The 57,671-nt window shown below is 68.1% G+C and carries 55 protein-coding genes and 1 pseudogene (2 of these 56 running past the window's edge); 22 read left to right on the plus strand and 34 right to left on the minus strand.

Features of this window, described 5'->3' with window-relative positions; all coding sequences use genetic code 11:
- A protein-coding gene (locus tag ON20_RS20980) for a thioredoxin domain-containing protein (RefSeq protein ID WP_051163000.1) crosses the window boundary here: on the minus strand, positions 1-2,013 show its 5' portion. Its footprint begins 78 nt before the window's first position; only the first 2,013 of its 2,091 coding nucleotides appear in the window; the start codon lies at positions 2,011-2,013; its stop codon lies beyond the left edge, outside the window.
- A gap of 165 nt (positions 2,014-2,178) precedes the next feature.
- Here ON20_RS20980 and ON20_RS20985 point away from each other — a divergent pair, with 165 nt between their 5' ends.
- The gene (locus tag ON20_RS20985; protein ID WP_051162970.1) at positions 2,179-3,000 is read left to right on the plus strand and encodes a S28 family serine protease; all 822 of its coding nucleotides are present in this window, start codon (positions 2,179-2,181) and stop codon (positions 2,998-3,000) included.
- On the opposite strand, the pseudogene ON20_RS40315 reads toward ON20_RS20985, so the two are convergent.
- Positions 2,991-3,743, minus strand: a pseudogene (locus tag ON20_RS40315) (hypothetical protein); the annotation flags it as partial. The gene ON20_RS20985 and the pseudogene ON20_RS40315 sit on opposite strands and share 10 nt — an antisense overlap.
- Here ON20_RS40315 and ON20_RS20995 point away from each other — a divergent pair.
- The 4 genes from ON20_RS20995 to ON20_RS21015 all read left to right on the plus strand — a co-directional run bounded on the left by ON20_RS20995 (position 3,733) and on the right by ON20_RS21015 (position 7,645).
- Positions 3,733-4,665 carry an ABC transporter ATP-binding protein gene (locus tag ON20_RS20995; protein ID WP_040837912.1) on the plus strand — a complete coding sequence of 311 codons (933 nt, stop codon included), beginning with the start codon at positions 3,733-3,735 and terminating at the stop codon, positions 4,663-4,665. The pseudogene ON20_RS40315 and the gene ON20_RS20995 overlap by 11 nt on opposite strands.
- A complete protein-coding gene (locus ON20_RS21000; RefSeq protein WP_040837913.1) occupies positions 4,662-5,405 on the plus strand; it encodes an ABC transporter permease in 744 nt (247 codons plus the stop codon). The genes ON20_RS20995 and ON20_RS21000 overlap by 4 nt, the downstream gene beginning before the upstream one ends.
- Before the next feature lie 1,070 nt (positions 5,406-6,475).
- Positions 6,476-7,120, plus strand: a complete 645-nt coding sequence (locus ON20_RS21010; RefSeq protein WP_040837915.1) for a hypothetical protein — start codon at positions 6,476-6,478, stop codon at positions 7,118-7,120.
- Positions 7,121-7,246: 126 nt separating this feature from the next.
- Positions 7,247-7,645, plus strand: a complete 399-nt coding sequence (locus ON20_RS21015) for an NUDIX hydrolase (RefSeq protein WP_040837916.1) — start codon at positions 7,247-7,249, stop codon at positions 7,643-7,645.
- An 11-nt stretch (positions 7,646-7,656) separates the two neighbouring features.
- Here ON20_RS21015 and ON20_RS21020 read toward each other — a convergent pair whose 3' ends face one another.
- Positions 7,657-7,953, minus strand: coding sequence for a hypothetical protein (locus tag ON20_RS21020; protein WP_051162974.1), 297 nt, complete (start codon positions 7,951-7,953; stop codon positions 7,657-7,659).
- Positions 7,953-8,837: a mycothiol conjugate amidase Mca gene (gene mca, locus ON20_RS21025; RefSeq protein WP_174361912.1), complete on the minus strand. Its 885-nt coding sequence runs from the start codon at positions 8,835-8,837 to the stop codon at positions 7,953-7,955. Before mca ends, ON20_RS21020 begins: the two co-directional genes overlap by 1 nt.
- Before the next feature lie 103 nt (positions 8,838-8,940).
- On the opposite strand from mca, the gene ON20_RS21030 reads away from it, so the two are divergent.
- Together ON20_RS21030 and greA are read left to right on the plus strand one after the other, a co-directional pair.
- Entirely contained in the window at positions 8,941-9,447 is a 507-nt protein-coding gene (locus ON20_RS21030; protein ID WP_051162976.1) for a DUF4307 domain-containing protein, read from the plus strand.
- A gap of 299 nt (positions 9,448-9,746) precedes the next feature.
- Positions 9,747-10,241, plus strand: a complete 495-nt coding sequence (gene greA, locus ON20_RS21035) for a transcription elongation factor GreA (RefSeq protein WP_040837918.1) — start codon at positions 9,747-9,749, stop codon at positions 10,239-10,241.
- An 81-nt stretch (positions 10,242-10,322) separates the two neighbouring features.
- Here greA and ON20_RS21040 read toward each other — a convergent pair whose 3' ends face one another.
- The 3 genes from ON20_RS21040 to ON20_RS21050 form a co-directional block, all read right to left on the minus strand.
- On the minus strand, positions 10,323-11,465 hold the full coding sequence (locus tag ON20_RS21040; RefSeq protein WP_040837920.1) for a cystathionine gamma-synthase: 1,143 nt from the start codon (positions 11,463-11,465) through the stop codon (positions 10,323-10,325).
- A 512-nt stretch (positions 11,466-11,977) separates the two neighbouring features.
- Positions 11,978-12,910, minus strand: coding sequence for a mechanosensitive ion channel family protein (locus tag ON20_RS21045; protein WP_051162978.1), 933 nt, complete (start codon positions 12,908-12,910; stop codon positions 11,978-11,980).
- Between the two features lie 200 nt (positions 12,911-13,110).
- Entirely contained in the window at positions 13,111-14,502 is a 1,392-nt protein-coding gene (locus ON20_RS21050) for a cystathionine beta-synthase (protein WP_040837921.1), read from the minus strand.
- A gap of 114 nt (positions 14,503-14,616) precedes the next feature.
- Here ON20_RS21050 and ON20_RS21055 point away from each other — a divergent pair, with 114 nt between their 5' ends.
- Together ON20_RS21055 and ON20_RS21060 are read left to right on the plus strand one after the other, a co-directional pair.
- Complete coding sequence (locus ON20_RS21055; RefSeq protein ID WP_040837923.1) at positions 14,617-15,084, plus strand: hypothetical protein; 468 nt, start codon at positions 14,617-14,619, stop codon at positions 15,082-15,084.
- Positions 15,085-15,232: 148 nt separating this feature from the next.
- Positions 15,233-16,450 (plus strand): acetyl-CoA C-acetyltransferase, encoded by a 1,218-nt coding sequence (locus ON20_RS21060; RefSeq protein WP_040837924.1) that lies wholly within the window; start codon positions 15,233-15,235, stop codon positions 16,448-16,450.
- Positions 16,451-16,953: 503 nt separating this feature from the next.
- Here the strand turns inward: ON20_RS21060 and ON20_RS21065 are convergent.
- Positions 16,954-17,802, minus strand: a complete 849-nt coding sequence (locus tag ON20_RS21065; protein WP_040837925.1) for a Bax inhibitor-1/YccA family protein — start codon at positions 17,800-17,802, stop codon at positions 16,954-16,956.
- A 196-nt stretch (positions 17,803-17,998) separates the two neighbouring features.
- A complete protein-coding gene (locus ON20_RS21070; RefSeq protein WP_040837926.1) occupies positions 17,999-19,150 on the minus strand; it encodes a class I SAM-dependent methyltransferase in 1,152 nt (383 codons plus the stop codon).
- 155 nt (positions 19,151-19,305) lie between these two features.
- Here ON20_RS21070 and ON20_RS21075 point away from each other — a divergent pair, with 155 nt between their 5' ends.
- From ON20_RS21075 to ON20_RS21085, 3 genes are all read left to right on the plus strand, one after another.
- Positions 19,306-19,893 (plus strand): AMIN-like domain-containing (lipo)protein, encoded by a 588-nt coding sequence (locus ON20_RS21075; RefSeq protein WP_040837986.1) that lies wholly within the window; start codon positions 19,306-19,308, stop codon positions 19,891-19,893.
- 106 nt (positions 19,894-19,999) lie between these two features.
- Positions 20,000-20,590: an Rv2240c family protein gene (locus ON20_RS21080; protein ID WP_245547364.1), complete on the plus strand. Its 591-nt coding sequence runs from the start codon at positions 20,000-20,002 to the stop codon at positions 20,588-20,590.
- 62 nt (positions 20,591-20,652) lie between these two features.
- On the plus strand, positions 20,653-21,783 hold the full coding sequence (locus ON20_RS21085; RefSeq protein WP_040837927.1) for a serine/threonine-protein kinase: 1,131 nt from the start codon (positions 20,653-20,655) through the stop codon (positions 21,781-21,783).
- 9 nt (positions 21,784-21,792) lie between these two features.
- On the opposite strand, the gene ON20_RS21090 is transcribed toward ON20_RS21085, so the two are convergent.
- Entirely contained in the window at positions 21,793-22,428 is a 636-nt protein-coding gene (locus tag ON20_RS21090; protein WP_040837988.1) for a response regulator, read from the minus strand.
- A 75-nt stretch (positions 22,429-22,503) separates the two neighbouring features.
- Positions 22,504-23,868, minus strand: coding sequence for an ATP-binding protein (locus tag ON20_RS21095; protein ID WP_051162980.1), 1,365 nt, complete (start codon positions 23,866-23,868; stop codon positions 22,504-22,506).
- Positions 23,869-24,119: 251 nt separating this feature from the next.
- On the opposite strand from ON20_RS21095, the gene ON20_RS21100 reads away from it, so the two are divergent.
- Both ON20_RS21100 and ON20_RS21105 read left to right on the plus strand, forming a co-directional pair.
- Positions 24,120-25,769: a PspC domain-containing protein gene (locus ON20_RS21100; RefSeq protein WP_245547366.1), complete on the plus strand. Its 1,650-nt coding sequence runs from the start codon at positions 24,120-24,122 to the stop codon at positions 25,767-25,769.
- Positions 25,762-26,031, plus strand: coding sequence for a hypothetical protein (locus ON20_RS21105; RefSeq protein WP_245547367.1), 270 nt, complete (start codon positions 25,762-25,764; stop codon positions 26,029-26,031). The genes ON20_RS21100 and ON20_RS21105 overlap by 8 nt, the downstream gene beginning before the upstream one ends.
- Before the next feature lie 55 nt (positions 26,032-26,086).
- On the opposite strand, the gene guaA is transcribed toward ON20_RS21105, so the two are convergent.
- Positions 26,087-27,658 (minus strand): glutamine-hydrolyzing GMP synthase, encoded by a 1,572-nt coding sequence (gene guaA / locus ON20_RS21110; protein WP_040837929.1) that lies wholly within the window; start codon positions 27,656-27,658, stop codon positions 26,087-26,089.
- A gap of 78 nt (positions 27,659-27,736) precedes the next feature.
- Here guaA and ON20_RS21115 point away from each other — a divergent pair, with 78 nt between their 5' ends.
- On the plus strand, positions 27,737-28,528 hold the full coding sequence (locus tag ON20_RS21115) for an alpha/beta fold hydrolase (protein ID WP_040837991.1): 792 nt from the start codon (positions 27,737-27,739) through the stop codon (positions 28,526-28,528).
- Here ON20_RS21115 and ON20_RS21120 read toward each other — a convergent pair.
- Both ON20_RS21120 and guaB read right to left on the minus strand, forming a co-directional pair.
- Entirely contained in the window at positions 28,512-29,669 is a 1,158-nt protein-coding gene (locus ON20_RS21120; protein WP_040837992.1) for a GuaB3 family IMP dehydrogenase-related protein, read from the minus strand. The genes ON20_RS21115 and ON20_RS21120 overlap by 17 nt on opposite strands.
- Before the next feature lie 563 nt (positions 29,670-30,232).
- Positions 30,233-31,777, minus strand: coding sequence for an IMP dehydrogenase (guaB, locus tag ON20_RS21125; protein ID WP_083865112.1), 1,545 nt, complete (start codon positions 31,775-31,777; stop codon positions 30,233-30,235).
- Between the two features lie 247 nt (positions 31,778-32,024).
- Here guaB and ON20_RS21130 point away from each other — a divergent pair, with 247 nt between their 5' ends.
- On the plus strand, positions 32,025-32,429 hold the full coding sequence (locus ON20_RS21130; RefSeq protein WP_040792060.1) for a DUF5319 domain-containing protein: 405 nt from the start codon (positions 32,025-32,027) through the stop codon (positions 32,427-32,429).
- Between the two features lie 241 nt (positions 32,430-32,670).
- Here the strand turns inward: ON20_RS21130 and ON20_RS21135 are convergent, their stop codons facing one another.
- From ON20_RS21135 to ON20_RS21145, 3 genes are all read right to left on the minus strand, one after another.
- On the minus strand, positions 32,671-33,873 hold the full coding sequence (locus ON20_RS21135; protein WP_040837930.1) for an anti-sigma-D factor RsdA: 1,203 nt from the start codon (positions 33,871-33,873) through the stop codon (positions 32,671-32,673).
- Entirely contained in the window at positions 33,866-34,444 is a 579-nt protein-coding gene (locus tag ON20_RS21140; protein ID WP_040792062.1) for a sigma-70 family RNA polymerase sigma factor, read from the minus strand. Before ON20_RS21140 ends, ON20_RS21135 begins: the two co-directional genes overlap by 8 nt.
- Before the next feature lie 121 nt (positions 34,445-34,565).
- Complete coding sequence (locus ON20_RS21145) at positions 34,566-35,459, minus strand: hypothetical protein (protein WP_086009043.1); 894 nt, start codon at positions 35,457-35,459, stop codon at positions 34,566-34,568.
- 649 nt (positions 35,460-36,108) lie between these two features.
- Here ON20_RS21145 and ON20_RS21150 point away from each other — a divergent pair.
- The 3 genes from ON20_RS21150 to ON20_RS21160 all read left to right on the plus strand — a co-directional run bounded on the left by ON20_RS21150 (position 36,109) and on the right by ON20_RS21160 (position 37,602).
- A complete protein-coding gene (locus ON20_RS21150; RefSeq protein WP_040837995.1) occupies positions 36,109-36,402 on the plus strand; it encodes a WhiB family transcriptional regulator in 294 nt (97 codons plus the stop codon).
- A 371-nt stretch (positions 36,403-36,773) separates the two neighbouring features.
- Entirely contained in the window at positions 36,774-37,349 is a 576-nt protein-coding gene (locus ON20_RS21155) for a sigma-70 family RNA polymerase sigma factor (RefSeq protein WP_040837931.1), read from the plus strand.
- Between the two features lies 1 nt (position 37,350).
- Entirely contained in the window at positions 37,351-37,602 is a 252-nt protein-coding gene (locus ON20_RS21160; protein ID WP_040837934.1) for an RskA family anti-sigma factor, read from the plus strand.
- 132 nt (positions 37,603-37,734) lie between these two features.
- On the opposite strand, the gene groL is transcribed toward ON20_RS21160, so the two are convergent.
- Together groL and groES are read right to left on the minus strand one after the other, a co-directional pair.
- Entirely contained in the window at positions 37,735-39,339 is a 1,605-nt protein-coding gene (gene groL / locus ON20_RS21165; protein ID WP_040837936.1) for a chaperonin GroEL, read from the minus strand.
- Positions 39,340-39,691: 352 nt separating this feature from the next.
- The gene (groES, locus tag ON20_RS21170) at positions 39,692-39,994 is read right to left on the minus strand and encodes a co-chaperone GroES (RefSeq protein WP_030522227.1); all 303 of its coding nucleotides are present in this window, start codon (positions 39,992-39,994) and stop codon (positions 39,692-39,694) included.
- 498 nt (positions 39,995-40,492) lie between these two features.
- Between groES and ON20_RS21175 the strand changes: the two genes are divergently transcribed.
- Complete coding sequence (locus ON20_RS21175; protein ID WP_051162986.1) at positions 40,493-41,938, plus strand: DUF7159 family protein; 1,446 nt, start codon at positions 40,493-40,495, stop codon at positions 41,936-41,938.
- Between the two features lie 447 nt (positions 41,939-42,385).
- Here the strand turns inward: ON20_RS21175 and tsaD are convergent, their stop codons facing one another.
- From tsaD to ON20_RS21210, 7 genes are all read right to left on the minus strand, one after another.
- Positions 42,386-43,426, minus strand: coding sequence for a tRNA (adenosine(37)-N6)-threonylcarbamoyltransferase complex transferase subunit TsaD (gene tsaD / locus ON20_RS21180; protein WP_040837938.1), 1,041 nt, complete (start codon positions 43,424-43,426; stop codon positions 42,386-42,388).
- The gene (gene rimI, locus ON20_RS21185) at positions 43,423-43,932 is read right to left on the minus strand and encodes a ribosomal protein S18-alanine N-acetyltransferase (RefSeq protein ID WP_040837939.1); all 510 of its coding nucleotides are present in this window, start codon (positions 43,930-43,932) and stop codon (positions 43,423-43,425) included. Before rimI ends, tsaD begins: the two co-directional genes overlap by 4 nt.
- Positions 43,932-44,660, minus strand: a complete 729-nt coding sequence (gene tsaB / locus ON20_RS21190) for a tRNA (adenosine(37)-N6)-threonylcarbamoyltransferase complex dimerization subunit type 1 TsaB (protein ID WP_040837997.1) — start codon at positions 44,658-44,660, stop codon at positions 43,932-43,934. The genes rimI and tsaB overlap by 1 nt, the downstream gene beginning before the upstream one ends.
- Positions 44,661-44,798: 138 nt before the next feature.
- Complete coding sequence (gene tsaE, locus ON20_RS21195; protein WP_040837998.1) at positions 44,799-45,266, minus strand: tRNA (adenosine(37)-N6)-threonylcarbamoyltransferase complex ATPase subunit type 1 TsaE; 468 nt, start codon at positions 45,264-45,266, stop codon at positions 44,799-44,801.
- A gap of 31 nt (positions 45,267-45,297) precedes the next feature.
- Positions 45,298-46,377, minus strand: a complete 1,080-nt coding sequence (locus tag ON20_RS21200; RefSeq protein WP_040837940.1) for an alpha/beta fold hydrolase — start codon at positions 46,375-46,377, stop codon at positions 45,298-45,300.
- On the minus strand, positions 46,374-47,522 hold the full coding sequence (alr, locus tag ON20_RS21205; protein WP_040837942.1) for an alanine racemase: 1,149 nt from the start codon (positions 47,520-47,522) through the stop codon (positions 46,374-46,376). Before alr ends, ON20_RS21200 begins: the two co-directional genes overlap by 4 nt.
- A gap of 102 nt (positions 47,523-47,624) precedes the next feature.
- Complete coding sequence (locus ON20_RS21210; protein WP_040837944.1) at positions 47,625-49,073, minus strand: NAD(P)H-hydrate dehydratase; 1,449 nt, start codon at positions 49,071-49,073, stop codon at positions 47,625-47,627.
- A gap of 56 nt (positions 49,074-49,129) precedes the next feature.
- On the opposite strand from ON20_RS21210, the gene ON20_RS21215 reads away from it, so the two are divergent.
- Positions 49,130-49,546: a cupredoxin domain-containing protein gene (locus ON20_RS21215; protein WP_051162990.1), complete on the plus strand. Its 417-nt coding sequence runs from the start codon at positions 49,130-49,132 to the stop codon at positions 49,544-49,546.
- 74 nt (positions 49,547-49,620) lie between these two features.
- Here the strand turns inward: ON20_RS21215 and glmS are convergent, their stop codons facing one another.
- Positions 49,621-51,504: a glutamine--fructose-6-phosphate transaminase (isomerizing) gene (gene glmS, locus ON20_RS21220; protein WP_040837946.1), complete on the minus strand. Its 1,884-nt coding sequence runs from the start codon at positions 51,502-51,504 to the stop codon at positions 49,621-49,623.
- 36 nt (positions 51,505-51,540) lie between these two features.
- Between glmS and ON20_RS21225 the strand changes: the two genes are divergently transcribed.
- The gene (locus tag ON20_RS21225) at positions 51,541-52,416 is read left to right on the plus strand and encodes a poly(ethylene terephthalate) hydrolase family protein (protein WP_040837947.1); all 876 of its coding nucleotides are present in this window, start codon (positions 51,541-51,543) and stop codon (positions 52,414-52,416) included.
- Between the two features lie 4 nt (positions 52,417-52,420).
- Here the strand turns inward: ON20_RS21225 and ON20_RS21230 are convergent, their stop codons facing one another.
- From ON20_RS21230 to rpsI, 7 genes are all read right to left on the minus strand, one after another.
- The gene (locus tag ON20_RS21230) at positions 52,421-52,855 is read right to left on the minus strand and encodes a hypothetical protein (RefSeq protein ID WP_040837949.1); all 435 of its coding nucleotides are present in this window, start codon (positions 52,853-52,855) and stop codon (positions 52,421-52,423) included.
- A gap of 25 nt (positions 52,856-52,880) precedes the next feature.
- Positions 52,881-54,614 carry a WXG100 family type VII secretion target gene (locus ON20_RS21235; RefSeq protein ID WP_040837950.1) on the minus strand — a complete coding sequence of 578 codons (1,734 nt, stop codon included), beginning with the start codon at positions 54,612-54,614 and terminating at the stop codon, positions 52,881-52,883.
- Between the two features lie 5 nt (positions 54,615-54,619).
- Positions 54,620-54,940: a hypothetical protein gene (locus tag ON20_RS21240; RefSeq protein ID WP_040837951.1), complete on the minus strand. Its 321-nt coding sequence runs from the start codon at positions 54,938-54,940 to the stop codon at positions 54,620-54,622.
- Between the two features lie 147 nt (positions 54,941-55,087).
- Positions 55,088-55,396, minus strand: coding sequence for a DUF6802 family protein (locus ON20_RS21245; protein ID WP_040837952.1), 309 nt, complete (start codon positions 55,394-55,396; stop codon positions 55,088-55,090).
- A 97-nt stretch (positions 55,397-55,493) separates the two neighbouring features.
- A complete protein-coding gene (locus ON20_RS21250; protein WP_040837954.1) occupies positions 55,494-55,688 on the minus strand; it encodes a PspC domain-containing protein in 195 nt (64 codons plus the stop codon).
- Positions 55,689-55,835: 147 nt separating this feature from the next.
- Positions 55,836-57,221, minus strand: a complete 1,386-nt coding sequence (gene glmM / locus ON20_RS21255; protein WP_040837955.1) for a phosphoglucosamine mutase — start codon at positions 57,219-57,221, stop codon at positions 55,836-55,838.
- A 184-nt stretch (positions 57,222-57,405) separates the two neighbouring features.
- Positions 57,406-57,671: the 3' portion of a 30S ribosomal protein S9 gene (gene rpsI, locus ON20_RS21260; protein WP_040837957.1), read on the minus strand. It continues 247 nt past the right edge of the window; only the last 266 of its 513 coding nucleotides appear in the window; its start codon lies beyond the right edge, outside the window; the stop codon is at positions 57,406-57,408.

The following is a 57,671-nucleotide window of genomic DNA, read 5'->3' on the forward strand; positions in this document are numbered from 1 at the left end:
ATAGGCCGCCGGGGCCCCGTCGACCGGCCGGCGCTCGGCGAGCAGCGGCACCGCGTCGGGTTCGCCCGCAACGGTCACCGCGCCGCCGGGAGCATGGGTATGCGCGGTCGCGAGCAGGTCACGGGCCCGGGACCGCACTGCGTCGGCACCGGCCGGGACCGCGATGGCGACCTGGAGCGGGCCGTGCAGGGCCGCCTCGGCCACGGTGAGCCACTGTCCCGCCGACCGGGAAGCTCGGGCCAGGACGACCGACCCGCGGACCAGGGTGAGCTCCGCGAGCTCGCGGTAGCGGACGGCTCGGGCGGGGTCGGCGACGGCGGATGCGGTCAGTAATGCTTCGGCGAGGGCCGAGGCACCGGCGGGGGTGGCGCCGTCGATGGGATCCCGGGGGCGGGCAACCAGGGTTTCGGCGTCGTCGGCGGTATCGAACCAGCTGCCGGGAGCATACGGGTCGGCGAAATGGGTGATGGCGGCGTCCAACAGCAGCAGCCCCCGGTCGAGCCACGTCGCCGAGCCGGTGGCCTGGTGCAGGGCGAGCAGGCCGGTGACCAGCCAGGCGTAATCCTCGAGAATGCCGGACGCGGCTCCGGCCACTCCGTCCAGCGACGCGCGCAGTGCCCGGCCGTCTACGACATGCTCGGCGAGCAGGAATTCCGCACACCGGATCGCGGCGGCCAGCCAGTCCTCGCGACCGTGCGCGACAGCGGCCTCGGTGAGCGCGGTGATCGCCATACCGTTCCATGCGGTGACCACCTTGTCGTCACGCTCCGGCTGCGGACGGCGGTCTCGGGCCGAGCGCAGGGCGGCGCGGACCCGCTCGAACCGTTCCCGGTCGTCCGGATCGGTGTAACGGGTGGGCACCGAACTGCCCTGTTCGAAGTTCCCCCCGGTGGTGACACCGAAGACCTCCGCGGCCCACGCGCCGTCGAGGGGACCGAGTTCGCCGGTCAGTTCGGCGGGTGTCCAGACGTAGGTGGCGCCCTCGACACCGGGCAGGCCGGGCTCCAGATGGGTATCGGCGTCCAAGGCGGAGGCGAAACCACCGTGTTCGGTCCCCAGGTCGTCGAGCAGGAACTCCGCGATCTCCCGGGCGACCCGCAGCGGCAGCGAATCCTTCACCGGGTCGAGCCGGGCCAGATGCGCATAGGCACGCAGCAGTTGGGCGTTGTCGTAGAGCATTTTCTCGAAATGCGGTACCATCCAGGCGGCGTCCACCGAGTAGCGGGCGAAACCGCCGCGCAACTGGTCGTAGATACCGCCGCGGGCCATGGCCTCGGCCGTCCGGTCCACCGCGGCGCGCACGGCCGGGTTCGCGGTGCGCTCCCAGTGGCGCAACAGGCCTTCCATCAGAGCCGACGGCGGGAACTTGGGCGCGCCCCCGAAACCGCCGTGCTCCTCGTCGATATCCCGCAGTACCGCGGCGACGGCGTGGTCGAGCAATTCGGACGTGAGGACGAGGTCCGTTTCCGGCAGTCCGCCGGCCTGTTCCCGCAGGGCGGCGGCCACTTGGCCGGCGGCCCGGTCCACTTCGTCGCGGCGATTGCGCCAGGTATCGGCGACCGCCGTGAGCAGCTGGGTGAACGACGGCATACCGCCGCGCGGCGCCTTCGGGTAATAGGTACCGCAGTAGAACGGTTCACCGTCCGGGGTAAGGAAACAGGTCATCGGCCAGCCGCCCTGGCCGGTCATGGCGACGGTGGCGTTCATGTACACCGCGTCCAGGTCGGGACGTTCCTCCCGGTCCACCTTGACGCAGACGAAGTTGTCGTTCATCAGCGCCGCGGTCGCCTCGTCGTCGAACGATTCGTGCGCCATCACATGGCACCAGTGGCAGCTCGCGTATCCGATCGACAGCAGGATCGGCACGTCCCGTGCGGCCGCTTCCGCCAACGCCTCGGCACCCCATTGCCACCAATCGACCGGGTTGTCGGCGTGCTGGAGCAGGTAGGGCGAGGTCGCATTCGCCAACCGGTTCACGGGGCCATCCTCCCATACGCGGCGGGCGCAGAACATGACCACGCGCGACCGAGGACAGCCGACCGCGCAGCCCGGTGAACCATCGCGTGGTGATCGGTGGCCATCACCTGACGGAATCCCGGTGGGAACTCGGGCTCCCCTGTCCGTGGCTCCCCGAAACAGGGGAGGAGCCCTCCTCTCGCAGGGGATCCAAGCGGTCGCATGGGCCGCTTGGCTGATGTCGTGATCCCGAGGACCGTGAAATGGCATCTGTTCACTTCTGCGTTGCTGATCGGACTACTGGTCCACGGCACCGTCGCCTGCGCCGATACGGACGATATCCGCGCTCGTATCCAGGCCATACCCGGGTTGAGGCTGGTTTCCGAGGAATCGACGTCTTCCGGACTCTTCTTCGAACTGGTCATCCGCCAACCTGTCGATCACCGGCATCCGGAGCGTGGAGACTTCGAACAGCGGTTGACCCTGCTGCACAAATCAACCGGCCACCCCATGGTGGTCTACACCGGGGGCTATGACCTCAACCGCGACCGGGCCTTTCGCGCGGAACCCACCGAAATCGTGGCCGGTAATCAGATAGCGATCGAACATCGCTATTTCGGCGCTTCCCGTCCCACCCCCCTGGACTGGTCTCATCTCGACATCCGGCAGGCCGCCGGTGATCAGCATCGGGTAATCGAGGCGCTTCGGATGATCTATCAGGGTGCGTGGATTTCCGCGGGGGTCAGCAAGGGCGGTATGGCGGCGGTCTACCACCGGCGCTTCTATCCGGACGATGTCGTGGGTACCGTCGCCTACGGTGCGCCCGACAACACCGATGACGGCGACAGCACCGCCTACGACCTTTTCGTGGAACAGGTCGGCACACCCGCGTGCAGAGCCGCGCTCGCTACCGTGCAGCGCCGAATACTGTTGCAGCGCAATGAAGTAGCTGATCTTCTGTCGGACTGGGCCTGGCGCGAGGGATACACGTTCGACACCACACGGGCGGCGCCGGCCTGCAACACCGCGGCGGTAAGGGCATGACCTATCGAATCGTGCAACTCGCGGGCAAGCCGGTTGTGTTCGAGCAGCAGATCGGTGCGTGCTTCCAACGCCCTCATCCGCTCGGCGGCGGAAGGCCCGAGCAATTGGCGCGCCAGTCCGGTAACCAGCTCACCGAGCCCGACGAGCACCGCAAGGATCACCGCGATCGGCAGGTGGATCAGCACACCGAACAACCAGTGCGGTCGTTCGATCCGCACGATGGCGTCCGCACCTGGCGCGGCTCCGACGGCCGCGCGAACCAGATCGGCACACAGCAGGATCATCGGCACGCACACACCGAGCATCACCACGGCAAGGACCAACCGCGCCTCGAGCCACAGCACGGTGCGCCAGCGATCCGACCACCGCACCGCCGGTACGGCGCCGATAGAAGGTTCGGGCCGATCCCGCTCACCCGGTGTGAGGAACAGCCGCGCCTGAACTCCCTCCACGAGCCGCACCGTCGGCACCAACCCGACCGGAACGGCGAGCAGAGCGAGCACATAGGGCCGGTCGGCGTCGATGAAAACCCATACCGCTACGAAGGTCAACGGAAGGCATAGGTGCACACCGCGGGTGTAGGTGGCCGGACGGGCCAGCAGCCGACCGATGACACGGACCATAATCCCCATGGTGCCGGCGCCCGGACCGAAATCGGCTCCCCGAAATGGGGGAGACGAGACCCACGCCCGGGGGGGAGATCGCCCGGCCGGATCCAGGGACGCTGAACCCATGACCACCATCGAAGCGCATGAAATCACCAAGGTATACGGATCGACCCCGGCGGTCGACCGGGTGACGTTCACGGTGCGTCCCGGCGTGGTGACCGGCTTCCTCGGTCCCAACGGTGCGGGCAAATCCACCACCATGCGACTGATCTTCGGCCTCGACCGGCCCACCTCCGGCACCGCTACGATCGGCGGCAGGCATTTCGCCGCGGCGGATCGGCCGCTGACGCTGGCGGGCGCACTTCTCGACGCCTTCGCCGCGCACCCCGCCCGGACCGCGCGCAATCATCTCCTCGTGCTCGCGGCGAGCAACGGGCTGTCCGCACGTCGCGTCGGGACTGTACTCGACGAGGTCGGGCTGGCCCCGGTCGCCGGTCGGCGGGTATCGACCTTCTCGCTCGGTATGCGGCAGCGTCTCGGAATAGCCGCGGCACTGCTCGGCGATCCACCGGTGCTGATCCTGGACGAACCGTCCAACGGCCTGGACCCGGAAGGGATCATCTGGCTCCGGGAAACGCTGCGGCGGCTCGCCCGTGCCGGACGCACCGTGCTCGTTTCGAGCCACCTGATGAGCGAGACCGCATCCTTCGCCGATCATCTGCTCGTCCTCGGACGGGGACGGGTGCTGGCCGATACCGGTATCGACGAGTTCGTCCGCGCATACGCCACGCCGCGTGTGCGCCTGCGCACATCGGCGGGTGCCCGCATCCAGGAGGTACTTGCCCGGGCGGGCCACACCACCGTCGAGAGCGACGGTGACCGTTGGATGGTTCACGACGCACGGCTCGAAGAGGTCGGGCCGCTCTTGGTCGATGCCGGTATACCGGTTCTCGAATTGGCCGACGAACCCGGTTCCCTCGAACAGGCATACCTGGCCCTGACCTCCGACGCGCCCACCTATACCGCACACACCACGAAACAGGAGGTACCGCCATGACGTTTCCCCATGTGCTCCGTTCGGAATGGATCAAAGTCCGGTCACTGCCGTCACTCGCCGGTGTTCTCGCGTTGCTCCTCGTCGTGACCGTAGGATTCTCCCTGATCGGCAGCGCGACACTGGGCCGGGAGAATGCCGACGAACCAGGCTTCGACCCGCTGCTGACCTCCTTTTACGGAGTCGTTTTCGGTCAGATCGTCGCGGTCTGTTTCGGCGCGCTGGCAGTGTCCGCGCAGTACAAGGACAACGGCATGAGGATCTGGTTCGTCGCGGTGCCCCGCCGCGGCGTGCTCTACCTGGCCAACCTGGTTGTTGTCGCGACGCTGACCTGCTCTGTTGGGCTGGTGGCGGCGCTGACCTGTTATTTCGGTGGACAGGCGCTGCTCGGTGAGCACGGGATGGCCTCGACAGACCCCGCCGCGGTTCGCGCGATCATCGGCTGTGCCATCTATCTGACCCTGATCGCGCTGTTCGCGGCCGGGCTGACCACCCTGTTCCGCAGCGCCACGGCCGCACTGGCCCTTCTCGCCCCGCTCATGCTGCTTCTGTCATTCGTGCTCGGTGACGTCACCGGCAACAGCGGTCTCGTCGCCTATCTACCCGATCGCGCGGGCCGCCAGGTACTCGTCCAAGACCCGACCGGTTCCCCAGGACCCTGGACCGGGTCGGCAGTGACCGCCGCCTGGGTCGCGACGGCGGTCTGGGCGGGTTGGCAAGCCCTGCGCCGCCGCGACGTATGAATTCACCGCCGGGCCGATCCGGCGGCCACCGACGATCCGTGTCAGAGTTCGATATGCCGCGCGCGGTCCGAGGCCACCGCGCGCGGCAATCGATCGCGGCGTCGGTCGGATCGATGACATGGCCTGCGTGAAGACCACATCACCACCCGTCCCTTCCTGCGCCCGCTCGTGGGCGGCGACATGGTGGCAATGGTGAGGCCGTGGAACGTGCGTGGCGGCCGACGAACTTCGTGGGAGCCCGATCGAGCCGGCCACGATCTCGACTACCGATCTCGGGAGGTTGTGCAGCCCGAGCGAAAATCGAGTGTGTAATCGTCCCTCATCGGGTCCGTCGCAATCAGAATATGGTTGCAGGTCAGCACACCCGACGTCACCTGTCCGGCGGTAACGACAGGCAGGAGAGCGCGATGAATCAGCGGCCGCCGATCAACCTTGGCGAACTGCGCGCGATCGTCACGAGTCTGGAACGACTGATCGCCGAAGCCACTCGCGCGGCCACCGATTTGAAGGCCGCCATCGCGGCCGCGGAAGCGTATTCCGACGGGTCGCCGGATTCCGGCCACAACGAGTCACCGCATCCGGCCGTGGCCGAACTCGGTGCCGTAGAAGCAGGGCCGGAACAGCGCCCTACCGTCACGTGCAAGGCGGGGCCGACGCCATGGTCTCGTCGGAAATCGGTGGCGCAGGGGGCGCAACATACCGTTTCGTCGACACCGCAGACGGTCGACGCACCGGCTCGAATGTCGGCGTCCGTCAGACCGAACGCGGTACCACCCGTGACATCACCGCCACCGGCCATACGGCAACCTCCCTCTCGGGTCCCGCAACCCACCACCATCCACGCAGGTCTCAACACTTCGGAGCCGGTAACGGTCGAGGACACGGGGCCGGCAGCCCGTCCGCAGGTCATACCACCGGCAACCGCCACGGTCCGTCCGGTCCCCGACAGCGCACGGCAAGAGACACCCCGAGCGCGGCCCTTCGCGCCCGCCGCGGAGATACCGTGTCCACGTCCCCACGTTCGGGAGCCTGAGCCGGCACGGCCGCAGGCAAGTGCGGGCGAGGGGATCATGTGCCGGCAGGGAGAGGCCGCGAACGATTCCACGGCCCACCGAATCGTCGTGGAGATGGGGACCCGGCACGGTCTGGAGATCATCGGCTTCGACGAGGCGAGCATCGACGCGGACGTCGCGCGGGAGATAGCCGCGGCCGTTGACGACATGCTCACGAAGTACCCGGTCGCGTTGCGCGGCATCGAGCTCACCGACCCGGACGGTGGCGGACCCCCGCACGCCGAGCGGGGGCCGTCCTCCGCGACCGCACGATCGGCGCCCGAGGCGATCTGGCTGGTTCTCGACAAAGCCGCGTTCGCACCGTCGGACCGTCCGGACGGCAATGCGTTATCGCGAAGATGGCTGCGCAGAGGCCGCGGCGCCGATAGGGCGGTATACACGGCGGTCGTTCGCGAATACGGTCGCGCCCTCGAAGTCGCGGGCAACTTCCGTGCGCGCCAGGAGGCACAGCGCCTGCTGACCGCCGAATCTCTGCATGCCGGCGGGGGTCTCGCATTCAGTCCGCTGGACCCGGGACGCGCGTTGCTCGATGCCTTCACCGAGGTCGAGCTGCGCGGAAACCGCGCGGGGAAGTTGGCGAAGGCATTGCACGAGATACTCGTGAAAATGACGCGACCCGAATCCACCGACGTCCCGGCCTGACCACGTATATACCGCTGCCGAGACGTTCCATCGGTCCGGTCTTTCCGGTCGACCGTCTCCGCACGGGGGCGTACCCGGGTACCGATCGGTGGACCGACCCGGTGCGGCCGGCCCTACAGTGGACCGGTGATCAGGACAGCCGCCCTCGCCCATATCCGTGACCGCCGCCTGATCCAGACCCGTTCGGTCGGCAAATCCGTCTTCTACATGGCGGGAGGCAAGATCGACCCCGGCGAGACCCCGGTCCAGGCGCTGCACCGCGAGGTGCGGGAAGAACTCGGCGTCGGTATCACCGAGATCGACGAACTCGGTGTCTTCCGCGCCGAGGCCTACGGGCATACGGCCGGTACCCGGCTACATATGACCTGTTTCCTCGCCGACCTCACCGACAAACCCCGCGCTACCGGAGAAATCGCCGAACTACGCTATTTCACCGGCGGCGAATACGCGGCCATGCCCGAGATCGCTCCCGGATCACTGCTGGTGTTCCGACGATTGCACGAGCTCGGCCTGATCGACTGGTGACCGGGGCGCCGCTAGCCCGGACCGCGTGACCCGTTCTCCGCGGCATTGTCCGACTTCGGGGTCTCCCGGCGGGCTACCCCGTGTTCGGTGCCCTCGTCGGCCTCCTGGTCCGGTTCCGGGTGCTCGGGTTCGAAGGTCTCCGGCAGGTTCTTCAGATGCCGGTTCATCGAGCGGACCAGCAGGAAGGTGCCGGCCAACAGCAGTAACACGATGATCAGGCCCAGCGGGGAGGCCTTGCCGAATTCCGGGCCGGTGGGGGTGCCGGGGGTCTGGGCCGACCAGAGCAGCCGAGTGGATGACACGTACATCAGCGGTACTCGTCCTCGATACCGGTGAACAGATCCGATTCCGGGATGGCGGTGTGCACCCGGGTGCGGGCCAGTTCGAACTCCTCGGTCGGCCACGCCCGCTGCTGCACCTCCATCGGGATGGCGAAGAAGGCGCCGTTCGGATCGATCTGGGTGGCATGTGCCCGCAGCGCGTCGTCCCGCTGCGGGAAGTACTTGGCGCATTCGATCTGAGTGGTCACCCGCGCCATGATGTCGCCGCGGTCGACGGCGTATTTACGCGACCGATCCAACCACTCCTGCAGGGGGAACGGTTCGCCTATGCGCTCGTACTCCTCTGCGAACACCTCCAGGCGGCGCAGGATGAAGCCGTGGTCGTAGTACAGCTTGAGCGGCGTCCACGGCTCGCCGGCGTCGGGAAACCGCTCGGGATCACCCGCGGCCTCGAACGCCGCCAGCGATACCTCATGGCAGCGGATATGGTCGGGGTGCGGATACCCGCCGGTTTCGTCGTAGGTGGTCATGACGTGCGGTTTGAACTCGCGGACCACCCGGACCAGTGCCTCGGTCGCCTCCTCCGGCGGCACCAGTGCGAAACAGCCCTCCGGCAGCGGTGGCGGCGGGTCGCCTTCCGGCAACCCGGAGTCGACGAAGCCCAGCCAGGTGTGACGCACACCCAACGCGGCGGCCGCGGCGGCCATCTCCTCGCGCCGAATCTCATGGATCCGCTCCAGGACGCCGGGGGTGTCCATGGCCGGGTTGAGGATGCTGCCGCGTTCGCCACCGGTCAGCGTGACGACCAGGACCTCATGACCCTCGTCGGCGTATCGAGCGGTGGTCGCGGCCCCCTTGCTGGATTCGTCGTCGGGGTGGGCGTGCACCGCCATGAGGCGAAGGCCACTCACTTCTCGTTCACCATCGCTCTCGGTCGCGGGTGTCTGGACTTCGTTACCTATAGTTCCATCCGGATCGATTTTGTTCCGACCTACCCCCCGGGAGCGACCAGATATGACCGAGCCGACGCCGGAAACCGCCCGGGCGGGCAGCGGAGACGCCGTCTCCGGGTCGTCCGAGCCCGCGGCCGGTTCGGACGCGCGGGCACGGTATGTCGATCGGTACGGCACCGCCTCCCGGTCGCGCGGCCGGGGACGCCTGCTCGCGCTCGTCCTGGGCGTCGTGGTGGTGGTGGTCGGTCTCGGTGTCGCCTACCTGGGCTGGACGAAATTCGGGCCGGAGAAGATCAGCTCCGAACAGCTCGGCTACACCGTGGTCGACGATTCGACCATCCAGGTGCGGATCAAGGTCACCCGCGCGGACCCCTCGAAACCGGTGGTGTGTGTGCTGCGCGCGATGGACCGGAATGTCGCGGAGGTGGGACGGCGCGAGGTGTTGGTCCAGCCGTCCGAGTACGGCACCGTGGAGGTCACCTCTGTCATCAAGACCAGCGCCCGGCCGTCCTCGGGCACGATCTACACCTGCACCGATGAGGTCCCCGCGTATCTGCGTACCGAGTGAATCGGCCCGCCACGCCGCGTCGAACGGCCGAGAAAATATCTCCGACCTGCACCTTTGTGATTCATGCTAAAATGGCCTGACACACGGTTCCGGGGCCCGGAGCCGTGTTTGCTGCATTGGCGGCCAGCGCGGTCGAGTCCGGGTCGGCGAGATGTCCCGGACCCAGGCCTGTCGGGGTTCACAGAACTTCCCAGGAGCGTTCTGGCCGTCGGCTGATGCCTGTCCACCCCCTGTGGGGCATTGCCGCAGTAACCAGGGAATCCCGGCTCGCCGGGGACAACTACTAGGGAGTGATCGAGATGACTGAGACGCAAGTGACCTGGCTGACCCCGGAGTCGCACGACAGGCTCAAGAGCGAACTCGACGCGCTCATCGCCAATCGTCCGGTCATCGCCGCCGAGATCAACGAACGCCGGGAAGAGGGCGACCTCAAGGAGAACGGCGGCTACCATGCGGCGCGGGAGGAACAGGGCCAGCAGGAGGCCCGTATCCGACAGCTGCAGGAGCTGCTGAACAACGCCAAGGTCGGCGTGGCGCCCACCCAGTCGGGCGTCGCTCTGCCCGGGTCGGTGGTGAAGGTCTACTACGACGGTGACGAAACCGACACCGAGACCTTCCTCATCGCCACCCGCGAGGAGGGCCTCGGAAGTTCCGATCTGGAGACCTACTCGCCCAACTCCCCGCTCGGCGGCGCGCTCATCGACGCCAAGGTCGGTGAGACCCGCGAATACACGCTGCCCAACGGCAACACCATGAAGGTGACGTTGGTCAGCGCGGAGCCCTACCACAGCTGATACACCTCCACGGAACGCGGACGGCCGCATCCGATCGCTCGGATGCGGCCGTTTCCCGTCATGCGTCCTCTCCCGGGTACCTCAGTGCAGGGCCTGCTCGAGGTCGGCGAGCAGATCGCCGATGTCTTCGATCCCGACCGACAACCGCACCAGATCGGCGGGCACCTCCAGATCGGAACCCGCCGTGGACGCGTGCGTCATCGCCGCCGGATGTTCGATCAGCGATTCCACCCCGCCCAGGGATTCGGCGAGGGTGAACACCGTGGTGCGGGAGCAGAGGTCGCGGGCGGCGTCCGGACCACCGGCCAGTCGCACCGAGATCATGCCGCCGAAACGGCGCATCTGCTTGTCGGCGATGGCGTGCCCCGGATGTTCGGGCAGACCAGGATAGATCACCTGGGCGATCGCCGACTGTCGGGACAGGAAGTCGGCCAGCGTCTCGGCGTTGTCACAATGCCGGTCCATGCGCAGCCCCAGCGTCTTGGTGCCGCGCAGGGTGAGGAAGGCGTCGAACGGGCCGGGAACCGCGCCGGCGCCGTTCTGCAGGAAGGCGAAGGCGCTGTCGAGTTCGGCGTCGTCGGTGACGAGCGCGCCGCCGATCACATCGGAATGGCCGCCCAGGTATTTGGTGGTCGAATGCACCACCACATCGGCACCGAGCAGCAGCGGCTGCTGCAGGTACGGCGTGGCGAAGGTGTTGTCGACGACCAGCTTGGCGCCCGAGGTGTGCGCGATATCGGCCAGCGCCGGGATGTCCCCGATGCTCAGCAGCGGGTTGGTGGGCGATTCGACCCAGATCAGCTTGGTGTTCGGCCGGACGGCGGCGCGCATGGCGTCGATATCGTAGACCGGCGCGGACGAGTGTTCGATACCCCATTCGGTGAACACCTTGTCGATCAGCCGGAACGTACCGCCGTAGGCGTCGTTCGGGATGACGATGTGGTCGCCGGGCCGCAGCATGGCTCGCAGCGCACAGTCGCTCGCCGCCATACCGGAAGCGAACGCCCGACCGTAGCGGCCGGATTCGAGGGCGGCGAGATTGGCTTCCAGCGCCGTCCGCGTGGGGTTGCCGGTGCGACCGTATTCGTATCCCTCACGCAGGCCGCCGACCCCGTCCTGGGCGAAGGTGGAACTGGCGTAGATGGGCACGTTCACCGCGCCGGTTCGGGGATCGGGATCATAGCCCGCGTGCACGGCCCTGGTCGTGAATCCGAGCTCGCTCATGGGCTCAGCCTAGTGGACGCGGTTGGAGACCCCTTCGCCGGCGGCCCGCGCACGCCCGGCGCCCGGACGCGGAGGCCAGAACGTGTAGAGCCGCGGTGTAGGCGCGGGTAGGTCCGATGGGCATGGTCGGATATCGGCCCTCCGCATTCCACACGGAGACGGGAGCGGAGTCGGAGATGAGCCCGGATACGGCTCATGGCGACCGTCGAGGAGCTGTTCGCGATCTATTCGCCGCCGAACGACGGCGAACGAGGGATCCGCGATACCGTCGCGGCGTTCGGGGACAAGCGACTGTGTCCGTGACAAGCGACTGTGTCCGTATATAGCGGAATGGTCCGGGACCGGCACCTTCCCCGGTCCCGGAGATCGCGCGGGAGCTCGGTGCGCTCGGTCTACCCGACCACCCGGGCCACATCGGCCGATATGACGCCGAGGGACGACTTCCGCCGTGAAACGCGGGATCGGTTCACGGCGGAGCACCACGGCAATCGGCTCCACCCGGGGCGAGCTGTTCACCGCATATGGCGCGGATCGCCGTAGTGCTGGCCGTACTGGCTGCCGTAGTCGCCGTACTGCAGGTATTCCCCGCCACCGGCCATCGGCGGGCGGTACTCACCGCCGGCCTGCGATTCGCGGTAGCCGCCCCGCGTGAGCTGCTGTTCCCACGGTTCCCGGTCCCACTGCTCCCGGCTGTGCGCACCCATCCGCTGCCGTTCCCGGACAATGTCCTCGCGTCCCCGCTGGTACGCTTCGGCCTGACCCCGCATCGCGGGCATCTCGTTCTCGAGACCGTTCAGCCAGTCCTCCCACCGCTGCTGCATGGGCCGCACCATGCCGCCGCCGACACCCACGACGAGGATGCCGCCGATGGTGGCGAGCACCGCGATCAGCACCGGTGTGGTCACCGTGGTGGCGACACCGATCTGGTTCAGGGCGGCGATGATGCCGAGACCCCAGATGAACACCGACGCGATCCGGCCGAGCAGCGAGCCGTAACTCAGGCCCCCGAGCATATTGCCCACCAGTTCGCCGACCGCATGGGCGATCGCACCGGCGATCACGACGATCAGAATCGCGACCGCGGCCTTGGGCAGCCAGGCGACGACACCGTTGATCATGTCGCTGACCGGATTCGGCCCGAAGGCACCGAAGCCCAGCTCCAAGGCGATCAGCAGAATCGCGTAGAACGTCAGTTTCACCAGCAGATCGGAGGCGTCATAGCGGCTCTTGGCGAGCATCCGCTTCACCCCGCCCCGTTCGACGAGGTGATCGAAACCGACCCGCTCCAGCACCTTGTCGACGATCTTCGCGACCACCCTGGCGATGATCCAGCCGACCAGCAGGATGGCCAGGAAACCGACGAGTTCGGGGACGAACGTCGCGACCGAACTCCACGCGTCGGAAAACCCTTGCTGGAAATCGATGGCCAAACTGGTTGTGTTCACAGTTCCTACAGCCCTTCCTTCGCTCTCCGACCGGCCGTCGCGTTAGCCACAACCGCTTGCAGGCTCGTTATACCCTGCTTTACCTGCCAGAATGTTGGATTGCGAAAGAATTGCTGATTACGGTTGCCGGTCGGTCGCTTGGTTCACACCGAGGTCCGAGCGCCGACCGGGCCCGCGCGAAGCGGCGGACTCCGCCACCGCTACCGGCGAGCGGCTCCGGTGCTGAGGAATCCGAGCAGATCGTGCCGGGTGATCACACCCACCGGCTTACCGTCCTCGACCACCATCAGCGCATCGGTTTCCGACAGCGCCTTGGTGGCCGCCGAAATCGGCTCACCGGCGCCTATCAGGGGAAACGCCGGGCTCATATGCTCGGCAACCGAATCCGTCAGCTGGGCGCGACCGGAGAACACGGCCGAGAGCAGATCTCGTTCGGAGACGCTTCCGGCCACCTCACCGGCCATCACCGGCGGCTCGGCGCCCACCACCGGCATCTGCGATACGCCGTACTCACGCAGGATCTCGATGGCGTCCCGCAATGTCTCCGACGGATGGGTGTGCACCAGATCGGGCAATCCTCCCGATTTACCGCGCAGCACCTCGCCGACCAACGGCTCGGCGGTCGAACCGTCGAGCCGGGTACGCAGAAAACCGTAGGAGTTCATCCACTGGTCGTTGAAGATCTTCGACAGGTAGCCGCGACCGCCGTCCGGCAGCAGGACGACCACCACGGCGTCCGGATCGCGCCGGGCCACCTGCAGCGCCGCCACCACGGCCATACCGCACGAACCGCCGACCAGCAGCCCCTCCTCGCGCGCCAGCCGGCGGGTCATATCGAAGGAGTCGGCGTCGGAGACGGCGATGATCTCGTCCGGCACGGCGGGATCGTAGGCCGAGGGCCAGAAATCCTCGCCCACCCCCTCGACCAGATAGGGCCTGCCGCTGCCGCCGGAATACACCGAACCCTCCGGATCGGCGCCGATGACCCGCACCTTTCCGCCGGAGACCTCCTTGAGATACCGGCCCGCGCCGGTAATAGTGCCCCCGGTTCCGACCCCGGCGACGAAATGGGTGACCTTACCGTCGGTATCGCGCCAGATCTCCGGGCCGGTGGTCTCGTAATGGCTGGCCGGGCCCTCCGGATTGGAGTACTGGTCCGGCTTCCACGCCCCGTCGATCTCCCGGACCAACCGGTCGGAGACGCTGTAGTAGCTGTCCGGATGGTCCGGCGGCACCGCGGTCGGGCAGACCACCACCTCGGCCCCGTAGGCACGCAACACGTTGCGCTTGTCCTCGCTGACCTTGTCGGGACAGACGAAAACACAGCGATAACCACGCCGTTGCGCGACCAACGCCAAACCGACGCCGGTATTACCGGAGGTGGGTTCGACAATGGTGCCGCCGGGCCGCAACTCCCCGGATGCCTCGGCCGCGTCGATCATCTTCACCGCGATGCGGTCCTTGGCACTACCGCCCGGGTTCAGATATTCGATCTTGGCGGCAACCAGTCCGGAATCGGCGGGAACCACCGAGTTCAATCGAACCAGCGGGGTATTGCCGATGAGGTCGACGACATGATCCGCGATGCGCATGCCTCCATCGTTGCAGAGACGTTGCCGACGGGTGCGGTGTGGTCGCACACCGACAACCCTGCGGCCCGGTTACTCTCTGCGGTCGTCACCGATCGGCCTTAGGATTCCGAAGCTATGATGCTGCCCACGCTCACTCGCGCCGCCGTGGTTCTGGTCGGATCGGCGGTCGCGCTGATCGCCGGGGCCGGCGCCCAGGCCCAGGCCGGAGTGACCACCGCCGCCTTCCCGGATGTACCCACCATGGCCTATGGCGGCCTGTGTTGGACCAGCGTCCGGACCTGGGCCGATACCAGTCCGGATTATCCGGGCCGGGCCATCCTGAATGTCCGGGCGAACCCCCTCGGCGGTATCGGACCGGGCCGCTACCCGTTGGCACCGTTGTGCGAGGTGCGCACCACCGTCGCCTGGCACAATCTCGACACCGGCGCGACCGGCACCTACGCGAACACCGTGGTGACCGGCATCTACGGCAGTATCCAGTACTCGCTGTTCCAGGACACCGGTCCCGGTCGGGTGGAAGTCACGATCACCACCGATCACGCGAGCATTCCGGCCCGCGGCGCCTTCGTCGTCCCCGCCTGACGGCTCCCCCGACAGATTCCACGGCTGCCCATACCCTCGACTGTTCCCCCACGGCCGACCGCGACGTAGATTCGAGGGGATTCTACCCATGAGTAGTGCGCCGGTCGGGGCTTTCCGGCCGGGCACACTCCTCGACAAAGGAGTCCTCATGCCTGAGGCCGTCATCGTCTCCTACGCTCGCTCCCCGATCGGTCGCGCCGGCAAGGGTTCTCTGGTGAGCATGCGGCCGGACGACCTCGCCACCCAGATGGTTCGCGCCGCTCTGGACAAAGTGCCCGCGCTCGACCCCACCCGGATCGACGATCTGATCCTCGGCTGCGGACAGCCCGCCGGCGAGGCCGGTTTCAATATGGCCAAGACCGTGGCCACCCAACTGGGCTACGACTACCTCTCGGGTACCACCGTCAACCGCTACTGCGCCTCGTCGCTACAGACCACCCGAATGGCCTTCCACGCCATCAAGGCCGGGGAAGGTGATGTCTTCATCTCCGCCGGGGTGGAAACCGTATCGCGCTTCCCGAAGGGCACCGCCGACGGCTGGCCCGATACCCACAACCCGATCTACGCCGAGGCCGAGGAACGCACCGCGGCCTCGGCACAGGGCGGCGTGGACTGGCACGACCCGCGCGAAGACGGCAAGCTGCCCGATATCTACATCGCCATGGGCCAGACCGCGGAGAACGTCGCAAGCTTCACCGGCATCTCCCGGGAAGACCAGGACCACTGGGGTGTGCGTTCGCAGAACCGCGCCGAAGAGGCCATCAAAAGCGGTTTCTTCGAACGGGAGATCACCCCGGTGACCCTGCCCGACGGCACCGTGGTCTCCACCGACGACGGCCCCCGGCCGGGCACCACCTACGAAAAGGTGTCCCAGCTCAAGCCGGTGTTCCGCCCCGACGGCACGGTCACCGCCGGTAATGCCTGCCCACTCAACGACGGTGCCGCGGCGCTGGTGATCATGAGCGATACCAAGGCCGCCGAACTCGGCCTCACCCCGCTGGCGCGGATCGTGTCCACCGGGGTCTCGGGCCTGTCGCCGGAGATCATGGGCCTGGGTCCGATCGAGGCCGTCCGCAAAGCCCTGAACCTGGCGAATATGACCATCGGTGATATCGATCTCTACGAGATCAACGAGGCGTTCGCGGTGCAGGTACTCGGCTCGGCCCGGGAACTGGGCATGGACCTGGACAAGCTGAATGTCTCCGGCGGCGCCATCGCACTGGGCCACCCGTTCGGTATGACGGGCGCGCGGATCAGCGCCACCCTCATCAACAACCTGCAGACCCACGACAAGCAGTTCGGACTCGAAACCATGTGCGTGGGTGGCGGGCAGGGTATGGCGATGGTGCTCGAGCGGCTCAGTTGATTTGCGCCGCCTTCGGCGGCGCGAGGTCGGGGCCCTCGTGACCCCGGGTCTTCCATCCCTCCGCGCCGCCGCCGACGCGACGTCGCTCCGGTCGGTCCAGACCCGGGGCGGGCCCCGACCACCGGGGTGAGGCGTCCGAGAAGGTAACGGGCCGACCCGGCGATGCGGGCTCCGCCCCCACGCGGCGCCGCTGCGCGACGTCGCTCCGGATTCGGGGCGGGCCCCAACCGCCAATGTGGACCATCCGGTGATGGGACCCGCGGTGTATCCGAACATTCCCAAGACGGCGAAACGGCCCCTACCTCGGCGTGGGTAGGGGCCGTTTCGCGGTGGTCGGGTTGCGGCCCGTCTGGCGTTTCGGTGCCCGAAGCGCATGTGCCGAGGGCACGATTCTCGGGCGCCGAAACGCGAGACCCGTCAGGGCCGCAACCCCGCCCGCGCGAACGCACGGGCCATCCAACACAGCAACCCCGCGCCGCCGACGGCGGCGCGATCGAGCACAGTCACTCGCTCTGGAAGTAGCTCAGCAGGCGCAGGATCTCGACGTAGAGCCAGACCAGGGTGACGGTCAGACCGAGGGCCACACCCCAGGCGGCCTTCTCCGGCGCTTGAGCGCGAATCAGCTGGTCGGCAGCGTCGAAGTCGAGCAGGAAGCTGAAGGCGGCCACCGCGATGACCACCAGGCTGAAGATGATGGCGACCGGGCCGCCGTCACGCAGGCCGAAACCGCCGTCGGTGAACAGGCTCGCGATCAGGTTGCCAACGATCAGCACCAGGATGCCGATCATGGCGCCGACGATCATGCGCGTGAAACGGGGCGTGACGCGGATGGCGCCGGTCTTGTACACCACGAGCATGCCCGCGAATACGCCGAAGGTGCCGAGGACCGCCTGCCCGATCATGCCCGCACCACCGACACCGCCGAAGGTGACATCGGTGAACATGAGCGACAGCGCGCCCACGAACACGCCTTCGGCCGCCGCGTAGGACAGCACCAGGGCGGGGTTGTCCATCTTGTTGCCGAAGGTGGCGACCAGGACCAAGACCAGGCCGATCAGACCGCCGCCGATCACGAACAGCGGCGCCAGACCGGGATTGGCGCTCGACAGGACATAGGCGACGAGCGCCGAGAGGGCGAGTACGCCGAGTGTGATACCGGTCTTGGTGACGATATCGTCGATGGTCAGCGACCGGGTGACCGGTATCTGCTGGTAGGGCTGCTGGTACTGCGGGTACTGTTTGCCGTACTGGTATCCCATCTGGCCCGCTCCGGCCATGCCGGAACCGAAGTTCGCATAGCCGCCCTCCTGTCTGGGGAGGTTCTTGAAAACCGGATTGCTTGTGGCGCGCACCGCAGGTCCCTTTCTTGGAGTTCGTGGCCCACGACGAACGTGGCCGTCAGTGTCGAACCGCCACTCGCACTGCCGACCGCGGTGAGGTACCGCCGGCCGGTATGGCGAGCCGCTGTTCGATATCCAACTGTTCTGTCCAACGTTTGTCACCCTGGGACAGTTCCCCGGCCCTGATGACAAACAGGCAAAACGGACCTTACCGTCGAATGGAGTCACGCAGACCACACACCGAACGGGTGACGGTGAACTTCCGGTTGCGGCCCATCACATCGGTACGCCCGACCATCCGCTCCACCACGCCCCGATAGTTGAGATGGTTGTTGTAGACCGTCCACAACTCCCCGCCCGGGCGCAGCACCCGGCCCGTCTCGGCGAACATCTTGATCGCCGAACCGGTGTGCACGGCCGCGCCCACATGGAACGGCGGATTGCACACCACCAGATCGGCGCTGTTGTCCGCGGCGGTGGACATGGCGTCGTCGCGCACCACCGTCACCCGATCGGTCACCCGGTTGGCCACGGCCGTCGCCGAGGCCGAAGCCACTGCCGCCGCGGACTGATCGGTGCCGACCACCGCGATACCCAGGCGGGCCTTCGCCAACGCCACGGCCAGGATGCCTGTACCGCAACCGAGGTCGATGGCGTCGCGGGCATCCGGCTTCATCGCCCGCAGATACCGCAGCAGGAACCGGGTGCCGATATCCAGGTGGGCCCCGGAGAACACCGCCCCGTGCGCGACGACATCGATATCGAACTCCCCGATCCGCTCACGTACCGGAAACCGCGGTTCGCCCACCGTTTTCGGGCCGCTGACCAGCAGGGCGCGCGATTTCTGCCGCCCCCGGCTGGCCCGCACCACCGAAAACGATTCGGCCAGCACATCGTTCATCGCCTTGGTCAGGTACTTGTCCCGACCTCCCGCGTACACCTGGACATCCGGATCGGCGTAACGGGCGATGACATCGGCGATCTCGGCCAGGCCGGTGAGCGCCCGCGGCAACCGCAACAACACCACCCGAGCCCCCTTGAGCAGATTCTCGTCCAGTCCGTGCGCGGTATACCGATCGGTCAACCCGTGGGTGCGGGCATTGCCCGCCAGGGCCAGTTCCCCGGTGAGCAGGTCCTGATGTACCCGGACATCGTGCAGGTCGTGCGCGGCGGCCGCGCCGAGGGTCAACGCACCGTAGCCGTCGCCGATCACGACGACCTCACCGCCGCGAGCGGACGCGAGCGATTCGGCCGCAACGTCGAGGATCAGCCGGTCGGCGGCGTCGGCGGCATACAGATTCGCCGCCTCCACATCCGGATACCGACGCAACTGCCCCAGTAGCTCCTCCACATCTCGCACGTCTCAAGTGTGCTAGATCGTTGCCGAGCCGTGGTCATCGGGCTGTGCACGGTGCACCGGCCGGCACCCCGCACGAGTCCGGCGGTATGGCGTCGGCGGGGGGCGGAGCCGCCTGCCTACCCGGACGGACCTCGACGATGGGTAATCTCTGTCATATGCGCATCAGAGGGGTAATGATTGCGACGGCGGTGCTGGGGGTACTCGCGGGCTGCGCGGACAGCGAGTCGGCGCCATCGGTGGTTTCGTCCACACCCGCGGCCGCATCCACGTCCATCGCCGCACCCACCTCCGACGCGGCGGCACCCACCGACGCGGAACCGAAACAGGCCGAGGAGTCCGCCGGCGCAGGGCTGACCGTGACCGATATCCGGATCGGCCGGCACGACGGGTTCGACCGTGTCGAGTACCTGCTGGACGGGACGGGCACGCCGGGCTGGGATGTGCGTTATATCGACCGGGCCGTCCAGGACGGCAGCGGCTCCGCCCTCGATATCGCCGGGAAATCCATCCTCGAGGTACGGATCACCGGATCGGCGTATCCGTTCGACAGCGGGGCCGCTCCCTATTCCGGCCCCGATCCGGCCACCGATCCCGCCGCACCGGCCATCATCGGCGTGTACCGGACCACGGTGTACGAGGGCGTAACCCAGTCGTTCATCGGCGTCGACGCCGACCGGCCCGGTTTCTCGGTGACCACCGGCAGCGACCCCACCCGGCTCGTCGTCGACATCGCCACCCGATAACGACACGGCCCACGAACACCGACCGTTCCGACCGGTCATCCCTCCGCGGCCGGACCGCGCGAAAGCGTGTGCGACACAGTACGGTTGTCAGGACCGACGGTCTCAGATGCCCGGCACGTCGGGCGATGCGGGGTCGCCGGGCATCCGAGGGGAGATCCGGACCGCCATGCGACGACTCGAACGCACAAGCCTGGCCGCCGCTGCTGTCGCCCTCACAGCGGGCGGGATGATCGCGGCCTGCTCGAACACCGTGACCGGTACCGCGCAGGTGAACCAGACCGAACTCGCGCTTTACACCTCGGAGGTCAGAGCTTCCTCGGCCGCGGCCTCGTCCTCCCGGGCGGCGGTGATCGAACAGGCGGCCGGCGACGCGTGCAGCGCGTTCCGCGACGCCAACTCGCACTCGATCGATGTCTTCAACGCCTATATCGACGCCAGTAACGCCGACGCCCCCGACACGCGCGCCAAGGCGGACACGGCCATGAACGCCTTGCGCTCCGGAGCCGGCAAGATCGAGTCCGAGCTGACCCCCACGGTGCCCGGCGCGGTAACGACCGCCCTACGCGACTACATCTCCGACAGCACCGCCCTGGCAGATATGTTGGAGCGCAACGCACCCACCGACGAGATGAACACCCACATCGATAAATTCAACGCCGCCAAGGACAGCGCGGTCGCCGCCTGCGACGATTACTGACATCGGCGTATCCGCGTTTCGAATCCGGACGACTACCACGGAATTCGGATAGTCTCGGCACCATGATCGATCGCCCCCGCCCCACCGTCGGCCCGGATTATCTGGTCGCCGGTAGATATCGTCTGCAGTCGAAGATCGGCGGCGGCGGTATGGGAGCGGTATGGCTCGCCCGCGATCGCCTGCTCGACCGCGCTGTCGCCATCAAACAGGTACTCTCCACTGCCGGACTGGACGCCGCCGAAGCCGAGCGGATCCGCAGCCAGATCGTGCACGAGGGCCGGATCGCGGCGAAGCTCTCCCACGAACACGCCATCGCCGTCTACGACGTGGTGCTGGAGGCCGGCGAGCCGTGGCTGGTGATGGAACATCTGCCGTCCCGCAGTGTCGCCAGGGCGCTCGGGCTGGTCGACACCCTTCCGGTGGTCGAGGTGGCGCAGATCGGGGCCCAGGTGGCCGACGCACTGGCCGCCGCGCACACCTCGGGCATCCTGCACCGCGACATCAAACCGGGCAATATCCTCGTCGCCGACCGCGGAGACGCCATCGGCATGGCCAAGCTGAGTGATTTCGGTATCTCGCGCACTATCGGCGATACCGGCGAGGAGCCCGAGGGCATGATCACCGGCACACCCGCGTATCTCCCGCCGGAGGTGGCCCGTGGCGCGCACCCGACCGCGGCCAGCGACGTGTTCTCCCTCGGCGCCACCCTGTACACGGCGGTCGAGGGACAACCGCCGTTCGGTTTCGACGACAACAGCGACGCCATCGTGGAACGCGCGGCCATGGCCCAGATCATTCCCCCCGGCCGCAGCGGTGAACTCACCTCCGTACTGCTGCACATGATGGAACCGGATCCGCGGCGCCGCCCGACCATGGCCGAGGCCCGCAACGAGATCCTCACCGCCGTATTCGGCCCCGGCACCGCCGCACAGATCATCGGCGCCCCGGTGCGCACCGAGGACGGCACCATCCCGGCCTGGGCCACCCGCAATTCGGCCTCCGGTCTGCGCAGCCCGCACTCGGCGCCGCTGCCGCGCCGCGCCGCGCCGGCCCATACCGGCCCTGCCGCGGGCGTCTCGGCGGTTCAGCGCGGCACCGGCGCCCGCCCGGGTAACAACACAACCGTGGCCGTCACCATCGGTCTGCTCATCGGTCTCGCGATCATCATCGTGATCCTGGTAGCGGTGATGTAGGTCGGCGAACTAATCGATCCGGCGGCGATGCGCCCACCGGGTCAGGGCATTGCGATTGGACTGCTGGGTTTTGCGCAGCACATTGGAGGCATGCGTCTCCACGGTTTTCACCGAGATGAACAGGGTTTCGGCGATTTCCCGATAGGTGTAGCCGCGGGCCAGCAGACGCAGCACCTCCAGTTCCCGCGGGGTCAGCGAATCCAGCTCCGGATCCAGCGGCGGTTCCGGTACCGGGGATTTCCCGGTGAACGAGTCCAGGACGAAACCGGCCAGCCGCGGACTGAACACCGCGTCGCCACCCGCCACCCGTCGGATGCCGTCGGCCAGTTCGGCGCCGGAAATGGTCTTGGTGACATAGCCGCGGGCACCGGCGCGAATCACCGCGATCACGTCCTCGGCGGCGTCGGAGACGCTCAGCGCCAGACAGACGGGCCCGTCCTGGATGCCGTTCAGCACGGCGACCCCACCGCCGTCGGGCATATGCACATCGAGTAGTACGACATCCGGTCGGGCGGAGTCGATCCCGGCCACCGCTTCGGTCACCCCGCCGGCCTCCCCCACCACCTCCATATCGGATTCCCGGCTCAACTCCGCCCGCACCCCGGACCGGAACACCGCGTGATCGTCGACGAGAAAAACCCGCACACTCACCTGCTTCTCCTCACCGGACAATTCCGGACCGCCGCGCACGCGCCCGACCCGCCCCCAACTCTGCCATCGCTATCGGGCCGACGACGTCTCGGGGCCGGCCGGGGCGGGTCCGGCGCCTACGAGAACATCGGAATCCGGTGTCTGCGGCTCATCCCCACCCGAATCACTGCGCGGCATGATGATCCGCACCTCGGTCCCACGGCCGGGAGTGGACCGGATCTCCACCTCACCACCGCGGCGTTCCACCCGAGCGCGAATGGACTTCGCCAGCCCCTGCCGGTCCGGCGGTACCGCAGCCGGGTCGAAACCGATACCGCGGTCACGGACGAAGACACTCACCTGATGCGGTTCGGCCTCGGCGAACAGGTCGATCTCCGTGACACCCGCGTGTTTGGCGGAATTCACCAGGGCCTCCCGGGCGGCGCCGAGTACGGCCGTGAAATGCTCCTTCGGCAGACCGGAACCGGCCTCGGCCCCGTCCATCGACACATCGCCGACGGTTACCGGCGTCACCTTCACCCCGTGCTGGTCCTCCACCTCGCCCGCTATGGTGCGCAGCGCCGCGGCCAGACTGGACTGGGCGGGACCGGTGTCGTCGAACAACCATCGCCGCAGTTCCCGTTCCTGGCTGCGGGCCAGCCGTACCACCTCCTGCGGGTCATCGGCCTGCCGCTGGATCAGGGCCAGCGTCTGCAGGACCGAATCGTGCAGGTGCGAGGCGATCTCCTCACGTTCCTCGTTGCGGATACGGGCCGCACGCTCGGCGTCGAGCGCATGCATCATGCGCAGACCCAACGGCACCGTCAGCAGACCCGCACCGATCAGGGTGACCACCATGGCCAGCAACACCGACCCCAGCGAACTCCAGTCGACCCGGGCCAACACCACCACCACGAGACCGGCGACGACCAGCGTGACGCCGGCGACGATGCGCGACCAGGTCACCACGGAGGGTCGGGCGGGCAGCCCCACCAGCGAGCGGGGACCGTCGGCGTCGTATTCCCGCCACACCAGCGCGGCACCGACCGCGACCACGATGATCGGCGCGATCACCTTCGCCACGGTGCCGCTGAAGGCCCATGACACCCCCACCGACAGGCCCACACCCAGCAGCGCCAGGCCGATCGCCTGCCGCTGCTCCTGCCCCGACGGACGCTCGTCGTCGGCGCCACCCGGCATGAAGATCCACAGCAACCCGTAGGCGACGATGCCCGCCCCGGTCAACGCGGCCAACAACACGAAGGCGATGCGCACCTTGATGACGTCGACCCCGAGGTGGTCGGCGATACCGCCGGCCACACCGCCGACGATCCGGCCCCCCGACCGCCGTACCAGCCGTCCGGGGCTATCCGCCGCGGATCCCGGCCGGACCCCCGGCCCACTCCCACGCGAATCGAACCCGCGCGAATCGAATGCCGGTACAAACGGGTACATACCCTCGATACTGGCACGGGTTCCCACCCCACAGCCATGGGGAAACACCCTGAGATATGGCCCCGGAACACCCCGGCACCCCACCACAAGGCACCGAGTCCGGCGGGCCACACGCGACGGTACCCACCCAAACCAACCCTGTCGGGGGCCGCGAACACGCCCGCGCGAACGCGCGGGCCAGACAACACAGCCGAATAGATCAGGGTTCCCCCCGATGCGCTTTACGGCCGACGCGGCGGACCATGAGGTGTATGACCAAGACGAGCTTCGGTGATCAGCTTCAGCACATGTGGCAGACCCGGCCGACACGATTGCCGCAGCAGGGGCCGATCGCGGGAGTCGCGGCCGGGTTCGCACACCGATATCGAGTCGACCCGGTGTTGGTTCGGGTGGCGTTCGTGGTGTCGACCATTTTCGGTGGCGCCGGTGTCGTCCTCTACCTCCTCGGATGGCTGCTGTTCCCGCAACCGGACAGCCGGGTCTCGGCGGCGGAGGCCCTGACCGGTAAGGGCGACGGCTCGCAATCACAGGCCAAGACGATCGCGCTGATCGTGGCGTTGGCCATCGCGGTCAGCACCATGGGACCGATGGGCGCCGGTATGGGCGGTTCCGGAGTGATCGCCCTGGCGCTCATGCTGGCGGGGTGGTGGATGCTGCACATGCGGAACCCGGAGCCGCCGCCGTTGTCCCACGGAGCCGTTTCCTCCGCGGAGGCGAGCACGATGACCGGCACCGGTTATCCGGGAACGGTCTTCCCGTCCACCACTTCGGAACCGTTCGCGGCGAACGCGTACGGTCCGTACACCCCTTACACCAAACTGCCCGACCGGTACATCCCCGACACTCCGGCCGACGGCTCCCCGACCGTCGGGCTCGGCAAGGACGATCCCTCGGGGAACTCCGCGGCCCGGTCGCAGCGGGACGTGCCCGCCGAGGTGGATTCTTCGCGGGCCGAAAGCGGGCCGGCCGATGCCGAACCCGCGAAACCGAATCTCGCGAAAACCGAGGCCCCCGCGTCGACGCGAACCGGAGCGGGCCTCGCCGCCTCCGACACCGCCGTGGCAGACGGCGACACCGCCGGTCCTTCCACGGGCACCGACCGCCCGACGGCCACGCCCACCGACAACTCCGGCCTCGCCGGAACCGGGGGTCCGGACCGCGGAGCCCCGACCACTCGTATAGACCTCGACAAGACCGGAACCGCCGGCTTCGCACCCACCGCTTTCGCGGGTCGGACCCCACCGTCCTGGGATCCGCTCGGCGTGGCCCCCCTGGCCTGGGATCTGCCGGCGCCCGCACCGGCCCGCACCCCGGTCCGGCCCGCGCCGCCCAAACCCCGGTCCCGGTTCACGCCGGTGGTACTGGGTCTGGCGGTGCTCGCCGCCGCGGGTGCCGGGGCGGCGGCCGTCGCCGGCGCGGAGTGGATGACACCGGCCCGTATCGCGGCCGTGGCATTGGCGGTGATCGGGCTGGGTCTGGTGTTCGGCGCGTTCCTGCGACGCGGTCATGGACTGCTCGTAGCGATCGCCCCCGTAGCCGGATTCGTTGTCCTGGCCTCGCTGATCGGTCCCGTCGACTGGGAGGGCGCCACCATGGGCGACCGCAACTGGACTCCGGCCACCATCGCCGACCTGCGCCCGCAGTACACCGTGACCATGGGTTCGGGCACACTCGACCTGCGCGGACTGTCCCTGACCGAGGACCGCACGGTCGGCGTATCGGTCCAGATGGGTGAGGCGCGGGTTCTGCTTCCCGAGAGTATGACCGTGCGCACCGAATGCTCGGTGAACATGGGCGAGGCGCACTGCCCGGACGGGGTGACCGGCCCCGGCGGCGACGCCCCGGTACTGAATCTGAACGTGCAGGTCCGAGCCGGACAAGCGGAGGTGACCCGTGGCTGAGAAACCGCGTACCGAAAACGGAACCGACGAGCGCACCGCGACCGGGGCCTCACACGGCCCGTCGCTCCCGTTGCTGATCGTCGGACTGTTGGCACTGGCGCTGAGCGTTTGGGCGCTGGTCGGGCCGTCGGCCTGGCCCGCCGCGAGCATGATCCCCATCGGTTGGATCGTGGTGGGCGGGGCCATTGTCGTGGGACTGACGCTGGTGCTGTGCCCGAGCCGTAACTCCGGCTGCCGGCGGCGCGGGTCGGGTCCCTCGTAAGGGAGAGCCCTCCCCTACCGCGGTACCGCGCCGACCGCCCGCGGCGTCCAGACGCTCACTCCCATTCGATGGTGCCCGGCGGCTTGCTCGTCACGTCCAGCACCACCCGGTTGACCTCGGCGACCTCGTTGGTGATGCGGGTGGAGATCCGCTCCAGCACCTCATAGGGCAGCCGGGTCCAGTCGGCCGTCATGGCGTCCTCACTGGACACCGGACGCAGCACGATCGGATGCCCGTAGGTGCGGCCGTCGCCCTGGACACCGACGCTGCGCACATCGGCGAGCAGCACCACCGGGCACTGCCAGATCTGCCGATCCAGCCCCGCGGTGGTGAGTTCCTCGCGGGCGATGGCATCGGCCTGCCGCAGCACGTGCAGCCGGTCCTCGGTGACCTCGCCGACAATGCGGATCGCCAGACCCGGTCCCGGGAACGGCTGCCGGGCCACGATCTCCTCGGGCAGCCCCAGTTCCCGGCCGACGGCCCGGACCTCGTCCTTGAACAGCAGCCGCAGCGGCTCGACCAGGTCGAACTCCAGGTCCTCCGGCAGTCCGCCGACATTGTGATGCGATTTGATATTCGCGGTGCCACTGCCGCCGCCGGACTCCACCACATCCGGATACAGCGTGCCCTGCACCAGGAACTCCACCTTCGGCGCCTCGTCCTCGGCGGTGTGCTCGCTGACGACCTCGGCGACCGCGTCCTCGAACGACCGGATGAACTCCCGGCCGATGATCTTGCGCTTCTCCTCCGGATCGCTGACACCCTTCAGCTCACCGAGGAACTTGTCCACCGCGTCCACGGTCACCAGCCGGGCGCCGGTGGCGGCGACGAAATCCTGCTGCACCTGTTCGCGCTCTCCCGCCCGCAACAGGCCGTGATCGACGAAAACGCAGGTCAGCCTGCTGCCGATGGCTCGCTGCACCAGAGCCGCGGCCACCGCGCTGTCCACGCCCCCGGATAGACCGCAGATAGCGTGCCCGTCGCCGATCTGCGCGCGGACCTGCCCGATCATGGCCTCCGCGATATTGGCCGGCGTCCAGGTCGGTGCGATACCCGCCATATCGTGCAGGAAGCGGCTCAGCACCAGCCGGCCGTGCGGGGAATGCAGCACCTCCGGGTGATACTGCACCCCGGCCAGCCGACGCTCCCGATGCTCGAACGCCGCGACGGGCGCGCCCGGGGTGGTACCGGTGACCTCGAAGCCCTCCGGCGCGTCGGTGACGGCGTCGCCATGGCTCATCCACACCGGCTGGACCGTCGGCAACCCACCGTGCAGCAGCCCGCCGTCGCTGTCGAGTTCGGTGCGGCCGTACTCCCGGGTGCCGGTATTGGTCACCGTGCCACCCAGCGCCTGCGCCATGGCCTGGAAGCCGTAGCAGATACCGAAAACCGGCAGATCCAGGTCGAACAGACACGGGTCCAGCCGCGGCGCACCCTCGGTGTAGACACTGGCCGGACCGCCGGACAGAATCACCGCCGACGGCTTCCGCTCGGCGATCTCATCCACCGACGCGGTGTGCGGAACCACCTCGGAGTAGACACTCGCCTCACGGACCCGGCGGGCGATCAACTGCGCGTACTGCGCACCGAAGTCGACAACGAGGACAGGTCTCTGCGATTGGGTCACCCCGACAGTCTATTGAGCGGGGCCACCGGGCCCGGAATCGGCCGCCGTGCCCCGGTGCCGCCGGCTATCCTCGACGGCGTGCCATTCGCTCGTGCGATCGATGCCGACATCCACTACGAGGACACCGGGGGAAATGGGCCGACAGTGCTGCTGGCGCACGAATTCCTCATGGACCGGACCATGTTCGCCGCCCAGATGTCCGCCCTCGCACCGGAGTTCCGCGTGGTGTCCTGGGACGCGCGTGGACACGGCCGCACGCGCGACCAGGGGCTGCCGTTCACCTACTGGACCTCGGCCCGCGACGCGCTGACCGTGCTCGACCATCTCGGTGTCGAACGCGCGGTGATCGGCGGCAGCGCCCACGGCGGCTTCACCGCGTTGCGCACCGCGCTCGTCGCCCCGGAACGCGTTTCCGCGCTCATCCTGATCAGCGCCGACGCCCACGCCGCATCCCTCGAGCAGGCCGCCGCCACCCGGCGGTTCCTGGACGAGTGGTACGACGAGGCCTCCCGGCCGCGTGCGGCCGAACAACTGGCCCACTGGCTGCTCGGCGATGACGAACGACACCGCCGGTTCTGGATCAAACGCTGGCGCGAACCCGAGCGGGACGGAATAGAAGCCGCGGTGGGCTGTCTGCTCGGTCGTGACTCCGTGCTGGAGCGGCTTTCCGAGATCACCTGTCCCACTCTGGTCGTACACGCCACGCACAGCGGAATCGACCGCACCCGGGTCCGGCAGCTGGCGGAGCGGATCAGCGACTCCACCTATCTCGAGATCGACGGCGCCCGGCCCGCGGTCACCCTCACCCATCCGGAACGGATGAACCGCGCCCTCCGGCAGTTCCTGGGCGGTATCAAGCCCGGACGCTGAGCCCGACCTTCTGGAACTCCTTCAAATCCGAGTACCCGGCCTTGGCCATGGACCGCCGCAGGCCGCCCACGAGATTCAACGAACCGTACGGGTCGTCGGAGGGACCGAACAGCACACGCCCGAGGTTCGGACGCACCGGGGCCCCCGTGTCCCCCACACCCCACGGGTCGTCCACCTGCAGCAGCGAACCCCGCGGTACCGACGGATGCGCGGCCGCCGAGGGCCAGTACCACCCGCGGCCCGGCGCCTCCGCGGCCATTGCCAGCGGCACCCCGATCATCGCGGCATCGGCACCACAAGCGATCGCCTTCGCCAGATCGCCGGAGGAGGCGATATCGCCGTCGGCTATGACATGCACATAGCGACCGCCGGTCTCGTCCAGATAGTCGCGCCGCGCCGCGGCCGCGTCGGCGATCGCGGTGGCCATCGGCACTCCGATACCGAGCACCTCACCGGTCGTCGTCGCGCCCGGGTACGAGCCGTAGCCGACGATCACGCCGGCCGCACCGGTGCGCATCAGATGCAACGCGGTCCGGTGATCGCTCACTCCGCCGGCCACCACCGGAACATCCAGTTCCGCGATGAACGTTTTGAGGTTCAACGGTTCGCCGTTGCCGACGTGTTCGGCGGAGATGATGGTGCCCTGCACCACCAGCAGGTCGATTCCCGCCTGCAGCAGCGCCGGCGTCAGCGTCTGCGCGTTCTGCGGGCTCACCCGTACCGCCACCGTCACCCCGGCCGCGCGCACCTGGGCCACGGCCGCTGCCAGCAGGTCCGGCTGCATCGGTGCCGCGTGCAGTTCCTGCAGCAGCGCGACGGCGCGGTCCTGTCCGTCTTTGCCGGCCAATTCGATCAGCTGGTCGACCTTGGCCGCGACATCGGCGTGCCGCGCCCACAGCCCCTCACCGTTGATGACGCCGAGGCCACCCTGGCGGCCCATTTCGATCGCGAACTCGGGCGACACCAGCGCGTCGGTCGGGTGGGTGAGGAACGGGATATCGAAGCGGTAGGCGTCCAACTGCCAGGCCAGCGATACCAGTTTGGCCGAACGGGTACGGCGCGAGGGGACGATATCGATATCGTCCAACTCGTAGGTGCGGCGCGCCGTCCGCCCCATACCGATCTCGACCATATCGCGCACTTGCATTCTCCTGTGTTGTTTGGCCCACGCTCCGCGCGGGCGTGTTCGCGGCCCCCTTGGGTCTCGTGTTTCCGCACCCCGAGACTTGTGCCTTCGGCACGGCGCTTCGGGGTGCGGAAACACGAGACGGGCCGCGAACGGGGCCGCGACGGCGCGGCCCCCGACGGGGTTGATTGGGCGGGTACCGCCGCGCATGTCCAGATATGAACGATACACAGCGTATGGAAGTGGCTTGGTGGGTGGCGCGGGTGTGGTGGTGTGTTGTACCGAAGCGACCGCGAAAGCTTCAGGACCGAGGGTGGATTCGCGGATGGGCGTGGTGACATGCCCGCCTCTTCAGGGCGTCCGGGTACGGCGTGGGGCGAAACGTCGCGACGCGACCGCTCGCCCGAGCCTCCGGCTATCCGTCTCGGGCCGTGCGTCGACCGGGAGACGGCATGGCAGAGCACGACCCGGGGGACCCGACCACGGGCACCGCCGTGGCCGCCGGTCCGGGAACGTGACGGGCAGACGTCGCTCGCTCCGGGTGGTCCTGGTTCTCGGACCGCAGCCCGAACCTGGAGCTACGCGCGGCCGGTGTAGTTGGGGGCCTCGACGGTCATGGTGATGTCGTGCGGGTGGCTTTCCTTCAGGCCCGCCGCGGTGATCTGCACGAACTGCGCCTCTTGCAGTTGCGGGATGGTCTGGGCACCCGTGTAGCCCATACCGGCGCGCAGACCGCCGACGAGCTGGTGGATGACCTGACGCACCGGGCCGCGGAACGGTACCCGGCCTTCGATGCCCTCGGGCACCAGCTTGTCCTCGGCCAGGACGTCGTCCTGGAAGTAGCGGTCCTTGGAGAACGACTTCGCCTGGCCGCGGCCCTGCATGGCGCCCAGCGATCCCATACCGCGATAGCTCTTGAACTGTTTACCGCCGACCAGGATCAATTCGCCCGGCGATTCGGCGGTTCCGGCGAGCAGGGAACCGAGCATCACGGTGGAGGCGCCGGCGGCGATCGCCTTGGCGATATCGCCGGAGAACTGGATGCCGCCGTCGGCGATCACCGGGATCCCCGCGGGTTTACAGGCCGCCACGGCTTCCAGGATCGCAGTGATCTGCGGCGCGCCGACACCGGCCACGACCCTGGTGGTGCAGATGGAACCGGGACCCACCCCGACTTTCACCGCGTCGGCACCGGCCTCGACCAGCGCGGCGGCGCCCGCCCGGGTGGCGATATTGCCGCCGACGACCTGGATCCGATCGCCGACCTCGGCCTTGACCTTGGACACCATCCGCAGCACCTGCACCTGGTGGCCGTGCGCGGTGTCCACCACCAGCACATCCACCCCGGCGTCGACCAGGGTCATCGCCCGCGACCAGGCGTCGTCACCGACACCGACGGCCGCGCCCACCAGCAGCCGGCCGTCACGGTCCTTGGTGGCGTCGGGGTACTGGTCGGTCTTGACGAAGTCCTTGACGGTGATGAGTCCGCGCAGCCGACCGTTGCCGTCCACGATGGGCAGTTTCTCCACCTTGTGCCGGCGCAACAGGCCCAGCGCCGCCTCCGCGGTCACCCCCTCCTGGGCGGTGATCAGCGGGGCCTTGGTCATCACATCGGCGACCCGGCGATTCTGGTCCACCTCGAACCGCATATCGCGGTTGGTGATGATGCCCACCAGCGCACCGGTCTCGTCCACCACCGGAAGGCCGGAGATCCGGAACCGGGCGCACATGGCGTCGACCTCGGCGAGGGTGTCGGTGGGCCGACAGGTCACCGGATCGGTCACCATACCGGCCTCGGACCGCTTCACCGTCTCCACCTGGCCCGCCTGATCGGCCACCGAGAGGTTGCGGTGCAATACGCCCATACCACCCGCTCGGGCCATGGCTATCGCCATCCGGGCCTCGGTGACGGTGTCCATGGCAGAACTCACCAGCGGGGTGCGCAGGTGGATCTCCTTGGTCAACCGACTCGATGTGTCGACCGAACTGGGGATCAGATCCGAGGCGGCGGGCAGCAGCAGCACATCGTCGAACGTGAGGCCGAGCATGGCTATCTTGTTCGGATCGTCACCACCCGTAGAGGGGCGGACATCGACTCGCTCGCCCGGTACGGGACTACTCATTCGGATCGACCCCTCCTGGACGTCGACAGGGCTACACCGGTATGACCGGGTAACAAACTGTTGCTCGGGATGGACTGCGGCGCGAGTTCGATCCCGCACCACCGAGGTAGTAGCAGGTATCGGATACTCGTCGGCCTCCGGCACCCATGGTATCGGGCGGGGCGGATACCGGATCAACCGAGGCCGCCGGCAAACTGACGGCGTGCAGCGCTGGCGCAGACCACCCTGTTCTGCGTACCGTGGGTGTGTGCGTGACCATCTACCACCTGGCTTGCCGCCGGATCCGTTCGCCGGGGACCCCTCCGACCCGTCCGCCGCGCTCGATGCCATCGAGCCGGGGGAGCCGCTGGATCCTCATGAGCGCCTTGCGGTCGAGGAGGATCTCGCCGACCTCGCGGTTTACGAAGCGCTGCTGGCCCATCGCGGGATCCGCGGCCTGGTAGTGAGCTGCGAGGACTGTAGGCAGGATCACTACCACGACTGGGACATGTTGCGCGCCAACCTGCTGCAACTATTGGTCGACGGCACGGTGCGGCCGCACGAGCCGGCCTACGACCCCACCCCGGAAGCGTATGTCACCTGGGATTATTGCCGCGGGTACGCCGACGCATCGATGAACGAGGCGTTCCACGGCGACGGATTCGACGCTTAGACGGACGTAGTTCCGCCTGCGCGGACCGTCGCGGGTTTCCGGTGGAGCACGGCCGGGAGCCGTGCACGCCGAGTTCGGTGTGCCCGCATGACGCCGGACACGACCCGATCTCGCTACCACTCGAGATATTGATCACACGGAAAGAGGTGATCACAGGAGAAGCCGACCGCCACGGCGGTCGGTCCCTGCTCTTTCATATTCGGTTTCGCGCTCGTTCGACCTCAGTTGGCTCCGTTCGACCTCAGTTGGCTCCGCTCGGCCCCGTCCCACTCGGTCCTATACCGGGAATCTGCGGTATACCTGTCGGCACCGCCGGTTCGCTGTAGTGCTGGGTCGGCGGTGCGGGAATCCCGGTGCCGCTGTCCACCGTGGGCTGCGCCGGTCCGGCCGGGCTGGGCGAGCTCACAGTGGAGGGGGTGGCCGGGGGTGGGAGGACATCCCGTGACGGGGTCGGGACCACTGTGGTATTCGGGAGCTCGGGGATATTCGGAACACCGGTGCCCGGAGCGATCGTTGTGCCCGGCCCGGACGGTCGAGTCGGCTGCGGGCCTGCGGGCTGCGTCGGCCGCGGACCACCGGGCTGTACCGGGTACTCGGTACCCAGAATCGATGGGTTTTCGGAGGAAGTGGCCGGTAGGGGCACACCCGGCGCCGGTTCCCGCCCCGACGTGCCGGGAACCACGTTCCCCGGGCGCGACGGCAACTGTGTCCGGTCCGGCTCGATCGACGGCGGAGCGGGCACACTCTGTTCCAGTTGCTGCGCCGCCTCCGGAGAGACCTTGCGCAGTTCCGCGAGCAACCGCTGCCAGAGGTCCATCAGATCGGTGCGCTTCTCCGGATCGTCCACCCGGGCGGCGTTGGTCGCCGCCTGTTCCAGACGAACCCGGGCCTGCTCCGAATCGCCCTGGTCGATCAGGGTCTGCGCGGCGGCCATATCGTTGCCGGCCCGCTGTACCACGGTCGCCTGGGCCTGTTGGCTGAATACCACCTCTTTGACGCCCCACAGCGGATCGCCGGGTTCGGCCGCGTAGGAGAAGGCGGTCATACCACCGATCACCAACGCCACGGCCGCCGCGGTGCCCGCGATCGGCCGGAGCAGTCGAAGCCTGCCACCCGAGCGCGCGGCCAATCGGGCCTGCCGGGCGCCGATCTCCTGGTTGACCGCCGCGACCACGGTATCGAGGTCGGGTGCGTCGGGTAGCGGCGGCGTGATGATCTCCATCCGCCAATCGGCCAACAGAGCCGCGAGCTGGAATTCCTCGGTGCTCTCGGTCGGAACCGGACCGCCCGCAGCGATGGCATCGATCAGCGCATCGTCGCGGCGTACCGCCACGATGTCGACCGGTCCGGTGTTGCCGCCGGAACCCTCGGCATAGGGACCGGTACCCTGCGGTTCACGTCGCGACTTCCGGTCGCCACGACCGCGCCCGCCATCCCTAGCCATACATTTCACCTGCCCTCGCCACTTGTGTTTTCAGTTTCGCGAGCGCCCTGTGCTGGGCAACCCGTACCGCCCCCGCCGTACTGCCCACGGCGAGCGCGGTTTCTTCCGCCGACATACCCACAACCAAGCGCAGGACCAGGATCTCCCGGTGCTTCTCCGGAAGCGTGGCGAGCAGACGGTTCATCTGCCGGCTCGTCTCCGATTCGAGAGCTCGCTGCTCCGGCCCCTGGTCGGTGGATATGACATCTGGTACTTCGGCCATCGCCTCCGCCTTGTTACGCGAGGCATTGCGATGGGCGTCGGCAACCTTGTGCGAAGCAATTCCGTAAACGAAAGCCATGAACGGTCTGCCCTGGTCCTGATACCTGGGCAGAGCTGTCATGACTGCCAGACAGACCTCCTGCGCAACATCGTCCGCGGAGAGTTGACCACGCTCCGCGGAACCGATCCGCGCTCGGCAATAACGCACCACCATCGGGCGGATCATCTCCAGTACCTGAGCTAGAGCAGATCTGTCGCCCTGCGCAGCGGCAGCGACGGCGAGGTCCAACTCTTCGCCCGTGTGCGTCATCGTCAGCGGAATTCCTGGCGTTACAAGTGGCACGGCCGGTTTCGACCCATGCTTCCGCCGGCCGGCGGAACGGTTCAACAATAGCGATACCGGTTCGGGAACCGGATCAGCCGGGGGACACTCACGGCGTTGCCATCGGACGGAACCGACCGCCACGTCGAGCGATGACGGCGGCGCATACGGCCGCCTCCTGATCGGCCGGCGTATCCGAGGGCCTGTTCCCCTCGGCGGGAAGACCGGTCCGCAGCATGGCGGACGCCCAGCACAGCGGCAGAAGGCCGTTGTCCCGACACTGCTGTGCGACCGTCTCGGCGAGCACCCGGGCTCGTGTCGTATCACCGACCGCGGCGGTGGACGCGGCGACCAGCAGCCGGGATTTCACCTCATGTCGCAGTGACGGAGAGCGTTCGGCGAGTCCGAGCGCCGCCTCGGCCTCGCCGAGCGCCTGCGCCGCCTGTCCGGACGCGAGAGCGGTTTCGGCCCGGACCCACCCCAAGCGCACCAGCGGCCGCCACCGCGTCGCCGCCGAATTCCGCTCCAGCAGCGTGGCACAGCGGTCCAGCAGCCGAGTGGCGAGTTCGAGCCGCCCGGTGCCGAGCGCGTCCGCGGCCAGACCTGTCAGGGCGTCGGCGGCGGCCTCGAGGGCATCCGGCCCGGACGTGTCCCGGCTCTGTCGTGGACGGGCCCGCGACAGCAGCGGCAGAATCAGCGCGGCGGCGCGACCGTCATGGCGGGCGGCGCGAGCATGCCAACCGAGCTGACGCAGTAGCGACCCCTCGGTGGCGGCGCCCACGGCGAGCAGCACCGGGTCGGTCGTACCGATCCGAAGCTCGGATAGTTCGGCCCGCGCGGCGGCGTAGCGGCCCTGACCCCCGAGAACGACGGCTCGCCACCAGGTTCCGAGCGCGTTTTCCGCTGCCGGCAACTCGGCAGCGGACCGATCGGGTCGGGCGCCGAATGCCGCGTCGGCGAGTAGGGCGGAGCGGGTCTCGGAGCGGGGAACAGGCACGAACACCGCCGCACTCTATCCCGCACACCGTCCAACCGTAACGGCAGCGAGGGGCTTCACCGGCCGAACCACTGTGACAGCAATCACTCAGCATTCACTCGTTACGACATGTTTCCACCAGGTAAATCCAGAGCCGGCAAACCGTGCGTATGCGCGCATGGAATTCGTATGCGTTTCTCACAATTAACCCGACCGACGCGATTAGGTCATCGTGATGGTGCCGAGATGGAAGTGTTCATCCTCGTTCGGTCAATGAGTCGAACGCAACCGCGCGCCACTTCCCTACCTCGAAGCCGGAAAAGATGCCTACCTGCGATGATGCCGGAACAGCAGGAACCACACCCGATCCGCCCCCGGCCAGTCGAGCAGTATCCCCGGAGGATTAGCGAAAGTAAACAGCCTCCAGGTCAAATTCCACGGCCAAAACACTCCCAAAATCGGATGCACCGAACTATTGACGGAATTTCGCCGCTAGCCCTAACGTAACTCCACGCCACAGACGGTGCAGCGCGAAATCGCAGCGACCATCGACGGCGGGCCTACCGGCACCGCCGACCGTGGTGCCGGCGCTCGGACGATCGCCGAGCGCCGGCGACCGTTACCGATCACTCGCTCGACAATGCCGACGAGCTCGCGTCACGAGGAGTTCATGCCCATGCCCATGCCCACCCACCTCCCCGGACCGAACGCCGACGTCTGGGACTGGCAGATGCGCGGTGCCTGCCGTGGTGTGGACTCGGCGGTGTTCTTCCATCCCGACGGCGAACGCGGTCGCGCCCGTACCGCACGGGAGCTGCGCGCCAAGGAGATCTGCCGTACCTGCCCCGTACTCATCCAATGCCGTGCGCACGCGTTGAAGGTCAGCGAACCCTACGGCATCTGGGGCGGTATGTCGGAGACCGAGCGGGAGATGCACGCCCGCCGCAACCGGCGCCGCGTGACGGTATAGCCCCGAGGCAACCCGTACGCCCGGTTCAGCGATCCGCCGTATCGAATCGCTCGGCACCGATCCGACCCCATCCGTAAACCACGGTGCGCCGAATTCCTAGCGCAGCAACCTCCGGCCACATCGGAGAAAAGGACCCCGGTCGAGCCTCGTACCTGCCGACACGCCCGACCTGAGACCGCGTGCGTCAGGGCTTCGGTCACCACCGAATCCGCCTGTCGAGCGGCGTCGTGCGCTGTCGCGGACACCCTTGTGGGGGAAGGTCATAGCGAAGCGTTATGGTAGTGATTGATGACACAGAATGGAGCGTTGTGACAACGCGGCCGCCGGCCGCAGAGGGCGACTCGTTCCGTGGGGAAGCCCTTCCACCGGAGGTGGAATCTGCGGTATCGGCACGCGCAGCCGAAAGTATCGAGCTCGCAGCTCTTCTCCAGCGCTGCGGCCAGTCGGATCAGAAAGCCTTTGCCGAGTTGTACGACCGGACATGCGCCCGCGTCTTCGGTCTGGTGTTGCGGATCCTGCACGACCCGGGGTACGCGGAGGAGACCACCCAGGAGGTCTATCTCCAGGTCTGGCGGACCGCGGCGACTTTCGATCCGGGGAAGGGATCCGCCGTGACCTGGCTGATGACGCTGGCGCACCGCCGCGCTGTCGACCGGGTCCGCGCCGAACAAGCCCATACCCAGCGCGAGGTCGCCTACGGGATACGGGTACTCGGCAACGATTTCGACGAGGTCACCGAGGAGGTGGAACGTAAATTCGAACAACGGGCCGTGCTGGAAGGTCTTGCCTCGTTGACCGCGACCCAGCGCGAGGCCATATCGCTCGCCTACTACGGCGGACGGACCTACTCGGAGGTGGCCCTTCATCTCGATGTGGGCCTGCCCACCGTGAAATCCCGCATTCGGGACGGACTGACACGACTGAAGAAAAGTTTGGGGGTGACGTGAGATGCACCTGAGCCGGATCGATCTCGCGCACGCCGTCGCGCTCGGATCGATCGACGACGAAGACCTACCTGTGGTACAGCAACTGCTCGACAGCGACGACCCCGTCGAGCGCACGGAATTCCTCATGCTCATCCAGCAGACCAGGGAAGCCCTCGCCGACCTGGCCGCCGCCACTGCCGTCGCGCCGCCCGCCAGGCTGCGCGACCGGCTGCTGGAGGCGATCTCGGCCGAACAGCCGCCCGTCGCTTCCTGATCCGTCTCGGGCACCCGCCCCACGTTCCCGGCGTTCCGACCGGCGAACGGCCCCCTTACCCGAACGGGCCGTCCACGTCCGCCGGGGACATGAACGGCCCGTCGGCCTTCGACCTCTCGATCGAATTCTCGATCAATGGCTGTGGCCGTGGCCGTGCTCGTCGTTCTCGGCCGGCTTGTCCACCACGGCGCTTTCGGTGGTGAGCACCATCCGGGCCACCGAGGCCGCGTTGACGATCGCCGACCGGGTCACCTTCACCGGGTCGACGACACCCTCGGTGAGCAGATCACCGTAGGCGAGGGTGGCGGCGTTGAAGCCCTCCTTGCCCTCGACGACCTTGCTGACCACCACGGAACCGTCCACACCGGCATTGGTGGCGATCCAGTACAGCGGGGCCTTCAGCGCGGTGCGCAGCACCTCGGCGCCGACCGCCTCGTCACCGGACAGCGAGCCGACCAGCTCGTCCAGCTTGGTACCGGCCTGCACGAGCGCGGTACCGCCACCGGGCACGATGCCCTCTTCGACGGCGGCCTTGGCAGCGCTCACCGCGTCCTCGACCCGGTACTTGCGCTCCTTGAGCGCGGTTTCGGTGGCCGCGCCGACCTTGATCACCGCGACACCGCCGGCCAGTTTGGCCAGCCGCTCCTCGAGCTTCTCCCGGTCCCAGTCGGAATCGGTGGACTCGATCTCCCGACGCAGCAAGGCGGCGCGAGCGGCGATGTCCTCCGCGGAACCGGCGCCATCGACAATGGTCGTGTCGTCCTTGGTGACGACCACACGCCGGGCCTTGCCCAAGACCTCGAGGCCGGCCTCGCGCAGGCTGATACCCAGGTCGGGGTTGACCACGGTGCCCGCGGTGACGATGGCCAGGTCGTCCAGGAACGCCTTGCGGCGGTCACCGAAGAACGGCGCCTTGACCGCTACGGCCTTGAGCGTCTTGCGGATGGAGTTGACCACCAGGGTGGACAGGGGCTCGCCCTCGACGTCCTCGGCGACGATCAGCACCGGCTTGCCGGATTCGGCGATCTTCTCCAACAGCGGCAGGAAGTCGGGGAGCGAGCTGATCTTCTCGCGGTGCAGCAGGACGAACGCGTCCTCCAGTACGGCTTCCTGGCTGTCGGTGTCGGTCACGAAGTAGGGCGACAGGTAGCCCTTGTCGAACTGCACGCCCTCGGTGACGACCAGTTCGGTGCTCAGCGTCGAGGATTCCTCGACGGTGACCACACCGTCCTTGCCGACGGTGGTCAGCGCCTTGCCGACCATCTCGCCGATCTCCTCGTCGCGCGAGGAGACGGTGGCGACCTGGGCGATGGCCTTCTCACCGGATACCGGGGTGGCCATCGCGAGCAGCGCCTCGGAGACCGCGTCGGCGGCCTTGGCGATACCCGAACCGATCGCGATCGGGTTGGCGCCGGCGGCGATGTTCTTCAGCCCGCCGCGCACCAGCGCCTGCGCCAGCACGGTGGCGGTGGTGGTGCCGTCGCCGGCGACATCGTTGGTCTTGGTGGCGACGCTCTTGACCAGCTGGGCTCCGAGGTTCTCGAACGGGTCCTCGAGATCGATATCGCGTGCGATGGTGACACCGTCGTTGGTGATGGTGGGGCCGCCGAACGACTTGGCGAGCACCACATGCCTACCGCGCGGACCCAGGGTGACCTTGACCGCGTCGGCGAGCTTGTCCACACCGCGCTCCATAGCCCGGCGAGCCGACTCGTCGAACTCGATCTGCTTTGCCATAAGTTTTCGCTCCTGTGTCTAATGGCGCCGCCTCCGGCGGCGCGGTCGGGGCCGCCCTCGTGTCCCGGGTCTTTCCACCCTCCACGAATCCGCTGACGCGAATTCGCTCCGGTCAGTCCAGACCCGGGACGCGGCCCCGACGTGTTCGATGGCGCCGCCTTCGGCGGCGCGGTCGGGGCCGCCCTCGTGTCCCGGGTCTTCCCTCCCTCCACGAATCCGCTGACGCGAATTCGCTCCGGTCAGTCCAGACCCGGGACGCGGCCCCGACCGTGCTGTCCAGTTGCGCTCGGTACAACGCACTCCGCCCCGGCACTGAGTCGGCACCGGGGCGGAACGCATGCGCGGCGATGGGTTACTTGCCGACGACAGCCAGCACGTCGCGCGCGGACAGGATCAGGTATTCCTCACCCTGGTACTTGATCTCGGTACCGCCGTACTTGCTGTAGATGACGGTGTCGCCCTCCTGGACATCCAGCGGGATGCGCTTCTCGCCCTCGTCGTCCCAGCGGCCTGGACCGACGGCGACAACGGTGCCCTCCTGCGGCTTCTCCTTGGCCGTGTCGGGGATGACCAGGCCGGAGGCGGTCGTCGTCTCGGCCTCGTTGGCCTGGACGAGGATCTTGTCCTCGAGCGGCTTGATGTTCACGCTCGCCACGTTGAGCCCTCCACTTTCAGGGGATAACGGTCGTCCGGAACTGTTGTCCCGGACCATCGATTCGGTCACGATGCTGACCCTGCGCAAAGCCCCGTCGTCGCGGGTGCCGGGACCGCCTGCTCAGTGTCAAGCTTGGCACCGGGCAACAATTGGTGCCGACTAGCACTCTATACGCGAGAGTGCCAGCGCTCAAGGCCGGTAGGTGCCAAAGTCGGTGGTTTCGCCGCACCCAGAGGCGGTTGCCGGAGCCGGACCGCCTCCTGGCAGAATTCACGGACCGACCGGTCTCGACCCTGGGGAGACTCAGGGCTTCCCAACGGTTCCCGAAGTCTGTAACGTTCGCATAACGGTTCGAGACGATATTGTTCGAAACAGCCTGGACGTCAAACGGCCACCGGAACGACCGTCGGTAACGAACAGTACGGACCGGTGTCACCCAGCCGCCCGATACAGCTGCATACCGGTACCGCGGGCAGCGCCCATTCCACTCGAAGGGAGGTGAATATATTGCGAAAATCACTCGGCATCTCCGCCGGGAACGAGGTCGTGTGCTCGGCACTGGTCACCACCGCGCCGAACGGTGCACAGACCTTCGACTATCGGGTCGTCTCCGCGGATGCGCATTCCGATCTCGGCGATCTCGTCGCCTCCTCGATCGAGCTGATGACCACCCAACTGCCCACCACGCAGTACGAGTCGTCCCTCGAGATCGACAGCCCACCCCCCGGCGTCACGGTGGCCTACCGCAACCAGGAACAGGCGCAGGCGATCCGGCTGGCCGTCGGCAAACGCCACAACCCCCATTTGGTTTCGGAAACCACCGCCGCCCTGACCTATCTGCGCAGCACCGGCCTGGTCGACCGCTACGACACCATCGCCCTGGTGGACCTGGGCGCCTCCGGATGCAGTGTCAGCGTCGCGGACGGGGCCGACGGTGAGATCCTGCACACCGCCCGCACCACCACCGTGAGCGGCCGCGCCATCGACGATCTGATCTACCGTCATCTGGTCGACCAGCACTATGCCCGGCGCGGCACCCGCCCCAACCGGAGCACGCTGATCAACCGGTCCCGCGCCGCCAAGGAACATCTGTCCATCGCGCCGGCCGTCACCATCGACCACGTCGCGGGACGCCCTCTCAAACTGACCCGTACCGACTTCGAGGAACTGATCACCGGTCTGCTGCGCGATCTGACCGCGTTCACCGCGCTGTCGTTCCGCCGCGGAGACCGCGCGCCCGAAGCGGTGGCCGTGATCGGTGGGGGCGCGCACATCCCGTCGGTGCTCACCGCACTCGAACGCGGATTCGACATCCCCGTGCTGACGCTGCCGGACCCCGACGCGGTGGTCGCCAAGGGTGCCGCGCTGATCGCCGACGCCGCCCGCCCCTCGGTCCTGCCGCTGACCGCCCGCTCGTCCCAGCCGTCGAACACCCTGGCCAAGGTACTGGGCACCATGGCCGGGGCGGCCGTCGTGGTCGGCCTGGTCATCGGCTACGGCGTGAACACCATGACATCCGGCTCGGACGAGGAGATTTCGCCCGCGGGGACGACCAGCGGTGCCCGGCTCCCACCGTCGACGGCGCCGAGCACACCCACTTCTCCGGCGACCACCCCCACGGTCGAGCCGACCACGGCCCCACCACCCACGAAGACGATCGCACCAACCGTGACCTACCCGGCGCAGGATCCGACGAATATCGACTCCGACCCCTCGGCCACCGACCCCTCGACATCGACCGACCCCTCGACCGACACTCACGTCCAGCCGACGCTGCGCCCCGACCCCAACCTGCCGCATATCCCGTTCCCGGAACTACTGAGCCCCGAGAGTTCCCCACCGCCCTCACCACGTCCCCCGAGCTCTCCCACCAGCGACGAACAGAGCATCACACCCACTCGCACGGCCCAGCCGGTGCTACCGGGAGCCGGTTCGTCCAGCTGAGCACTCAGCCGCCGTAAACCCCGCTCTGTTACGGCAACCCGGCCCAGCCGACAGAAACCGGCCGTAGACCGAAGGCGGACGTGCTCACCCATCCGATCCCGGTGGTCAGCGCCTACCCTGCCCAGGTCCGGGGGTGATCAGAGCAAATTCGCGCCGGCGGATTCGCGGAGAGAGGCAAGACCAGGAGCACCAGGGCCCCGTCAACACCCTCAGATGGCGCAATCCAACACAAACCACCCCCGGACCGCCCGCAGTGCCATCACGCAGCGGTGGCACGCAGAAAACGAAGATCCAAGCTCACCGGAACCACAAGGGGTGGCGGCCCGTCTCGCGTGTCAGCGCCCGAAGCGCATGTGCCGAAGGCACGGGCCTCGGGCGCTGACACGCGAGACCCGCCAGGGCCGCAACCCCGCGCCGCCGAAGGCGGCGCAAGTGAACCCAGCGCCATCAAACACAGCTGACGGAGACCGGAAGGCCGGGATCCGATGCCACATCCAACGACGAGGGCTTCGCCCCGCCCGCGATCACGTGTGCACCCAACGCGGCGATCATCACCCCGTTATCGGTACACAGCCGTGGTTTCGGTACCCGCAGGGTCAAACCCGCCGCCGCGCACCGTTCTTCGGCCAGCGACCGGATTCGGGAATTCGCGGTCGCCCCGCCGCCGAGTACCAGGGTGTCGACCCCGGCATCCCGCGCGGCGCGTACCGCTTTCATGGTGAGCACATCGGCCACCGCTTCCTGGAAGGAGGCCGCGATATCCGGTATCGGCAACTGGTCGGGGGTGATACCGGAACGTCGGACCGCCTCGACATGGCGGGCGACAGCGGTTTTCAGGCCGGAGAAGGAGAAGTCGTAGCGCGGATCGCGCGGACCGGTCATACCGCGGGGGAAGGCGATGGCGTTCGGATCGCCATCCGCCGCGGCCGCGTCCAGGGCGGGGCCGCCCGGGAAGCCGAGTCCGAGCAGCCGGGCAACCTTGTCGAACGCCTCACCCGCGGCGTCGTCGACGGTGCTGCCCAATTCCACGATCGGCTCGGCCAGATCCGTGACGTGCAGCAGGTGGGTGTGGCCGCCGGAGACCAGCAGTGCGACACACGGTGGCATGGGTCCGTGTTCGAGGGTGTCCACCGCGACATGGCCGCCGAGGTGGTTGAGCGCGTAGAACGGGATATCCCAGGCCGCGGCATAGGCCTTCGCGGCCGCGACCCCGACCAGCAGGGCACCGGCCAGGCCGGGACCGATGGTCACCGCCAAGGCATCGGGCGCCACGATCCCGGCCGCCGACAGGGCACGGCGCATGGCGGGGACGAGCGCCTCCAGATGTGCGCGCGAGGCGATTTCGGGCACCACACCGCCGAAGCGGGCATGCTGGTCGACGCTGGAGGCGACTTCGTCGGCGAGCAGTTCGCAGGCGCCGTCGGGGTTCCGGCGCACGATACCGACTCCGGTCTCGTCGCAGGAACTCTCGATTCCCATGACGATCACGACAGCACCTCGTCCGTTTCGGGGGTCCCTTGCGCGGCGGGCGCCGCGGTCGCGGGCCGGCGCATCGTATAGGCGTCGGCGCCGCTGGGATGGTAGTAGTTCTTGCGCAGTCCGATGATGTGGAATCCGTGTTTGGTGTACAGCGCGATGGCGGGCTCGTTGTCGGTGCGAACCTCCAGGAACACCGGTCCGCCGCGCCGGTCGGCCGTGTCGAGCAACGCCTCGAGCAGCAGGGTTCCGACGCCGGCCCGGTGCCGGAGCGGATCGACACCGATGGTGTGCACCTCGGCCTCGGGGTGTGCGGTATCACCGAGCAAGGCGATTCCGGCGTAGCCGATCAGGCCGCCCGTCTCGTCCCGGGCGGTGACATATCGGTTGTGCCCCGCCGCCAGCTCCGAGCGGAAGGCCGCCGCCTGCCACGGGTCGTCCGCCGCGAACAGCAGATGTTCCAGTTCGACGCAGCGCGCGATATCGGTGGTCACCATGGGTTCGATCCTGATGCCCATTATCGGGCCCCCGTCCGATCCAGGGTTCGGTAGCTCTGTTCGACCGCGTCCGGGCGGCGCAGATACAGCGGGACCAGGGGCTCGGGTGTCGCGTGCGCCGTGATCGCGGAGGCGGCGACCCGCACCAGACCAGCCGGTGAGGGCGTCTCCACCGGCAGCACGGGCAGGTCGAACAGGTCGACATGGGAGGCCGAGCCGGCGATGATGTTCGCCTCGCCGATGGCCGACCCGGCGGGTTTGCCCACCTGCGGTCCCGCCACCCGGCGGGTGCCACGGTCGCGGTAGCGCGCCGAGTAGACCTCGCGCCGCCGGGCATCGGTCACCACCAGCAGTTCGGCGTCCGGCGTCAGGTCCGGGGCACAGTCGGCGGCGATCCCGTCCAGACTGCACACGCCGTAGACCGGGATGCCCAGGGCGTCGCCGAATGCCGCCGCTGTGGCCATTCCCACTCGCAGCCCGGTGAAAGGTCCGGGTCCGACACCGACCACGATCGCCGCGATATCGGTGCGGGCACGGTCGGCTTCGGCGAGACATTCGAGGATCTGCGGGGTGAGGACCTCCGCATGGGCGCGGGCGTCTACATGCACTCGAGCGGCGATGGTGCGCGGACCGGCGGAGACCGAGGTATCCGACGATTCACGGGTTTTTGCACCGGTCGCCGCCTGCCCCAACTCCACCAGGCCGGCCGTCACGGCGGGTGTCGCGGTGTCGAGGGCTAGTACGAGCATGATTCGGTCAACGATACCGGTTCGACCACCGTGCACCGTGGGCAGCTCCCGGTGGGCATCGGCCCGTTCCGCGCTCGACCCGGCCCTGAAGGACCCGCGCTACTCTTCCCGGTCACGGCCGAGCCACGGGCACGGATCTCAGGGCTGTGTTCCCTCCACCCATTCCCACGTGGCGGTGCGCACCTCGGAATCCGGTTCGCGCGACAGCCGCACCAGCAGATGGCGCTCGGCCAGGTGTTCGACGACGCCGCTGCCCCATTCCACCACGACCACCGCGTCGTGCAGGTCGGTATCCAGGTCGAGGGCATCCAGTTCGTCCAGGCCCCCACCGAGCCGGTAGGCGTCGACGTGTACCAGCGGGACCGGCGGGCCATCCGGGCGCGCCCCGGCCCGATGCCGGCGGGCGATGATGAAGGTCGGCGAACTGACCCGGCCCTCGACACCCAGTCCCGCCGCGATACCGCGGGCCAACGCGGTTTTGCCCGCGCCGAGCGGACCGTCCAGCACCACCAGGTCACCGGCGCGTAGCCCGCTCGCCAGCTGCCGTCCGAGCGCCTCGGTATCGGCGACCGTGGGCAGCGTGCGTTCCTGCCGTCGGACAGGCATACCCTCCGGCCGCGCCCGCTGTCCGGAGCGGTCAGCCATCGCCCACCGCCCGCGCGTCGCTTTCGTCGACCACTCCCGCCCGGACCAGCAGCCGGTCCAGTGCGGCGTCGACGATCTCCGGATACTGCAGCTGCGGCATATGCGCGGCATCGGGAACCCGTACCAGTTCACAGTCGGGTAGTTCCCGGGCCAGGGTGCGCGAATTGCGGAAGGGTATCACCAGGTCCCGGGCGCCACCGACCACCAGCACCGGCAACCGCATCAGCACCGGCAACGCCGCCGATTCGTCGTGCAATTCCAACGCCTTCAGGAATTTCACGATGGTTTCCACCGAGATGCGGTCGATCATCATCGTGGTGAACCGGGACAGGGTCGGGCTCACCGGACCGTGGAACGAGCTCACGTGCAGGATCGGTGTGATCACATGCCGGGCGGTGGCCCGCCCCGCCTGCACCAGCGCGGGGGCGACGCGCACGGCCACCTGGAATCCGTCGAGCGCCGGGTGGCGCAGCAGCTGCCCGATTCCCGACGAGGTCACCTCCGTCGCGGTGGTGCACAGTAGCGCCACCCCGCGCACCCGGGCGGCGAACAACCGGGGCGCGCGTGCCGCCGCGGCGAGTATGGCCATCCCGCCCAGGGAATGCCCGACCAGGATCAGCGGGCCGCGCGGCGCCAGCGCGTCGATGACGGTGAGCAGGTCGTCGCCGAGTTGGGTGACGGTGCAGCGCTCGGTCTCCGGGGTACCGGAACGACCGTGTCCGCGCAGGTCGAACAGCACCAGTCGCAACCGGGAACCCCAGCGCCGCGCCAGGTGTCGGCGTTGGAAATGGAAAGATTCCATACTGTTGCAGAAACCGTGCACGAAAACCACGGTGGCCGGTGCGTCGCCGGGACCCCACTCCCGGGTGGCCAGGCAGACACCGTCGTCGGCGATCACCTCACCGGGGCGGTCGGAGTCGATCAGTCCGAAGTTCTCGTCACGGTATTCGTCCCGGACCGGGGGCCACAGCACCCGGGAGCCGGCGCGCCGCAGGGCATGTATCCCGGCGAGAGCGCTCACGGTGCCCACGGTGGCCAGTCCCCCGCGCAGCAGGGCGGCCCAGGGTTTCACCGACCACCGCCTCGATAACCGCGCATCACCCGGCCGCGTGGCGCGCAAACGATCTCGTAGTGGATGGTGTCGAGCAGATCCGCCCAATCCTGGGCGCGCGGTTCTCCCGCGGCGCCGGAACCGAACAGGGTCGCGGTATCCCCCTCGACGACACCGGCGGCATTGTCGCCGAGGTCGACCACCAGCTGATCCATACACACCCGCCCGACATTAGGCCGGCGCGCGCCGCCCAGCCACACCTGCATCCTCCCGCCCAGGGGGCGGAAGACCCCGTCGGCGTACCCGGCGGGGATCAGCGCGATGGTTGTATCCGCGGGGGCGATCCATTCGTGTCCGTAGGAGACGCCCTCACCGGCGGGGACCCGCTTGACCAGGGCGACCTCGGCCTGGAACGTCATGGCCGGAACCAGACCGAATTCCCCGCTATCGGGTACCGGGGTGAGCCCGTATACCGCGATACCGGGACGGACCATATCGAAGGCCAGGTCCGGTCGGGTGAGGGTGGCGGCCGAGTTCGCCAGATGCACCAGCTCCGGCTCCAGCCGGTGCTCCTTGGCGGCGGCAATGGCTTCCAGGAACCGGTCGCGCTGCATATCGATGACCGGGTGGTGTGGCCGGTCGGCGTGGGCTAGGTGGGAGAAGATGGCCCGGAAGCGGACCGCCTGCTCGTCGACCAGTTTCCGCAGCATCGTGAGCACCGCCGGGTATTCGACCGCGGACGCTCCGTTGCGGTTCAGCCCGGTGTCCACCTTGAGCGTGACCGTGGCCGGGCGGCCGAGCCGGCGTGCCGCCGCCGCGACCGCCGCCAACTGCCGCTGCGAGGACACCGCGATCTCGATATCGGCGGCGATGGCGGACGTGTAGTCCGCGTCGGCCACATTGAGCCAGCACAGGACGGGCGCGGTGATCCCCGCCCGCCGCAGCTGCAGTGCCTCCTCCACCGTGGTGACACCGAGTTCGGCCGCGCCCGCCGCCAGGGCCGTACGCGCCACCTCGACCGCACCGTGGTTGTAACCATCGGCCTTCACCACAGCCATCACGGCGGCCCCATCCGCATACTCGCGCAGAATCCGCACGTTATGCGCGATGGCATCCAGATCGACGATCGTCTCCACTTGCGCGTTCACGTCTGCCGATCCTGCCATCCCCACCGAACCGCGCGGTGTGCGCCACCCATCGATTCGGGTACACGGCCTCCCGGCCGCACGGAGCCGAAGCGGCGCCGGTGGCCGGGAGGCCGTCGGAGACTAGGAAACGGGACGCAGCGCACGCAGCGTGCGGACGGCGTCGGGCAGATGCCGCAGCAGTGGTGTGGCGGAGATACCGGCGGCATCGGGATGGCCGGAATGCGCGGCGAGGTTGGCGGCCAGGGCATGGGCGCGGGCGGCGGCGGCCGCGGACCAGGCCTGCTCGCCGCCGGCGGCGAGCAGGGCGCCGATCACCCCGGACAGGACATCGCCGGCCCCTGCGGTGGCGGCCCAGGAACCACCCGCCTCGTTCACCAGGACGGGACCGCCACCGGGTGCGGCGACCAGGGTGGCACGACCCTTCAACAGCACGGTGACCTGCCATTCCTCGGCGAGTGCGCGGACGGCGGCGACCCGGTCGGGGCCCGGCTGCCGGCCGGTCAGCCGCGCGAACTCGCCGGCGTGCGGGGTCAGCACCGTGACGGCGGAGCGCCGGCGCGCCAGATCGGGTTCGGCGGCGAGCAGGGTCAGACCATCGGCGTCCACCACCACCGGCAGATCGGTGGCGAGCAGTTCGGCCAGCCGATCACGTGCCCGCCGATCGGTGCCCGCCCCAGGTCCGAAAACCCACGATTGCACGCGTCCGGTCTCCGCGGGCTCCCGTGCGGCAACGACCTCCGGGTAGTGGTCGACCACCTCGGCCGCGGCCGTTCCGGCGTAGCGGACCATTCCCGAGGTGGCGGCGACCGCGCCCCCGGCGCACAGCACCGCCGCGCCCGGGTAGGTCGCGCTGCCTGCGCAGATACCGGTGACACCCTGGGTGTATTTATCGTCGGCGGGCCCCGGCACCGGCCACCGGGCACCGATATCCACGGGTGCCGGCGCCACCAGATTCGGCCGGGGCAGCCGTAAACCTATGGGCACCAGTTCGATTCGTCCGCACCACGGCGCGGCCAGGGCATGCACCGGTTTATGGGCTCCGAAGGTGACGGTGACCGCCGCCCGTACCGCCGGTCCGGTGACCGCGCCGGTGTCCGGGTCCACACCGCTGGGCAGATCCACCGCGACAATCGGAGCGTCCAGTCCGGCAACGATTTCCGCGGCCCGCGGCCGCAACGGCCCCTTACCGGAGATACCGACAATGCCGTCTAGCACCAGATCGGCGGCGCCGACCTCGTCGACGATCCGACCGCCGGTCCTCTGTAGCGCCGCAAGCCCTTCCGGGTGTGCCCGGTCCGGGCTCAGCAGCACGGCCGTCACCGCCACCCCGCGTCGGCGCAGAAACGAACCGGCCCACAGCGTGTCGCCGCCGTTGTCACCCGAACCGACCAGCAGTGCCACCGACCGCCCCGCGATACCGCCGGTACGGGCCCGCAGTTCCGCGGCCACCACACCGGCCAGCCCGTAGGCCGCGCGACGCATCGGCACCCCGGCGGCCACGCGGGTGAACAGCTCGGCTTCGGCCGCTCGCACCTCGTCGACGGTGAAGTATCCGCGCCCACCGGCCATGCACACACCTCCGTTGTTCGTCGGGCGGTACCGCGAGCAGACTACGCTTGGCCGTCATGTTCCTGCGCCATCGAACCGTCTCCATTCCGATCATCGGCCTGGCCCTGATCGCGGCGCTGCTGTCCGGGTGCGGTTCCGCGGAGACGCCTTCGCCCGCCGGCGCCTCGCAGACCGAGGCGCCGGGGTCGACGCGAACCGACCGGGACGACAGCGCGGGCACCACGGTCACCGTCCAGGTTTCCGATATGAGCTTCGCTCCCGCCGAGCTGACCTTGGCCGTGGGTGACACCGTCATCTGGCAGTTCGATGACAGCGCACCACACGGCGTCCAGGGCATCGGCGACAAGGCGATGGGAATCAACAGCCCGTTGTTCGAAAAGGGTGAGTGGAGTTACACCTTCACCGCCCCGGGCAGGTACCGCTATCTGTGTCCGATTCACCCCGATATGCAGGGAACCGTCACCGTCGAGTAAGCGATCACCGCGCCGGATCGCGCCGGCCGGTATGCGCGCACCCCGGCGCGCTCGGCCACCGACGACAGCGCTCGCTACTCGACCGTGACCGACTTGGCCAGGTTGCGCGGTTTGTCCACGTCGTAGCCGCGGGCCTGGGCCACCTCGGCCGCGAAGATCTGCAGCGGCACCGTCGACAACAGCGGCTGGAACAGGGTCGGCGCGGACGGAATCTCGATCAGGTCGTCGGCGAACGGGCGAACCGTCTCGTCGCCCTCCTCGGCGATCACGATGGTGCGCGCACCGCGGGCCTGGATCTCACGGATATTGCTGAGCAGCTTCGAGTGCAACACCGCGCGCCCCTTCGGCGAGGGCATTACCACGATCACCGGCAACCCCTCCTCGATCAGCGCGATCGGGCCGTGTTTGAGCTCACCGGCGGCGAACCCCTCCGCGTGCATATACGCCAGCTCCTTGAGCTTGAGCGCACCCTCGAGCGCCACCGGATACCCCACATGGCGGCCGAGGAACAGCACCGTCGACGCCTGGGCCAGTTGCCGGGCCACGGCCCGCACCTGCGGCGCCGTCTCCAGCACCCGGCCCACCAGTTTCGGCATCGCCTCGAGTTCGCCGAACTCGCGCGCCACCTCGTCCGGGTACTTGGTGCCGCGCGCCTGCGCCAGCGCCAGGCCCACCAAATAGTTCGCGGTCACCTGCGCCAGGAACGCCTTGGTGGAGGCGACACCGATCTCCGGCCCGGCCCGGGTGTAGAGGACGGCGTCGGATTCGCGGGGAATCTGGGCACCGTTGGTATTGCAGATCGCCAGCACCCGCGCCTTCTGCGTCTTGGCGTGGCGGACCGCCTCGAGGGTGTCGGCGGTCTCACCCGACTGGGAGACGGCGACCACCAGCGTGGAGCGGTCCAGCACCGGGTCGCGGTAGCGGAACTCGCTGGCCAACTCCACCTCGACCGGCAGTCGGGTCCAGTGTTCGATGGCGTATTTGGCCAACAGCCCGGAGTGGTAGGCGCTGCCGCAGGCCACGACGAACACCTTGTCCACATCGCGCAGTTCCTGGTCGGACAGTCGCTGTTCGTCCAGCATGATCCGGCCGGAACCGCCGGGGCTCTGATCGAAATGCCCGATCAGGGTGTCGGCGACGGCCGCGGGCTGCTCTTCGATCTCCTTGAGCATGAAATAGTCGTGGCCGCCCTTCTCGGCGGCGGCGAGATCCCAGTCGATGGTGAACGGCCGGATCTGCACCCCGTCGGCGGCGCCGGTGAAATCCACGACCCGGTAGTCGTTCGCGGTGATCACCACCGCCTGGTCCTGCCCTAGTTCGACGGCCTCGCGGGTGTGCTCGATGAAGGCCGTCACATCGGAGGCCACGAACATCTCGCCCTCGCCGACACCCACCACCAACGGGGTGGAACGGCGGGCGGCGATGATCATGTCCGGGTGGTCGGCGTGCGCGAAGACCAGCGTAAACGCGCCTTCCAATCGCCGCAGCACGGCCAGTGCGCTGGCCTCGAAAACACCGGCGGTCGGCCCCGCGGCGTACGCGCGGGCCATCAGGTGCACGGCGACCTCGGTATCGGTGTCGCTGCGCAGTTCGATCCCGGCGTCCTCCAGTTCCCGGCGCAGCGGGGCGAAGTTCTCGATGATGCCGTTGTGCACCACCGCCACCGTGCCGCTCAGGTCCTGGTGGGGATGCGCGTTGCGATCCGTCGGCGCCCCGTGGGTGGCCCAGCGGGTGTGCCCCATACCGGTGGTCCCGGCGCAACGCCCGGGCTCCGATCCGTTCAGTTCCGCTTCCAGATTCGCCAGCCGACCGGCGCGCTTCTCCACCGCGATGCCACCGGCACCGTCGAGAATCGCCACACCGGCGGAGTCGTAGCCGCGGTACTCCATGCGGCGCAAGGCGGCGACAACGACGCTCAAAGCGTCCCGGTACCCGACGTACCCCACGATTCCGCACATGGCTCACCAGAGTACTTATCGGATAACGTTCACGTCGTGTCGGCGTCTGTGAAATCACTTCTGAGCACCCTGACGGTCCGCGGCCCGCACCGGGTGCTACGTGGCAACCTGGCCATCGCGGGCCAGCCCGGTGTCGTCTACACCCCGGAAACCGGTCGGGACCTGCCCGCCGTCGCCTTCGGACACGGCTGGCTGACCGGTCCGAACAACTACCGGACCTTCCTCGAACACCTCGCCTCCTGGGGAATCGTCACCGCCGCACCCGATACCGAACGCGGCCCGGTCCCATCCCACCGCGGCCTGGCCACCGACCTGCTCACCACACTCGATATCTGCACCGGCGTCCGGCTGGGTGACGGCACCATCACCGTGCATCCGGAACGGCTGGCGCTGGCGGGACACGGCATGGGCGCCGGCGCCGCCGTCCTCGCCGCCGCGCAGCGGCGGGTGGCCGCGGTCGCCGCGCTGTTTCCGGCGCCGACCTCCCCCGCGGCGGAGTCCGTGTCCCCCGATATCGACACGCCCGCACTGATCGTCGCCGCTTCCGGCGATATCGACTCACTCGGCTCCAATGCCGTTCCGCTGGCCTGTGCGTGGGGCGGCCCGTCGATCCTGCGCACTCTGGATCACGCGAGCCGCAACGGTCTCGTCGAGGGCCGCCGGATCCCGGCCGCGTTGGGCGGTGGCAAACACGAGGCCAAGATCACCCGACTGACCCGCGCCCTGCTCACCGGCTATCTCCTGCACACCCTGCTCGGCGACAAAACCTATGCGCCGTTCACCGATCCCACCACCAAGATCACGCGCACACATGTCATCGATCCCGAGGTAGCGCTGGCGGACGCCGAGGAGGACAGGCATCAGCCGCCGGCGGTGGTCCTCGCGCAACTTCTCAAGACACTCCGGAAATAGCCGCTCACACCAGCCAGCTAGGACGGCGGTAGTATTCGGCCTCCTCATCGCCGTCATCGTCGATGGGAGTGACGACGTCGTTCGCGCGACGGGCGGCGGCGGAACGGGCAATGGCCTCGCGCTGCTTGCGGGCCTCCTTGTCGGCCGGCCGCTGCGCCTCCCCACGGAGACGCACGGCCTGGGTTTCCCGGGGCTGCCGCTCCTCGGCGTCCCTGCGGTCCCGTTCGGCGCGACCTTGTTCGGCATCGGCCTGCCGCTGGGCGAGTATCCGTTCCTGCTCGGTCCAGAATTGGCGCATCTCGTGCGCCGACTGTTCGGTGAGCGCACGGCTGGTGGCCGCGATTCGCTGGTTCCAGTCGGCCATGTCCTCGCGCAGGCGGGCGAGTCGCCGGCGGGTCTCTTCACCCGCGCGCTCGATCTCGTCGCCGTAGTTCACCATGTCGATCCTCCTCGGGCCCCACCCATCACAGCGGCCCGGCCTCGGCCAGTCGGGCACCGGCATCGACCGCCGGCGGCGCGGGAGGCCGAGCTTCGGGCTCGGGTTCCGGCTGGTTCTCGTGCGGCACGGTGAACTGCGGCTGGTATTCACCGTCTTCGTCCTTGCGCCCGGTTGGGGGACCCTGTGGTCCGGTGGGCTGCTGCCGGGTGCCTCCGGATTCGGTGGGCTGTTCACCGGGATGGGTTATCGCCGGATCGTCCTGCTCGTTCGGCGATTCCTCGCCCACGAGAACGGGCTTACCGCTCTCGTCGAGTTCGACCTTGTACTCCTCCGTCTTACCCGCGGCATCGGTCAACATGAGTTTCAACTGCCCGTCGGGCCCCATTTCGAGCTTGACCTGCCTACCGGCGAGCTCGAGTCCTTTGTCCTCGTCCTCTCCATCGCCCTTGTCTTCGTCCTTGTCCGGTCCGGCGTCGGTGGAATCATCGGGCGTGCCGTCGCCGTCGTCATCGGTGTCCTCGGCATCGGTGGTGCCGTCGCCGTCGGTGTCGATGTACTTCTCGGCCTCCGCGCGCAGCTGCTCCAGGGTGCTTGCGACGGTATCGCCGACGTCCTGGTCGACCGTGCCCATCAGCTGTTCCAGGCCTTGGCCGATTCCTGCGGCCATTGAAGCCGCCTGTGTCCCCAACTGTTCGATGGTGGACAGCGCGTTCTGTCCGAGGCTCGACAGCGTGCTCAGCGGGTTGTCCGTGGTTGTCGCCTGGGTGGTCGACGGGACCGTGGGTGTATCGGTACCCACGGGAGTGCCCGTATCGGTGGGTATTCCGGTAGAGGGAGTCCGAGGCTGTTGGGTCTGCGGCTGTTGCGAGGTCTGTGTCCGGGGTGTGACCTGCGGGCATGGATAGGGGGCCTCCGACAGCCCTTCGAACGCCGAGATCACGATGCCATACACCCCGTTGACCAAATCGTCGGTCGCCTTGCACATATCGACGAACAGGGCCGTCTTCCGTTCGTAATCCGGCTTGAAAACGTTGTCCAACCAGTGGCGGCAGCGGTTCTTCACCGACCCGTCATATCTCGAGCCGGTACCCAGTATTCCCGCGCCTGCGATTCGATAGAGCCGGTCCTGCACACCTTCACGGAGATCGGGAAAGATACGCTCGAGTTTACTGATCGCGCTGTCCGTGCTGTAGATGGTGGTCGGCCCCAGGCCCTCTGCTCCCGCGAGAATGGTGTCGACGTCCTCCACGGATTTGCCATCGATCTTGATGTCCACGCCGTTCTCCAGGATTTGCAGCACGATCTCGGCCTTGTCTCGCACCGCCTTCCGCAATTCCTGTGGAGCCTTGTCCAATGCCTCCCAAATATGCTGCACCGCGGTGATATCCGACTCCGCCATGGACAGCTGGGTGGCGAGCATATCCGAGGCCGCGGTGGCCGCGTCCCCACTCCAGATCGAAGGAAGCCGCTGGGCCAGCGTCTGCTGTCGACCGTGCTGCGTCCGGGCGGACTCCAGAACCTGTTTCAAGGTATCGGCCGTATTGCGGATCTTGTCCTCGCTCATGCCGTTCTGCTGATAGAAGCGCTCGTGCAGCGCGGCATAGTCGAGGAATCCGGGCGGGAGGCTCTTCACATACCTGCGGTATCGGGGCTCGAAATACTCGAAGTAGAGCAGCCCCCGAGAACCGATTTCGAGCAACTGGGTGACGGTCCCGTCCTGAGGGACCGAGAAAGCGGTGACGCCTTGCTGTTCCGCCATCGGACTCAGCTTCCCGTATTGGTGATCGCGGCGGAGTTCTCCCGATCGACATCGGAGTAGACGACAACCGAGGCCCCCACTGCGTCACCGGTATTGGTAGTGGCCTCCGCCCAGTCCTCCAGCCGGGAGCGCACCGCCTCCAGTCCTGTTTGGATCTTCTTGCCCTGCTCGGCGTAGTGGACGCCTACCTCACCGGGGCCGACCAGGTTGTCGGACACCTTCTTCGTCTGGTCGCGCACCACGCCCGCGACAGCGCGCAGATCATTGCCCAACTTCCCCAACTCACCCGTCTGTACGCCGACCGTCTGCGGTTGCCCGGTGCTCATGGGCCGCTCCCCTCCGTACTGCTCCGCCACATTCCCCGGACCCGTGTTCCACGGCCCGCGTGATCGCTTCACCTACTTCGACGCATCCCACGCCGGATCGGTTCCACCGGAATCGAACCGATCCGGCGTGGGATGCGTCGAGACTCGCTATTCCCCCACGGTCCCCTGGTCGGTCTTTCTCCATTCACCGGTGCCGTCGGGGTTGCGGTGATATTTCCAGGCGGAGTAGTCGCCGTCGACCTCGACGATGCTCGCACGGTCGGCAAGCCCGTCGAGGTCGGTATCGGTCCACACGGAGGTGACACCGTCGCCGGTGGCGGTAATGGTGTCCAGGGTTCCATCACCATCGATGTCCTGGGTGGGATCGGTCGGTTCCACCGGGCCGAGCCCTTCCAGCGACGAGGGCGCGTCGAGGCCGGACGTATCCAGGCCCGGGAATTCGCTCGGGGCGACCACTACTCCTCCTGAACGGACTCGTGACGGCATCGGGCCGGTGCGGCGGCACCGCGCCGGCCTCAATACTGTCATCCGAGCATTCCGGACGCAGCCCCGATTACCGCCGCTTGGGGACCAACAACCACAGCACCAGATAGATGACGAACTGCGGCCCGGGCAACAGGCAGGACAGGACGAACAGCAGGCGGACGACAGCGGGGCTCCATCCGAAGTATTCGGCGATACCACCGCATACTCCGGCGATCCACTTGTCGGTGGTGGATCGGGTGAGACGGCGCGCAGGGGCGGTCATGGTGTTCCCTTTCGAACTCTTCGGATTTACCCCTTCCACGGTCCGCGAATCCGGGCCCTTCCACATCGGTCCCGCTACCGAATCGCACCCTGATTTCACCCGGTGGAATATCAGGGTCGTCCCCCAGTCCGCCGTGACCGCGCCGATCTACACCCCGGCGACCAGTTTGGCGATATCGTCGGCGAGGAGTTCGGCCCGGGTCCGGTCGGTGGCCTCCACCATGACCCGGACAAGCTGTTCGGTTCCGCTGGGCCGCAACAGGATCCGGCCGGCTTCCCCGAGCGAGAGCTCGGCCTCCCGGACGGCCGCACGCACCTCGGGCGCGGTGGTGGCGGCGGTTTTGTCGGTGACCGGGACGTTCACCAGCACCTGCGGAACCGTCTCCAGTACCCCCGCCAACTCGGCCAGTGAGCGGCCGGTCGCGGTCATCCGGGCCATCAGCCGAAGTCCGGTGAGAATCCCGTCGCCGGTGGTGCCGAACCGCGGGATGACCACATGCCCGGACTGTTCCCCGCCCAGGCTGTACCCGCCGCGACGCAGTTCTTCCAGCACATAGCGGTCCCCGACCGCCGTGGTGCGCACGGTGATCCCCGCCTTCCGCATGGCGATGTGCAGGCCGAGATTGCTCATCACAGTGGCGACCAGGGTGTCCCCCGCCAGCGTTCCGGCCTCCCGCATGGCGAGCGCGAGAATCGCCATGATGGCGTCGCCGTCGACGATTTCGCCCGCGGCGTCCACCGCCAGGCAGCGGTCGGCGTCACCGTCGTGGGCGAGCCCGAGGTCGGCGCCGTGCTCCCGAACTGCCCGGCGGATCGAGTCCAGGTGGGTGGAACCGACGCCGTCGTTGATATTGAGCCCGTCGGGTTCGGCGTTGATCGCGATCACCGTCGCCCCCGCCTCCCGGTACGCGGCGGGCCCGACCTCCGAGGCGGCGCCGTGCGCGCAGTCCACAACCACGGTCACTCCGCCCAGATCCCGCCCGGTCGCCTCCACCAGGTGCTCGACGTATCGCTCGTGTGTGCCCGAGACACCATACTGTTCCGGAACATCGAGCCCGTGTTCACCGGCCCCGGACGCGCCGAGTACCCGTCCGATCCCGGCCCCGGTGGGCCGGGCGAGATCGCCATCGGAGACCAGGGCCTCGATCCGGTCCTCCACGGCGTCGTCGAGTTTGAACCCGCCCGCGGCGAAGATCTTGATGCCATTGTCCGGCATAGGGTTGTGCGAGGCGGAGATCATCACACCCAGGCACGCGTCGTACAGGCCGGTCAAATAGGCGACCGCGGGTGTGGGCAGCACCCCCACCGAGAGCACATCCACTCCCGCGGCCGTCAGGCCGGCGGTGACGGCGGCCTCCAGCATCTCCCCGCTGGCCCGTGGGTCCCGGCCCACCACGGCCACCTTGCGGCGGCGACCGCGCGCGTCCACGCCCAGTACCTGCGCCGCCGCACCGGACACCCGGAGCGCCAGCTCCGGACTCAGCGAATCATTGGCGAGCCCGCGTACCCCATCGGTACCGAACAAACGTCCCATATCTGCCCTTATCGGCGTTGTCGTGGTTCTCGCCGAGCGCTGCGGCCCGGCTACCGGTTCCATAGCATGAGAGCAGGCAACCGGCTCCAGCCGGCTGCCTGCTCTCATGGCGGCTGCCGCCGGACCCACACGCCACCCCCGGAAGGGCACGGCCGGTGGAACGGCGACAGCGGCAAAGCCGAAATCAGCGCTTCGAGTACTGAGGCGCCTTGCGCGCCTTCTTGAGGCCGTACTTCTTACGCTCGGTGGCACGCGGGTCACGGGTGAGGAACCCGGCGCGCTTGAGCGCGGGGCGATCCTCGGGAGTGGCCACGATCAGCGCGCGGGCGATGGCCAGGCGCAGCGCGCCGGCCTGCCCGGACGGGCCGCCGCCGTGCAGGCGGGCGAGCACATCGTAGGTCTCGGTGCGCTCGACGGTCACCAGCGGCGACTTGACCAGCTGCTGGTGCA

Source organism: Nocardia brevicatena NBRC 12119 (genome assembly GCF_000308495.1).
Taxonomy (GTDB): domain Bacteria; phylum Actinomycetota; class Actinomycetes; order Mycobacteriales; family Mycobacteriaceae; genus Nocardia; species Nocardia brevicatena.

What these genes read in the sequence shown, in the direction of transcription:
- glmS (WP_040837946.1), bottom strand. Translation starts at nt 51,504, where the DNA reads ATGTGCGGAATCGTGGGGTACGTCGGGTACCGGGACGCTTTGAGCGTC.
- ON20_RS20995 (WP_040837912.1), top strand. Translation starts at nt 3,733, where the DNA reads ATGACCACCATCGAAGCGCATGAAATCACCAAGGTATACGGATCGACC.
- glmM (WP_040837955.1), bottom strand. Translation starts at nt 57,221, where the DNA reads ATGGGACGTTTGTTCGGTACCGATGGGGTACGCGGGCTCGCCAATGAT.
- ON20_RS21095 (WP_051162980.1), bottom strand. Translation starts at nt 23,868, where the DNA reads ATGTACCCGTTTGTACCGGCATTCGATTCGCGCGGGTTCGATTCGCGT.
- ON20_RS21040 (WP_040837920.1), bottom strand. Translation starts at nt 11,465, where the DNA reads ATGAGCGAGCTCGGATTCACGACCAGGGCCGTGCACGCGGGCTATGAT.
- ON20_RS21150 (WP_040837995.1), top strand. Translation starts at nt 36,109, where the DNA reads ATGCCCATGCCCACCCACCTCCCCGGACCGAACGCCGACGTCTGGGAC.
- groL (WP_040837936.1), bottom strand. Translation starts at nt 39,339, where the DNA reads ATGGCAAAGCAGATCGAGTTCGACGAGTCGGCTCGCCGGGCTATGGAG.
- ON20_RS21060 (WP_040837924.1), top strand. Translation starts at nt 15,233, where the DNA reads ATGCCTGAGGCCGTCATCGTCTCCTACGCTCGCTCCCCGATCGGTCGC.
- greA (WP_040837918.1), top strand. Translation starts at nt 9,747, where the DNA reads ATGACTGAGACGCAAGTGACCTGGCTGACCCCGGAGTCGCACGACAGG.
- ON20_RS20985 (WP_051162970.1), top strand. Translation starts at nt 2,179, where the DNA reads ATGGGCCGCTTGGCTGATGTCGTGATCCCGAGGACCGTGAAATGGCAT.
- ON20_RS21080 (WP_245547364.1), top strand. Translation starts at nt 20,000, where the DNA reads ATGCCCGGCACGTCGGGCGATGCGGGGTCGCCGGGCATCCGAGGGGAG.
- ON20_RS21230 (WP_040837949.1), bottom strand. Translation starts at nt 52,855, where the DNA reads ATGGTGAACTACGGCGACGAGATCGAGCGCGCGGGTGAAGAGACCCGC.
- ON20_RS21210 (WP_040837944.1), bottom strand. Translation starts at nt 49,073, where the DNA reads ATGGCCGGTGGGCGCGGATACTTCACCGTCGACGAGGTGCGAGCGGCC.
- guaB (WP_083865112.1), bottom strand. Translation starts at nt 31,777, where the DNA reads ATGAGTAGTCCCGTACCGGGCGAGCGAGTCGATGTCCGCCCCTCTACG.
- ON20_RS21050 (WP_040837921.1), bottom strand. Translation starts at nt 14,502, where the DNA reads ATGCGCATCGCGGATCATGTCGTCGACCTCATCGGCAATACCCCGCTG.
- rimI (WP_040837939.1), bottom strand. Translation starts at nt 43,932, where the DNA reads ATGGGCATCAGGATCGAACCCATGGTGACCACCGATATCGCGCGCTGC.
- ON20_RS21030 (WP_051162976.1), top strand. Translation starts at nt 8,941, where the DNA reads ATGACCGAGCCGACGCCGGAAACCGCCCGGGCGGGCAGCGGAGACGCC.
- ON20_RS21215 (WP_051162990.1), top strand. Translation starts at nt 49,130, where the DNA reads ATGTTCCTGCGCCATCGAACCGTCTCCATTCCGATCATCGGCCTGGCC.
- tsaB (WP_040837997.1), bottom strand. Translation starts at nt 44,660, where the DNA reads ATGCTCGTACTAGCCCTCGACACCGCGACACCCGCCGTGACGGCCGGC.
- ON20_RS21085 (WP_040837927.1), top strand. Translation starts at nt 20,653, where the DNA reads ATGATCGATCGCCCCCGCCCCACCGTCGGCCCGGATTATCTGGTCGCC.
- ON20_RS21020 (WP_051162974.1), bottom strand. Translation starts at nt 7,953, where the DNA reads ATGTACGTGTCATCCACTCGGCTGCTCTGGTCGGCCCAGACCCCCGGC.
- alr (WP_040837942.1), bottom strand. Translation starts at nt 47,522, where the DNA reads ATGGCAGGATCGGCAGACGTGAACGCGCAAGTGGAGACGATCGTCGAT.
- ON20_RS21240 (WP_040837951.1), bottom strand. Translation starts at nt 54,940, where the DNA reads ATGAGCACCGGGCAACCGCAGACGGTCGGCGTACAGACGGGTGAGTTG.
- ON20_RS21000 (WP_040837913.1), top strand. Translation starts at nt 4,662, where the DNA reads ATGACGTTTCCCCATGTGCTCCGTTCGGAATGGATCAAAGTCCGGTCA.
- ON20_RS21055 (WP_040837923.1), top strand. Translation starts at nt 14,617, where the DNA reads ATGATGCTGCCCACGCTCACTCGCGCCGCCGTGGTTCTGGTCGGATCG.
- ON20_RS21160 (WP_040837934.1), top strand. Translation starts at nt 37,351, where the DNA reads ATGCACCTGAGCCGGATCGATCTCGCGCACGCCGTCGCGCTCGGATCG.
- ON20_RS21250 (WP_040837954.1), bottom strand. Translation starts at nt 55,688, where the DNA reads ATGACCGCCCCTGCGCGCCGTCTCACCCGATCCACCACCGACAAGTGG.
- ON20_RS21140 (WP_040792062.1), bottom strand. Translation starts at nt 34,444, where the DNA reads ATGACGCACACGGGCGAAGAGTTGGACCTCGCCGTCGCTGCCGCTGCG.
- tsaE (WP_040837998.1), bottom strand. Translation starts at nt 45,266, where the DNA reads ATGCCTGTCCGACGGCAGGAACGCACGCTGCCCACGGTCGCCGATACC.
- ON20_RS21075 (WP_040837986.1), top strand. Translation starts at nt 19,306, where the DNA reads ATGCGCATCAGAGGGGTAATGATTGCGACGGCGGTGCTGGGGGTACTC.
- ON20_RS21100 (WP_245547366.1), top strand. Translation starts at nt 24,120, where the DNA reads ATGACCAAGACGAGCTTCGGTGATCAGCTTCAGCACATGTGGCAGACC.
- ON20_RS21010 (WP_040837915.1), top strand. Translation starts at nt 6,476, where the DNA reads ATGTGCCGGCAGGGAGAGGCCGCGAACGATTCCACGGCCCACCGAATC.
- ON20_RS21135 (WP_040837930.1), bottom strand. Translation starts at nt 33,873, where the DNA reads ATGGCTAGGGATGGCGGGCGCGGTCGTGGCGACCGGAAGTCGCGACGT.
- ON20_RS21235 (WP_040837950.1), bottom strand. Translation starts at nt 54,614, where the DNA reads ATGGCGGAACAGCAAGGCGTCACCGCTTTCTCGGTCCCTCAGGACGGG.